At 38.0% G+C, this 45,371-nt stretch carries 35 protein-coding genes and 1 pseudogene; 21 read left to right on the top strand and 15 right to left on the bottom strand.

Going from position 1 to position 45,371, the window contains the following annotated elements:
• A partial coding sequence (locus ABYT26_RS10755) for an ATP-binding protein (protein ID WP_372753708.1) occupies window positions 1-492 on the top strand: 492 nt, incomplete at its 5' end.
• A 65-nt stretch (window positions 493-557) separates the two neighbouring features.
• Here the strand turns inward: ABYT26_RS10755 and ABYT26_RS10750 are convergent.
• A complete protein-coding gene (locus ABYT26_RS10750; RefSeq protein ID WP_372753706.1) occupies window positions 558-854 on the bottom strand; it encodes a hypothetical protein in 297 nt (98 codons plus the stop codon).
• 455 nt (window positions 855-1,309) lie between these two features.
• Between ABYT26_RS10750 and ABYT26_RS10745 the strand changes: the two genes are divergently transcribed.
• Window positions 1,310-2,359 (top strand): quinone-dependent dihydroorotate dehydrogenase, encoded by a 1,050-nt coding sequence (locus ABYT26_RS10745; protein ID WP_372753704.1) that lies wholly within the window; start codon window positions 1,310-1,312, stop codon window positions 2,357-2,359.
• Between the two features lie 88 nt (window positions 2,360-2,447).
• Here ABYT26_RS10745 and ABYT26_RS10740 read toward each other — a convergent pair whose 3' ends face one another.
• Together ABYT26_RS10740 and dinB are read right to left on the bottom strand one after the other, a co-directional pair.
• A complete protein-coding gene (locus ABYT26_RS10740; RefSeq protein ID WP_372753702.1) occupies window positions 2,448-5,393 on the bottom strand; it encodes a DNA polymerase III subunit alpha in 2,946 nt (981 codons plus the stop codon).
• 150 nt (window positions 5,394-5,543) lie between these two features.
• Window positions 5,544-6,767: a DNA polymerase IV gene (gene dinB / locus ABYT26_RS10735; RefSeq protein WP_372753700.1), complete on the bottom strand. Its 1,224-nt coding sequence runs from the start codon at window positions 6,765-6,767 to the stop codon at window positions 5,544-5,546.
• A 73-nt stretch (window positions 6,768-6,840) separates the two neighbouring features.
• Here dinB and ABYT26_RS10730 point away from each other — a divergent pair, with 73 nt between their 5' ends.
• The 4 genes from ABYT26_RS10730 to ABYT26_RS10715 all read left to right on the top strand — a co-directional run bounded on the left by ABYT26_RS10730 (window position 6,841) and on the right by ABYT26_RS10715 (window position 10,154).
• Entirely contained in the window at window positions 6,841-7,551 is a 711-nt protein-coding gene (locus ABYT26_RS10730) for an XRE family transcriptional regulator (RefSeq protein WP_372753698.1), read from the top strand.
• 160 nt (window positions 7,552-7,711) lie between these two features.
• Window positions 7,712-8,545 carry a nitroreductase family protein gene (locus ABYT26_RS10725; protein ID WP_372753696.1) on the top strand — a complete coding sequence of 278 codons (834 nt, stop codon included), beginning with the start codon at window positions 7,712-7,714 and terminating at the stop codon, window positions 8,543-8,545.
• Between the two features lie 162 nt (window positions 8,546-8,707).
• Entirely contained in the window at window positions 8,708-9,343 is a 636-nt protein-coding gene (locus ABYT26_RS10720) for a flavodoxin family protein (protein WP_372753695.1), read from the top strand.
• 298 nt (window positions 9,344-9,641) lie between these two features.
• A complete protein-coding gene (locus ABYT26_RS10715; protein ID WP_372753693.1) occupies window positions 9,642-10,154 on the top strand; it encodes a lactoylglutathione lyase family protein in 513 nt (170 codons plus the stop codon).
• Here ABYT26_RS10715 and ABYT26_RS10710 read toward each other — a convergent pair.
• Complete coding sequence (locus ABYT26_RS10710; protein ID WP_372753691.1) at window positions 10,130-10,504, bottom strand: winged helix-turn-helix transcriptional regulator; 375 nt, start codon at window positions 10,502-10,504, stop codon at window positions 10,130-10,132. The two genes, ABYT26_RS10715 and ABYT26_RS10710, sit on opposite strands and share 25 nt — an antisense overlap.
• Window positions 10,505-10,909: 405 nt before the next feature.
• Between ABYT26_RS10710 and pflB the strand changes: the two genes are divergently transcribed.
• The 3 genes from pflB (at window position 10,910) to ABYT26_RS10695 (ending at window position 14,899) form a co-directional block, all read left to right on the top strand.
• Complete coding sequence (pflB, locus tag ABYT26_RS10705; protein ID WP_372753689.1) at window positions 10,910-13,138, top strand: formate C-acetyltransferase; 2,229 nt, start codon at window positions 10,910-10,912, stop codon at window positions 13,136-13,138.
• A gap of 127 nt (window positions 13,139-13,265) precedes the next feature.
• Window positions 13,266-13,991 carry a pyruvate formate-lyase-activating protein gene (pflA, locus tag ABYT26_RS10700; protein WP_372753687.1) on the top strand — a complete coding sequence of 242 codons (726 nt, stop codon included), beginning with the start codon at window positions 13,266-13,268 and terminating at the stop codon, window positions 13,989-13,991.
• Window positions 13,992-14,050: 59 nt separating this feature from the next.
• A complete protein-coding gene (locus ABYT26_RS10695) occupies window positions 14,051-14,899 on the top strand; it encodes a formate/nitrite transporter family protein (RefSeq protein ID WP_372753685.1) in 849 nt (282 codons plus the stop codon).
• Window positions 14,900-15,003: 104 nt separating this feature from the next.
• Here the strand turns inward: ABYT26_RS10695 and purT are convergent, their stop codons facing one another.
• Together purT and ABYT26_RS10685 are read right to left on the bottom strand one after the other, a co-directional pair.
• The gene (gene purT / locus ABYT26_RS10690) at window positions 15,004-16,173 is read right to left on the bottom strand and encodes a formate-dependent phosphoribosylglycinamide formyltransferase (RefSeq protein WP_372753683.1); all 1,170 of its coding nucleotides are present in this window, start codon (window positions 16,171-16,173) and stop codon (window positions 15,004-15,006) included.
• Window positions 16,174-16,357: 184 nt separating this feature from the next.
• Window positions 16,358-17,008 (bottom strand): HD domain-containing protein, encoded by a 651-nt coding sequence (locus tag ABYT26_RS10685; protein WP_372753681.1) that lies wholly within the window; start codon window positions 17,006-17,008, stop codon window positions 16,358-16,360.
• A 171-nt stretch (window positions 17,009-17,179) separates the two neighbouring features.
• Between ABYT26_RS10685 and ABYT26_RS10680 the strand changes: the two genes are divergently transcribed.
• Together ABYT26_RS10680 and ABYT26_RS10675 are read left to right on the top strand one after the other, a co-directional pair.
• Window positions 17,180-17,938: a hypothetical protein gene (locus ABYT26_RS10680; protein ID WP_372753679.1), complete on the top strand. Its 759-nt coding sequence runs from the start codon at window positions 17,180-17,182 to the stop codon at window positions 17,936-17,938.
• 355 nt (window positions 17,939-18,293) lie between these two features.
• Window positions 18,294-19,484, top strand: a complete 1,191-nt coding sequence (locus tag ABYT26_RS10675; protein WP_372753677.1) for a mechanosensitive ion channel — start codon at window positions 18,294-18,296, stop codon at window positions 19,482-19,484.
• Window positions 19,485-19,541: 57 nt separating this feature from the next.
• Here the strand turns inward: ABYT26_RS10675 and ABYT26_RS10670 are convergent, their stop codons facing one another.
• The 4 genes from ABYT26_RS10670 to ABYT26_RS10655 form a co-directional block, all read right to left on the bottom strand.
• Window positions 19,542-19,784: a hypothetical protein gene (locus tag ABYT26_RS10670; RefSeq protein ID WP_372753675.1), complete on the bottom strand. Its 243-nt coding sequence runs from the start codon at window positions 19,782-19,784 to the stop codon at window positions 19,542-19,544.
• A gap of 108 nt (window positions 19,785-19,892) precedes the next feature.
• Window positions 19,893-20,921: an ATP-binding cassette domain-containing protein gene (locus ABYT26_RS10665; RefSeq protein WP_372753673.1), complete on the bottom strand. Its 1,029-nt coding sequence runs from the start codon at window positions 20,919-20,921 to the stop codon at window positions 19,893-19,895.
• Between the two features lie 145 nt (window positions 20,922-21,066).
• Window positions 21,067-21,774 (bottom strand): GTP-binding protein, encoded by a 708-nt coding sequence (locus ABYT26_RS10660; RefSeq protein ID WP_372753671.1) that lies wholly within the window; start codon window positions 21,772-21,774, stop codon window positions 21,067-21,069.
• A 100-nt stretch (window positions 21,775-21,874) separates the two neighbouring features.
• Window positions 21,875-23,161: an ABC transporter substrate-binding protein gene (locus tag ABYT26_RS10655; protein WP_372753669.1), complete on the bottom strand. Its 1,287-nt coding sequence runs from the start codon at window positions 23,159-23,161 to the stop codon at window positions 21,875-21,877.
• A gap of 394 nt (window positions 23,162-23,555) precedes the next feature.
• Between ABYT26_RS10655 and ABYT26_RS10650 the strand changes: the two genes are divergently transcribed.
• The 5 genes from ABYT26_RS10650 to ABYT26_RS10630 all read left to right on the top strand — a co-directional run bounded on the left by ABYT26_RS10650 (window position 23,556) and on the right by ABYT26_RS10630 (window position 30,222).
• Window positions 23,556-25,715 carry a gliding motility-associated C-terminal domain-containing protein gene (locus ABYT26_RS10650; RefSeq protein ID WP_372753667.1) on the top strand — a complete coding sequence of 720 codons (2,160 nt, stop codon included), beginning with the start codon at window positions 23,556-23,558 and terminating at the stop codon, window positions 25,713-25,715.
• Window positions 25,716-25,795: 80 nt separating this feature from the next.
• On the top strand, window positions 25,796-26,722 hold the full coding sequence (locus ABYT26_RS10645) for an ABC transporter ATP-binding protein (RefSeq protein WP_372753665.1): 927 nt from the start codon (window positions 25,796-25,798) through the stop codon (window positions 26,720-26,722).
• Between the two features lie 57 nt (window positions 26,723-26,779).
• Window positions 26,780-28,015 carry an ABC transporter permease gene (locus ABYT26_RS10640; RefSeq protein WP_372753663.1) on the top strand — a complete coding sequence of 412 codons (1,236 nt, stop codon included), beginning with the start codon at window positions 26,780-26,782 and terminating at the stop codon, window positions 28,013-28,015.
• Between the two features lie 139 nt (window positions 28,016-28,154).
• Window positions 28,155-28,826 (top strand): Crp/Fnr family transcriptional regulator, encoded by a 672-nt coding sequence (locus tag ABYT26_RS10635; RefSeq protein ID WP_372753661.1) that lies wholly within the window; start codon window positions 28,155-28,157, stop codon window positions 28,824-28,826.
• Between the two features lie 196 nt (window positions 28,827-29,022).
• Window positions 29,023-30,222 (top strand): FprA family A-type flavoprotein, encoded by a 1,200-nt coding sequence (locus ABYT26_RS10630; protein ID WP_372753659.1) that lies wholly within the window; start codon window positions 29,023-29,025, stop codon window positions 30,220-30,222.
• Between the two features lie 180 nt (window positions 30,223-30,402).
• Here ABYT26_RS10630 and ABYT26_RS10625 read toward each other — a convergent pair whose 3' ends face one another.
• A complete protein-coding gene (locus tag ABYT26_RS10625) occupies window positions 30,403-31,596 on the bottom strand; it encodes a pyridoxal phosphate-dependent aminotransferase (protein WP_372753657.1) in 1,194 nt (397 codons plus the stop codon).
• Window positions 31,597-31,778: 182 nt separating this feature from the next.
• Between ABYT26_RS10625 and ABYT26_RS10620 the strand changes: the two genes are divergently transcribed.
• Window positions 31,779-32,303, top strand: coding sequence for a hypothetical protein (locus ABYT26_RS10620; RefSeq protein WP_372753655.1), 525 nt, complete (start codon window positions 31,779-31,781; stop codon window positions 32,301-32,303).
• Window positions 32,304-32,407: 104 nt separating this feature from the next.
• Window positions 32,408-33,736 (top strand): DEAD/DEAH box helicase, encoded by a 1,329-nt coding sequence (locus ABYT26_RS10615; protein ID WP_372753653.1) that lies wholly within the window; start codon window positions 32,408-32,410, stop codon window positions 33,734-33,736.
• A gap of 100 nt (window positions 33,737-33,836) precedes the next feature.
• On the opposite strand, the gene htpG is transcribed toward ABYT26_RS10615, so the two are convergent.
• Window positions 33,837-35,888, bottom strand: coding sequence for a molecular chaperone HtpG (gene htpG / locus ABYT26_RS10610; RefSeq protein ID WP_372753652.1), 2,052 nt, complete (start codon window positions 35,886-35,888; stop codon window positions 33,837-33,839).
• A gap of 260 nt (window positions 35,889-36,148) precedes the next feature.
• On the opposite strand from htpG, the gene ABYT26_RS10605 reads away from it, so the two are divergent.
• The 3 genes from ABYT26_RS10605 to ABYT26_RS10595 are packed head-to-tail and all read left to right on the top strand — an operon-like array spanning window position 36,149 to window position 41,273.
• A complete protein-coding gene (locus ABYT26_RS10605) occupies window positions 36,149-36,946 on the top strand; it encodes an ABC transporter ATP-binding protein (RefSeq protein WP_372753650.1) in 798 nt (265 codons plus the stop codon).
• Between the two features lie 12 nt (window positions 36,947-36,958).
• Window positions 36,959-38,605: a hypothetical protein gene (locus ABYT26_RS10600; protein WP_372753648.1), complete on the top strand. Its 1,647-nt coding sequence runs from the start codon at window positions 36,959-36,961 to the stop codon at window positions 38,603-38,605.
• 34 nt (window positions 38,606-38,639) lie between these two features.
• The gene (locus ABYT26_RS10595; protein WP_372753646.1) at window positions 38,640-41,273 is read left to right on the top strand and encodes a DUF5686 family protein; all 2,634 of its coding nucleotides are present in this window, start codon (window positions 38,640-38,642) and stop codon (window positions 41,271-41,273) included.
• Between the two features lie 188 nt (window positions 41,274-41,461).
• Here ABYT26_RS10595 and ABYT26_RS10590 read toward each other — a convergent pair whose 3' ends face one another.
• From ABYT26_RS10590 to ABYT26_RS10580, 3 genes and pseudogenes are all read right to left on the bottom strand, one after another.
• The gene (locus tag ABYT26_RS10590; protein WP_372753644.1) at window positions 41,462-42,724 is read right to left on the bottom strand and encodes a M28 family metallopeptidase; all 1,263 of its coding nucleotides are present in this window, start codon (window positions 42,722-42,724) and stop codon (window positions 41,462-41,464) included.
• 133 nt (window positions 42,725-42,857) lie between these two features.
• Complete coding sequence (locus ABYT26_RS10585) at window positions 42,858-44,822, bottom strand: dihydrofolate reductase (RefSeq protein ID WP_372753642.1); 1,965 nt, start codon at window positions 44,820-44,822, stop codon at window positions 42,858-42,860.
• Window positions 44,823-44,828: 6 nt separating this feature from the next.
• Window positions 44,829-45,371: pseudogene (locus ABYT26_RS10580) on the bottom strand (hypothetical protein); the annotation flags it as partial.

Below are 45,371 nucleotides of genomic sequence, written 5' to 3'. Positions count from 1 at the left end.
GAACGCTTGGATGTGGAACTGATTTATCGAGATATAAATGTTGATTTTGAAAGACCGGGCAAAAAGCCAGCTTGTTTCAGATGTTCGTGGCATAGACGGACTAGCTTATTTAAAATGACTGATGAATTTAAATGCAATAAGCTTGCTTTGGGACATCATATGGATGATGCCATTGAAACTCTTCTAATGAACATGATGCATCAAGGGGCTATTTGCAGTATGCCAGCCAAGTTAAGTATGTTTCAAGGCAAGATTATTCTAATTCGCCCATTAATTTTATTGAAAAATTCTGATATGCAGGAATATAGTAGAATTAGAAAGTTTGTACCAGAAAAAAAATCTTGTCCACACGAAGATGTCACTAAACGCAAAGAGACAAGTAAGATGATTGAACGTATCGCAGGAGATGATTCGCGGATCAGAACCAATATGTTCCGATCTATGAGCAATGTTCAATCGGAATATCTGCCTATTATCCCTACTAAAATCTAAATCACAAAAAAACTAAAAGCTTCTCTGTCCTTTAGGTTCATCTATTTTACATTCTCTATTTTCACCTACTCTCCAATTGCCTTGCGAAAAGAATTGGCTCGCTCCACAAAATCTTCAAATTCGCCATATTCAATAAATCGGCTCACATTCCCTTTGCATTTTATGCAATTCCCTCGAATCAGAATATCATTCGTTCCATTTAGAATGTTTTCCTTCACATCAACACCTTCCACACAAACATCTTTACAATGCACACAGTAGGTTCCTTCCTGCACAATGTATCGGTAAGCTTCTGCCTCCTCTTCGTTAAGCAGTACATGCAACTGAAAACGATTCAAATTTATCTCTTTTAAGTCAAGCATAGTTTTACTTTTTATTCTACAAGCGGAAGTATCCTATTTCACCAAAACTCCACTCGCCTCCTTTTTGTTTGTTATCCTGCAGCAGCTTTCTGCCTGTTTCAACATATCTATTCTCAAAAATAGTAAAATTCATTAATATGTTTATTCCAAATTCACGAGCTAATATCAAACTAAATAGCCTTACTTTCTCAGGTAGTCAATTCTTTTGTATGAATTTCTTAAAAGCAAATACGAAACTAACAAAATAATTACCACATGAAAACTTATATTGACAATGGATCCCCTTTCACAACTATTTACAACAGCATTTTTTTACAAGCATTGAGAAAACACACCTACAAATAAACTTTCACTTATAATAAGCACAAAAACACTACGTAAAAAGCTGCACAAATAAAGATAAAACACTCTTTTACTTTTAAAAATCCTTCTATCTTTGTATAAAATTTAAAGCAATGAGTTTATACAAATTTGCCATTCGGCCCATTCTTCTTCAATTTTCTCCGGAACGCATTCATCACTTTACCTTTACCTGCTTCCGTTTGTTTCAGAATATCGGCCTTATTCGGTCTCTTGTTTCGGCTCAGTTTAGCCTGAAAGATGCATCCTTAGAAAGAGAGCTTTTTGGACTAAAATTTCCGAATCCGGTAGGTTTAGCCGCTGGCTTAGATAAAGATGCCGAAGCATTTGATTTCCTGGGAAACATGGGCTTTGGCTTTATCGAAATTGGCACACTAACCCCAAAAGCTCAACCAGGAAACCCAAAACCACGATTATTCCGTTTTGTTAATGATAAAGCTTTATTGAATCGTATGGGATTTAACAACCACGGAGTTGAAGATGCTGTGAAACGCTTGCGAAAGAAAAAAAGCAATATTATTATTGGAGGAAACATTGGCAAGAACAAAAATACACCCAACGAACAAGCTACTGATGATTACATCAAATGTTTTGATGCTTTGTATCCTTATGTAGATTATTTTGTGGTGAATGTAAGTTCTCCCAACACTCCTAATCTTCGTGAATTGCAAGGAAAAAAGCCACTGCAAAAACTTCTGAATGAGATTATGGATTTGAACAGAAGCAAAGAAAAAACAAAGCCTGTTCTTTTAAAAATTGCCCCCGACGTAAACCATTCTCAACTAGATGATATCATCGAAATTGTGCAGACAACTAAAATTGATGGTATTGTTGCCACCAACACCACCATCTCCCGAAGAGGACTAAGCTATCCGAAAAGCAAAGTTGAACAAGTGGGAGACGGAGGCCTAAGTGGACAGCCATTGCGAGAAAAGTCCACGCAAGTAATTCGTTACATACACGAAAAATCGGCAGGAAAAATTCCAATTATTGGTGTAGGCGGAATCCTGAGTAAGGAAGATGCTTTAGAAAAATTAGAGGCAGGCGCTTCCTTGATTCAGATTTACACAGGCTTTATTTACGAAGGACCTGCGTTGGTCAAAGCGATTAATAAGGAGTTGATCCGAAAAAGTCAAAAAGTTTAGAAAAGTCAAATGGTTTAACACTGCAGTCAAAAATAAAAACCACTTATAGAGTTTCGTAAATTCATCATTATTAATTCTTAGCTCCTAATTATTCAGTCATATCCTCGAGGCTTACATTCGACATTCGCTCTAGTTTATTCACTTCAATGCTTACAAATCCGTATTCTTCAGTAACTTTTCCTTCTATGCAATAGCAACCAGGTCCCCGAAAGGGATATTCTTTGGCTACAGGTGGAAAATGAACAGTATCCACCCAATGACCATCCAGATCGATCCAGGTTCCAAAATACATGATTTTACCATTATTTGTTTTTGTTGGTTTTCGATGAATCAGATAAGCCACAATACGAACGTATCGATTAATGAGCCTAGGCAAATGGCAAGCTTTTAAATCTGAAGGCAATTCATCTTTCACCAATTCGAAAGGCGAGCGTATGGATAAACCCAAAAGCTCAATCTCATCAAAAGCGTCCTCTAAATGATGTTTCCACAATTCAGGCAATTTAAATTCCTTTACTTCAGTTTGAAACAATGTTTTTTCAGGTTGGGTCTTTTTACTATACCCCATTAAATAATGCGCATCCCAAAGCAATTCTTTTTTACCTTTCCCTGTAAAACGGAAAGCTCCTACTCGAATTAAAATAATCAACTGTTCCAAACTAATAGGAAATCGCTTGATGAAATCCCTCAAACTGCTAAAAGCTCCATTTTCCCTTCGCTCACGAATCAGACCTTTGCCTGTTCCCTGCTCCAAATCGCGCAGAAGATAAAAGCCCAACCAAATGCTTTTTTTATCAATAATATTCACCCAAAAACTACCATTCACACAAGGAGCTTCCACCACAGCTCCGTGCATAAGCGCATCGTGCAGATAGAGTTGCGGCGAATAAAAGCCACCACCATTGTTCAGAGTAGCCACCATGTATTCCAAAGGATAGTAGGCTTTTAAGTACAAAGCCTGAAAACTTTCTACCGCATAGCTGGCAGAGTGACCTTTGGCAAAAGCATAATTGGCAAAACTCTCTATCTGTCGCCAAATATCCTGCACAATAGCATTAGCATAACCTTTTTGCTTGCAATTGAAAAAAAACTTGTCCTTTACCTTACTAAATTCGTTGCGCTGTTTAAATTTCCAGGACATTCCCCGACGCAAAATATCGGCCTCATCGAGCGATAAACCAGCAAAATAATGTGCTACCTTAATCACATCTTCCTGATAAACCATCACGCCATAGGTTTCCTCCAGAATTTGATACAAAGCAGGAATTTCACGCCGAGCCTGCTCTCTTTTGCTTTCATCCTGAAAACGGATGATGTATTCCCGCATCATTCCACTTTGTGCGACTCCGGGTCGGATAATGGAACTAGCCGCCACCAATCGCTTGTAATCTTCGGCTTTTAGTTTGGTCAGTAACATGCGCATAGCCGGCGATTCCACATAAAAACAACCAATGGCTTCTCCCTTCTTCAGCATGCGCTTTACCCGCACGTCTTCCATAAACAATTTTGTGTTGTGAATGTCGATATCGATGCCATGATTTTGCTTGATAATGGCAAGCGTATCCTTAATTTTTCCCAAACCACGCTGACTCAGAATATCGAACTTGTGCAAGCCCAAATCTTCGGCAATGTACATATCGAACTGAGTAGATGGAAAACCTTTGGGCAAAAGCTCTGTCGCTGAATAGTTGCTTATGGGCTTATCGGATATTAAAATCCCACTGGAATGGATGCTGCCATGACTTGGAAAACCAGCGATATACTGACTGTAACGAATCACCCATTTTCCATACTCATCGGCCTGATTGGGATTGGGATTTTTTTGCAAGCGAGTAATTTCCTCATCAGGCAAACCAAACACTTTACCTATTTCGCGAAAGGCAGATTTATGATTAAAAGTGATAAAAGTCCCCAGCAAAGCCACACGATCCCAACCATATTTATCAAACAGATAGCGAGTCACATCATTACGGTCGGTCCAGGAAAAATCGATATCAAAATCGGGAGGAGAACTGCGAAAAGGATTAATAAAACGCTCAAAGTAAAGATCTAGATCAACCGGATCGACATTGGTTATTCTCAAAAGATAAGCCACCAAACTATTAGCGCCACTTCCTCGTCCTACGTGGTAATATCCCATGCTCATGGCATATTTTACCAAATCCCAATTGATCAGAAAATAGGAACAAAAATTCAATTCTCGAATTACTTTCAACTCTTTGTTCAAGCGATCTAAAACCTCATCGGTTACTTGCTTGTAGCGATAAGTTAATCCGGCAAAAGCCTCTTGTTTTAGTAAGGCAAAATCCTCTTCCTCGGAACTCGTAAAACGCTTTTTATTTTTATTGCTGCCAAATTCAAATTCCATGCTACAAGTAGCTAAAAGCTTTTCTGTATTCTCTATAATCTTCGGATATTCCTTGTAAATCTCTAAAAGTTCACTTCTGATTCGGTATCTATCCTCAAAATTGGCCTGCTCGTGTTTTTCGAGTTTGCTTAGCAAGCTATTTTTATCGATGGCACGTAGTAAGCGATGAATGTTGTAATCGCGCTTGTTCCGAAAGCTCGCAGTTTGCAAAACCACCAACTTCTCCTGATTATTTTTCCATGCAGTAAATGGCAAACGAGTCAAGTCCTGAGGACTCACCCCTAAGTATTCATACTCCTTTAAATCGCAAACTTGCGAAGAGAAAGGATAAACAACATAAGCCTGTTTAAAATTAGGTGCTTTTGCCTCAAACGCTTTTTTTTCATGCAAATGTGCTGTTAAAAACTCATTGATCTCGCAAAATCCATCTGTATTTTTAGCAATGGCAATATATTCTTGTTTTACTCCATTTCGAAAATCAACGCCCACCACAGGTCGAATACCAAATTCCTCGCATCGACGCACAAAATCGAGACTTGCCGCAGTATTATTGATATCCGCTAAGGCAATAGTCGTGAAGCCTCCCAAAACAACTTCTTGTAAAAGCTCTTCGGTGGAAAGTGTTCCGTATTTAAAGCTGTAGTAGCTGTGGCAATTCAACAACATATTCTGTAAACAATTAAAAATTAATTTCGACAATCGAAAACAAAAGAAGTGAGAGCCTGAAAAGTAAAAAGTAGGCTAACCCTTACCCCAAAAAGGAAAATTCATCAACACTAACTTCACACCTCTTAATTGACAATTCTTCATTTTTAATTACCAATTGTTTTGTCTTCGGTGTGCTGGAATAATTGGTGCTTGTCCGTTAAAAGGATTCATGCCTCCAATATTTTTCGATCCCATGGCAATGGCACGTTTCACTGCATTTTGTCCATAACGATTACGCACATAATCCATGGCCTGATACAACTTGATTAGTTTTTCGGAGTCTTCGAAAAGGCGAATTTGATAGGTTCCACCCACCAGATTGCTAAAACGGACACCAATCAATCGTATCAGCACTCGGCGCTCGTACACCTTGTCGAACAAGTCGAGCACCACTGCAATTAGCGTATGATCTAAAGATGTGTAAGGAATTCGCTTCTGTTTGGTATAGGTTTGAAAATCGGAATAGCGAACTTTCAGCGACACACAAGCCGTTAGTTTATTTTCTTTTCGCAGCTGATAAGATAAATTTTCAGCCATCGCCACCAGTAAACTGCGCAATTTTGCCACATCGGTGGTATCTTTCTCAAAAGTCCGCTCACTTGAGATGGATTTTCTTTCGCTCCAACCAACAACCGGAGTATTGTCAATTCCCTGCGCTTTCTTCCAAATTACGCCTCCATTTTTTCCCAACACTCCCTCCATTAGTTCCATGGGCATTTCCTGAACGGTTTGAATTTTCTCTACGCCCATGCTTCGCAGCTTATGATAAGTTTTGTCGCCTACCATGGGAATTTTCTTGATGGAAAGTGGTGCCAGAAAAGGCATTTCCTTTCCCTCGGGAATTTCGATGCAATTATTAGGTTTGGCTTCACCCGTTCCTACTTTCGAGACTGTTTTGCTCGTAGACAATCCGAATGAAATGGGCAAATGCGTTTCCTTCAAAATAGTTTCCCGCAATTCTTTCGACCACAAATAACTAGTCTGTACAAAACGATCCATTCCGCTAATGTCAATGTAAAACTCATCGATGGATGATTTTTCGAAAATAGGCGAACGTTCCTTTACAATTTCGGTTACCATATTCGAAAACTTGCTGTAGGTTCCGCTATCCCCTCTAATCACAACGGCATCTGGACACAATAGCCGAGCCATTTTCATTGGCATGGCAGAATGAATACCATACACGCGCGCCTCGTAACTACAGGCTGCCACAACACCTCGATCGGATGCTCCACCAATTAGCACTGGCCTATTATTCAAGCGACTGTCCAACAACCGTTCACAAGACACAAAAAAAGTATCCAAATCCATATGCACTATCGTTCTTCTCATTCCATGTCGATATTTTCGTCAATATTTCGTCTATAATCTAGTCTATTATTCCTATCTTTGAAAAAAAGAAGCTATGTTTTTTGCAAAAAATATCAAATTCCTTCGTCAGCGCAGGAAGAAATCCCAAGCCGATTTATCAGAGCAACTGGGCATTACAAGAACCACTTTGGCAGGATATGAAAAAAGTGTTCAGCCTCCATTTCGGGTCTTGATTAAATTCGCCGAGTACTTTGCTGTATCTATCGATGCATTGATCAGGTATAACCTACAGGAACTCTCAGAATTTCAGCTTTCGCAGATAGAAGATGGATTCGATATTGATGTAACAGGGAAAAAATTACGCCTGCTCACGATTTCTGTCGATCGCAAGGGAGAAGAAAATATTGAAATGGTTCCCTTAAAAGCTCAGGCTGGCTACACCAACAGCTATGGAGATTTGGAATTTATTGGCTCGCTGCCCAAATTCTCGCTGCCTTTTTTGCCGAAAGATAAAACCTACCGCAGCTTTCAAATTAAAGGAGATTCGATGCTTCCTATTCCCGAAGGAGCTTGGGTAACGGCTTCCTTTATTCAGAACTGGGAACTGATAAAAGATGGAACGCCCTGCATAGTTGTAACTCAGGATGATGGCATTGTATTTAAAGTGGTGTACAAACAATTGGTAAAAAACCAAACGCTTCTTTTGGTCTCCTCGAACCGCAACTACAAACCTTACGAATTTCCCATTAAAAATATCGTTGAAATCTGGAAGTTTGAAACCTACAATGGCTTTGAAATTGCTTAAACTAAATCCATTAAATACAAACTATCCTCGAAACTTAGAAAATTGATAGTGCGAACATACCAGCAATTAAAATCAGGCTCTGACAATTATGCTTTCTCTCGATAAATTCCGCAGAAACTATATCTTTGCGATTTAAAACAAGCTTATTCAAGAGAAAGAGATGTTAGATTTTAAGATAGAAGAAGAGAAATGCATTGAATGCGGCCTGTGTGCATCAGATTGTCCAGTAGGAATTATAGAAATGAATCCAAAACCGATAATTCGGGAAGAAAAGGAAAAAAACTGCCTAAAATGCCAGCATTGCTTGGCCATTTGTCCGACTACAGCACTTTCAATATTAGGCAAAAAACCCGAAAATAGTGTCTCTACAAAAGCAGAAATGCCATCCCCCGAAGCTATCAGTAGATTAATAAAAACAAGACGATCCATACGAAAATACAAAAAGGAAAATTTGGATAAAACATTGATTCAGGAACTCTTGGATACCGCATTTTATGCTCCCACAGGACATAACGAAAATGCCGTTTTGCTTTCTGTAATCGATAATTCTTCTGATCTTTCTCTTTTCAGAGAAAAAGTATACGAAGCTATTTTAACGGCTAAAGAAAACGGAAGCCTTGCAAAAAAATACAACCTTCTATCTGTAATGCAGAGAATATGGGCTAAAAATGGCAAAGACATCATTTTTAGAGATGCACCACACTTGCTCATTGCCTCAGCGCCTTCAAAAGGATCATCTCCCGAAGCTGATTGCTTGATTACCCTATCCTACTTCGAGCTTTTGGCCACCACCCATGGCATAGGAACCCTTTGGAATGGGATGATTAAATGGGCCATTAACGACATAGACCCGAGCTTGCGAAAGCTGATCGGAATCCCTGAAAATCATACCATAGGTTATGTAATGATATTTGGAAAGCCTGCAGTAAAATATGCACGAGGAATTCAATCAGAAGGTTCACAAGTAAATCGAATTAGTTTACTAAAAAAATAACAATATGGTAATTACTTATTAAATAAGTTCAAAAAGAACTATTTTGGATGATTCCATCATTATTTTAGTAAAACATTGTAAATAATTCCTATTTATCTTTGTATGCTGATGTCTAAAAACAATTGATATTCATCTAAATTTAAAACAACAAAATCAAGAAAAATGAAAGTAGTCGCATTTAACGGAAGTCCTAAAAAAGAAGGGAATACCTATCACGCACTAAAATTAGTTTGTGAACAATTGGAAGAAAAAGGAATTGAAACAGAAATTATAAGTGTTGGCAATAAGAATGTAAAAGCCTGCACCGCTTGTGGGATGTGTGCCAAAAATAAAGACGAAAAATGCATCATCAAAAATGACGATGTCAACCTTTGGATTCAGAAGATGAAAGAGGCCGATGGTATTTTGCTTGGTTCTCCTGTTCATTACGCTTCTTTAAGTGCAAGCATGAAATCATTTCTCGATCGTGCATTTTATGTAAGTGGTGCAAACGGAAACTTGTTTCACCACAAAGTTGGCGCTTCGGTAGTAGCCGTTCGTCGTTCGGGAGGCTTACCCACCTTTAACGAATTAAATAATTATTTGAACTACTCCGAAATGATGATTCCAAGTTCGAATTATTGGAACGTAATTCATGGAACCACACCTGGTGACGTTTTACAGGATGAAGAAGGAGTTCAAATCATGAGAGTTTTAGGTAAAAACATGGCTTACCTTATGCAATTAATAGAAAATGGCAAAGGAAAAGTAGAAGCTCCGGAATTAGAGAAAAAAACCTATACCAACTTTATTCGATAACATCCTCTGAGAACAAAAATCGATATCAAATACAAACGGTCAATACACACAATTGGCCGTTTTTTTGCACTAAAAATTTTAACAAATAATTAACAAAGCCAAAACAATCTATCTCTCAGCAATTAACACATCTATGTTCTCTAGTTTCACGTATGTAAGGTATTGATTGAGAGTTATAATTCAACTATTCTTGTACCGTAATAACAATTAGAATATGAAATATAACAAAACATTTTTTTCACTTTTAACAGCAAGCTTACTGCTAGTATCATTTGTTGTTAATGCAAAAAATAAGGACATGAAATCAGAAACAAAAGAGTACCCAAAAGCCTTTTCACATATTGGAATTACTGTTCCAGATTTGGACAAAGCAGTTGAATTTTACACCGAAGTAATGGGTTTTTATATCATTATGCCACCTACCGAGATTGTAGAAGAAAATGAAACCGCAATTGGGAAAATGTGTATTGATGTATTTGGCGAAGGATGGGGAACTTTTCGCATTGCCCACCTTTCTACTGGAGATCGAATAGGAATTGAATTGTTTGAATTCAAAGAAAGCAAAGAAAACAAACCACGATTTGAACCTTTCAAATCCGGATTGTTCCACTTCTCAATTCAGGATCCTGATGTAGAAGGATTGGTGGCAAAAATTGTAGAACATGGTGGCAAACAACGCATGCCAATCAGAGAATATTATCCAGGAGAAAAACCGTACAGAATGTGTTACGTTGAAGATCCATTTGGAAATGTTTTTGAAATATATTCTCACTCCTACGAGCTTCACTACTCTCCAGGAGCATATAAGTGATTCTCTTTAGCAAAACTTTGTCCCCATTTATCCAACTCAAGGATGATGGGGATAATTGTTTTTGCTAAAGGACTTAGCTCATAAACAACCTTTGGTGGCACCTCAGGATAAACTTCACGTTTAACCAAGCCATCTTTTTCCAGAGCTCTAATAGAAAAAGTAAACATACGATTGGAAAGTCCCTCAATTGACTTTTGTAATTCTCCCGAACGCATTCCTCCATCCTTTAGATGGAACAATATCAACGACTTATATTTATCTCCAATCAAGCGAAGCGCAAAAGCCAAAGAACATTTGTATTCATTACCATCGTAGTTAATCACCTTAGTATCTTCGCTTTCCTTTCCCATCTCAAATAAAATTTTATTTACAAAGATAAACAATTACAAACTTGCAGCCCTTTTCCCCACATCCCATTTTCTAAATTGTTTCCATCTTACATCAATTAAGAGCTTTTAGCATATCCATTCTAAATTACATGTTTTTTAACACATTTCAGACTTTCACCAAAGCTTTATTAAACCTAGAACTTTCCATCATTTTCTGATAGGCATCTCTATCAATCACTATTAGTAGGTATTGTGAGTAAAAATAGAAAAACGTTTCTTTGCACTTTCAATAAAAAAAGAGTTTTTTGTCTTTTTATTTTAGTCAAAAAAAAAATATCTAAAAACTCTTAACAGATCAAAATATAAGGCGAACAAATTCCGTCAAATAGTTTGTTCCATTCAAGCATAGTCAAATTCAGTACAAGAATGAAAAGAAAGCAATTTAAAGCCGGTGAATGGCAAAAAACAATTAACGTAAGAAATTTCGTTAGTAACAATTTAACTTCTTATACAGGAGATGCTTCATTTTTAACAGAAGCAACAGAACGCACAAAAAAACTGTGGGATATCTGCAAAGAAGCAGTTAAAGAAGAACGTGCAAACAATGGAATCCGCTCTATTGACACCGAAACAGTATCAACAATTGCGTCTCACGGAGCTGGATATATCGACAAGTCATTAGAGTTAATTGTTGGTTTACAAGCTGATGAATTACTTCGCCGAGCAATGAAACCTTATGGTGGCATTGCTGTTGTAGAAAAAGCATGTACCGAGCAAGGTCTTGAGGTATCGGATCGTGTTAAAGATATTTTCCATAACTATGCAAAAACTCATAACGATGGTGTTTTTGATGCCTACACAGCAGAAATTCGCAAGTTCCGCTCCTTAGGTTTCCTTACCGGATTACCAGACAACTACGCTCGTGGTAGAATTATTGGCGATTACCGTCGTGTTGCCTTATACGGCATCGATCGTTTGATTGAAGCTAAAAAAGAAGATTTATCGGGTTTAACAGGAAGCATGACTGATCACTTAATTCGTCTTCGCGAAGAAGTCTCAGAGCAAATCAAAGCTTTAACTCAAATTATAAAGTTGGGAAATAAATACGATTTAGAGTTGAATCGTCCGGCTGAAACAGCACAGGAAGCTATCCAGTGGGTTTATATGGGATACCTTGCTGCAGTAAAAGAGCAAGATGGAGCTGCAATGTCATTGGGTAACGTTTCTACCTTCCTTGATGCATATATCAACAGAGATTTAGAGGCAGGAATTATCACAGAGGAATTTGCACAAGAAATGTTGGATCAATTCATAATGAAATTGCGTATGGTTCGTCACTTGCGTATGAATGCTTACGATGAGATTTTTGCTGGGGATCCCACTTGGGTAACTGAATCTATTGGTGGTAACACCCTTGACGAAAGAACTAAGGTTACAAAAACTTCTTTCCGTTTCCTAAATACATTATACACTCTTGGAGCTTCTCCTGAGCCAAACATGACTGTTCTTTGGTCGGATACTTTGCCTGAAGGGTTCAAAAAATTCTGTGCTCAGGTTTCTATCGATACTTCTTCTATACAGTACGAAAACGATCAGTTAATGACAGATACTCGTAAATCGGATGATTACGGTATTGCTTGTTGTGTTTCGTACCAGGAAATTGGAAAACAAATTCAGTTCTTTGGTGCACGTTGTAACTTGGCTAAAACGCTTCTTTTAGCATTAAATGGCGGACATTGTGAAAAAACAGGAACTCAATTGATCAAAGGAATTCCAGCTTTAACCAGCGATGTGCTAAACTTCGACGAGGTAATGGCAAACTATAAAATTGCGATGAGAGAGATGGCTCGTGTTTACAACGATTCTATGAACATCATCCACTACATGCACGATAAGTATTACTACGAAAAATCTCAAATGGCCTTGGTAGATACAAATCCTGCTGTCAACCTTGCTTACGGTATCGCCGGTCTTTCTATTGTTGCCGATTCATTATCTGCAATCAAAAATGCTGATAAAGTAATTGCTATTCGTAATGAAGATGGCTTAACTTGTGATTTCAAAATCGAAGGTGATTTTCCATTCTATGGAAATGATGATGATGCAGTAGATTGTTTTGCTGTTGAAATTCCAGCCATGTTTAATGCTTTATTAAAAGAGCTTCATACCTATAAGAATGCTGAACCAACCATGTCTATTCTAACCATTACATCTAATGTTGTTTATGGTCTGAAAACTGGTGCGACTCCTGATGGCAGAGCTGCTGGTGTACCTTTCGCTCCTGGAGCTAATCCAATGCACGGACGTGATAAGAATGGTGCAATAGCTTCTCTGAATTCTGTAGCTAAAATTAACTACGAAGATTCTTTGGATGGTATCTCTAACACTTTCTCAATTGTTCCTAAATCATTAGGGGCAACTGCAGAAACCCGTCAGGAAAATTTGGTTACCATGATGGATGCTTACTTTACAAAAGGAGCTCACCACCTAAATGTTAATGTTCTGGATCGTGCCATGTTAGAAGATGCAATGGAGCATCCTGAGGAATACCCACAGCTTACTATCCGTGTATCGGGATATGCAGTAAACTTTGTTCGTTTAACTCGTGAGCAACAACTAGAGGTAATCTCTCGTAGTTTCTTCGAGAAAATGTAGAAAAGAACAGACAATTCTTTTTAATTATCAATGAGTAATTAAGAATAAGGTCGCTGATGTAAGGCCAGCGACCTATTTTTTTACTACTCATTCACTTAATCTGATTTCACCTATTTAGTACACAAGTATGTTAAACGTTCATTCTTTCGAATCATTAGGAACTTACGATGGACCAGGCATTCGTCTGGTAGTATTTTTGCAAGGTTGCGCATTTAAATGTTTATACTGTGCAAATCCAGACACCATAAGTTTTAAAGGCGGTACACCAACACCTCTTGGCGAGATCATGCGTAAAGCTCGTAACCAACGTCCATTCTTTGGTAAAATTGGTGGCATTACCATTTCGGGTGGAGAACCCCTTTGGCAAGCTGGCGAACTCAAAATACTTTTTAAGCAACTGAAAGAGGAAGGTTTTAACACCTGCATCGATAGCAATGGGAATGTTCTTTCGAATGATGTAAAAGAATTACTGGAACATACCGATTTGGTTCTTCTTGATATCAAGCACATCAACCCCGATTGGCATAAAAAAATTACCGGTAAACGTAACGATACAACATTAAAGTTCGCTGAACACCTTCGCGAGAAAAATATAAAAGTATGGATGCGTTACGTTTTAGTTCCTGGCTATTCCGATCAACCGGACTTCCTGCACGAAATGGGCAAACACTTTCAGGAATACGGGAACATTGAGAAATTAGAGATTCAACCCTATCACACATTAGGAGTTCACAAATACGAACATCTAAAAATGGAATACAAACTAGAAGGTGTTCCTGAAAATACGCTTGAACAATTAGAGACTGCCAAAGAAATTTTCTCTCAGTATTTCAAAGAAGTCATCATAAATTAATTAACAATTTATAATTAGAAATTACTAATTGATAGTTGCTCATTATTACCTGAATAGAAATGTTATTTCGAAAACCAACCGATACTATTGATGTTGAGAATAAAGAACCGATTGCTGTAAGTCAACAAGGATTCAATTCTCCAAAAGAAACCGTTGCAATAGTAAACCATACTGCAGAGACAAAAGCAAAGACCGCTCCAAAAAAAGTATTCGTTTTAGCGCTGCTTGCTGGTGGATATATTGCAATGGGAAGTTTATTGGCCCTGGTAGTAGGTGGTGCAATGCCCGGTTTAGCGGCTTCCAACCCGGGCTTACAAAAATTCTTTTTTGGTGCTGTTTTTCCTTTGGGTTTAATTCTTTGTGCCGTTGCAGGTGCAGAACTATTCACAGGAAATACTGCCTACTTTATTCCTTCCCTTCTTTCGAAACGCATGTCGATAAAAGTACCCTTAAAAAATTGGGGAATTGTTTACATCGGAAATTTTATCGGATCAATAATCGTTGCTTACTTTCTGGTTTACCTTACTGGAACATTACTAAATTCTCCTTCGGTGGATTCTGCCATTAACATCGCCATTGCAAAAACCTCTAATCCATTCTACAAAACCTTTTTGAAAGGTGTTGCGTGTAACTGGATGGTTGCCTTAGCCATGTGGCTGGCCTATGCCGCCAAAGATATTGCAGGTAAAATTTTAGGAATTTGGTTTCCTGTTATGGCCTTTGTTGCCATGGGATTTGAACACTGTGTAGCCAATATGTTCTTTATTCCTGTTGCTATCTTTCATGGATCAGATATTACATGGATGGATTTTATTGTAAAAAATCTTATTCCAGCAACTCTTGGCAATATTGTAGGAGGAGCTTTGTTTGTGGGAACTTCCTACTGGTATGTGTTCGATAAAAAATAACTGTTAGCTGTTGGTACAAAATTAAATTCCTGTACCCCGCAGCTGGTAAAATAAAAGGATGCCCAATCACTCAGGCATCCTTTTGTATATCTTTAAAAAAGCACTTATTTATTTTTTACCGTAACCTGAGCAGCCATTTCTTTGGCCTGATCAACACAATTAAAAACATTTGTACCAACTGTATTGTATGCTAAAGTAACGCCCATTCTTCGATACTCGCGACTGGTAGGTTTCCCAAACAAACGCAAATCTGATTTTGGATATGCTGCAGCTTTTTCAAGACCTACAAAGTAAGGATTTGTTCCTTCGTGATTGGCAAGAATAACAGCACTTGCTCCTACTCTTTCCAAGGTAATTTCAGAAATTGGTAAGCCTAACACGGCACGACAATGCAACTCAAACTCACTAAAGTTCTGCGTTCCTGCAAGGGTAACCATTCCTGTATCGTGCGGACGAGGAGATAATTCTGAAAACACAACTCCATCTTCACAAATAAAGAACTCAACTCCCCATAATCCGGCTCCGGTTAAAGAAGCTGTTACCTTTGCTGCCATATCCTGAGCAACTTTAATATCAGCATCAGAAACTACGGCTGGCTGCCAGCTTTGTTGGTAATCGCCACGCTCCTGAACATGACCAATTGCAGGACAAAATAAAGTCGGCCCATTTTTTTGTGTCACTGTAAGCAAAGTAATTTCCGAAGTAAATTTCACAAAGGCTTCAACAATTACATCTCCAGAATCGCCACGACCTTTCGATCCGGCAATGTCCCATGCCTTTGCAATATCATCCTGACATTTAATTACCGACTGACCTTTCCCCGATGAAGACATTAAAGGTTTCACTACACATGGCATTCCCACTTCCTCAACCACTGAATACATCTCCTCCAAAGAGCCCGCATACAAATATTTTGCAGTTCGAATGCCCAAATCTTTAGCCGCCAAATCGCGAATAGCTCTTCGATCCATGGTGAAATTCGCTGCCTTTGCACTTGGAACTACCTGAATACCTTGCTTCTCGTAATCGTAAAAACGCTCGGTACGAATGGCCTCTATTTCCGGCACAATTATATCTGGCTGATGCTTTGCAACAATTATATCAAGAGCCTCACCATCCAGCATATTAATCACCTCGAATGCATCGGCTACCTGCATGGCAGGCGCTCCCTCGTAACTGTCAACGGCAACTATATTTTGTCCCAAACGCTGAGCCGCAATAACAAATTCTTTTCCCAGTTCTCCCGAACCCAACAGTAAAATTTTCTTTACCATAGCTTACTTTCAATTTATCGGTGGATATTAGTTCAATGGTTATTTTCTTTACTAAAGTTGCAAAATTACATTCATTTTTTCAGAAATGCAGATTCTAGTCATTCCAATTCTTCGCTTGCACTGAATTGTTGATACAATTACAACAAATAGTTACTGATAAAATAAAACTTATTGAAACCATTACCTACTTTCCCTCCCATTCCTCATAAAATTCCGCAAGGTAAAGAAGCATAAATGCATGGCGCTTTTCGGCCATGGCTTTTCCTGCTTCAGTATTCATCCGATCTTTTAGCAAGAGTAATTTTTCGTAGAAATGATTGATGGTTGGAGCCGTACTGTTTTTGTATTCCTCTTTGCTCATATTTAAATCAGCAGGAATGCTAGGATCATAAATGGCTCTATTTTTATGTCCTCCATAATTAAAGGTTCGAGCAATACCAATGGCTCCAATAGCATCCATACGATCGGCATCCTGCACCACATCCAGCTCTGGAGATTTAAATTTCTGTTCTTCCTTTCCTCCTTTAAAAGAAATGTTCCTGATAATGTTCACAACATGCTGGATTGTTTCCCCATCCACAGCTAGTGAAGATAAAAATTCTTGAGCCAAGCGTGGTCCTACTTCCTCATCGCCATTGTGAAATTTAGAGTCAGCAATATCGTGAAACAAAGCACCTAACTCTACCACAAACAGGTCTACATCTTCGCTTATAGCCAAATGTTTGGCCGATTTCCACACCCTATAAATATGAAACCAATCGTGCCCGCCTTCGGCATTGGCAAGTGTTTTCTTTACAAATTCTATGCTTTGTTCTATGATCTTTTCCTTATCCATTTCTACTGATCTTACTTTTTGTGAGCTTGAAGATAAAAATTTAAATGCAAATCAATCCAGTATGCCCACTCCCAAAAGCTTCCATTCATACTATGCATCTAGCATCGAAAAATATTTTTAAAACCCAACGGAGCAATCAACCCACAAAACGAGTTTCTTTTGCTCTAAAAAATGACGAACTTTGTGGAGAAGTATTTTTCAGTTATGACAGAAAAACCAGCCCACAACTTTAAGGTGGACAAGCACATAGGAGGTAATTTAAAAGCAGAAATAGAATCCCTGCAAAAGGAATTGGAGCTGATTAAGCAAAAAACAAATGCTTTTGAAGCCTTAATTCGTTCGCATTTGATCAAGGAAATAATTGAAATGCAAGAGCTTAGTATACTTTACAAAAAGTTACAACAAGCAAAAAAAGCAAAACGAAAAGAACAAAAACAACGCGGAAAAAACTACAAAGAACCTGTTGGAATTAAACCTCTTATATCCAAACCAAAGACGACTCAAAGTCCTGAAGAGAAAAAAGAAATCAAACGCTTGTATCGCGAAGCCATGCTGCAAATACATCCCGACAAATTTTCATTGGAAGAAGAAAAAATTGATCTTTCGACCGAATTATGCAGCAAACTAATAGATATTTATCAATCGGGAAATTTATTGGAATTACAATTATTTCATCGCCACATTATCAGCGGCAATGCTATGAATAATGTGTCCTGCAAAAATATAGTTGCTCCTATTTCGGGCTTAACAGATGCTTATCTGAGAAAAGAAAAAGAGCGAGTAAGCAAGCTACTCCTTATTGCCAAAAACAAACACTGCTACAAAGTGCTCACCGAATACACCAATCCTCTTCTATTTGTTGATGAGCTGAAAATTTACTACACTGACAAAATTGCTAAATTGAGAAAACGAACTCGAAAAGCTTTGTAAAAAATAAGCCTTCCTATCTCGAATACCTAGAACCTAAAATCCAATCAAAAATCATAGAATGTAGCCATAGGAGCTCATTAGCAATAGCTATTTCGATAACAAAAGACAACATATATCCAATTAAAACACTTATCGACTACCTATTGACATGAAGAATTATATTCCGTAACTTACTTTAAAAGAATAGGTTTAATTCATGTTTATTTCAGACCTATTCTTTCTCTTTTGCCTTTTAGCGCGCTCTAGTTTCTTTCCTGTTCACTTTACATCGTGAGTTTTAGGATAAACAATACTCTCTCTTATTTACTTATTGATTTATAAACTCAACTAATTATTAACACCAAAATAGAATCTTATGGAATACATTGGAAATTTACTAGAGCCCTTAATGGAAAAAATGGGGAATCTGCTACCCGGCGTATTGGGTGCCCTACTTGTACTTATAATCGGCTGGTTTATCGCATTGCTCATTAAGCGGGCGATTTATTCTCTTCTACACAAAATGAAACTAGATGAAAAGGTAAACAAAGAAGGAGAAAATAAATTAAAACTGGAACGCGGGCTCAGTAAACTCGTGTACTATCTGGTAATGCTTTACATTGTTCTTCTGGTTCTAAATATCATGGGAGTGAAAGAAGCGCTTGCTCCTTTAAACATGATGCTTAACGATTTTCTTAGTTTTGTTCCCAACCTGATTGGAGCCATTATCATTGCATTTGCCGGCTATGTAATAGCCAAAATCGTCTCTGAACTAATTGGTTTGGTAGCCAATTCCATCGAAAAAGCGACCCTAAAAATGGGCTTTACTCAAGATATTGATTTAGTAAACATCATCAAACAAATTCTTTTCCTCTTTATATTTATTCCCATACTGATTGTAGCTTTGGATACACTGAAAATGGAGGTTATTTCGGCCCCAGCAACAAAAATGCTTCAAACTTTCTTGCTGGCCATTCCAAAAATAATTGGTGGAATTATTGTGTTGGCAGTGTTCTATATTGTTGCAAAATTTTTAGTTCCTATTCTAAAAAGCCTTTTAGAAAACCTGGGGTTCGATAAACTATCCGAAAAAATGGGTTTTCAAAATATTCTAGGAGAAAACAGCTCCCTTTCTAAATTGATTGGTAGCATCGTGTTTTTCTTTATCATGTTTGCCGGAATAATTTCCTCTCTCGAGATTATGGAGTTTACTGCCATAGTAGATATTCTAAGCACATTAATGGCACTTACCGGACAAATTTTCTTTGGATTGGTTATTCTGGCCATTGGTAATTTTGTGGCTAAACTTGTTTACAAAGCTCTTTCCGAATCGGAAGGAACTAAAGGAATTGCCGGAATTGCCCAATTTGCAACCATGATTCTTTTTCTTGCCATTGGACTTCGATCAATGGGTATCGCCAACGATATTATCAACCTTGCCTTTGGATTGATACTAGGTGCTATTGCTATTGCTGTTGCCCTTTCCTTTGGCTTAGGCGGACGAGAAGCTGCTGGCAAACAGATGGAACACATTCTAAAAAAGTTCCGAAATGAAGATAAAAAATAACAAGCAAAAAAGGGTACGCAAACACGTACCCTTTTCAATCTCTTCCTCCAAAACGATTTAGTATCCTACCCCCGCAGCCATAACGTTATTCGGATCGAAAGCATGGCAAGGAGTTACTCCGTGTACCATGTCGCATTTCGGGCAATGTCCTTCAAATTCTTCCATAGTAAATGTTTCCTTGCAACCATGGCATTCAATATCCAAAGGCATTGGCATTAATTGCTGAGCAAAACCCATCATTCTTACTTTATCAACTACTTGTTTTCCGTTTTCGAAACTTCCTGCGCATCCGTCGTGCATAATTATATCCTCCTTTTATATTAGGTTTAAAACTGGAGATCTTAGAATTCATCCCATTTCAAAACCTGATCTTATTTTTATTCTTACTTAATAATTCCTAATTCAATATTAGAAGCCAATGTCTTCCTTCTGAATGATTTCTCCTTGACGCAATCTGGTTCTCATGTTCTGAACCACTGCATCCATACGTTCCAAATCAACCAATAGCTTTCTCTCTTCCTCACTGGTTTCAATCACTTTGTGAATACCACCGTTCTTAATCACAATTCGCTTATCACCCATTAGTGCCAAAATAGGATCGTGAGTAGCCATCAAAACAATTTTTTCTTCCCCTATTAACAAATCGAGGGCTTTTTTCCGATCGATACCGGCATTTTCAATCTCATCAATCAAAATAATAGGCGACTTACTTAAAATTGCAGTATCGGCAATCATTAAAGCTCGCGACTGACCGCCACTCAAGCTGGTTATGGGGGTTGTCAATTCAAATTTTTCTCCCGCCAATTCATTTGCCTGATTAAAAATCTTCAAAATCACATCTTCTACATCTTCTACCAGACGACTTTCGGCATGCAATTCGATGAATTCATATACCGTTAGATCCATCACAAAATTCATATTCTGCGACAGCTGAGCCACTAATTTATGCCCAGAACTCACCCGCCATTTTTTATCGCCCATTTCTTCATTCACCAAAATAGTTCGCGAAGTAGGTGTATCTTTTTGTGCTACCCATTCAATGTCTGCAAGCAATCTGCTTTTTCCCGATCCGGTAGGGCCAACAATACAAACAATCTCACTTTTACTAATTTTTAACTCACCAAACTGTTCTGCTTCTCCCGATTTGTTGGTTCCTGGCAATATACTAATACTGTGCACGCCATCATCCTCATCTTCCCCCAAGAATTCCAACATCTGCGAAATATAAACGCTCATAGATTCCAAAAGCTGATCCTTATTAATTGCCCGATTCTCTTGCTCTTCCTCATCATCCAAAAAAGAAAGGTAATCTTCTAACTTCTCATTTATTTGTCCGTTTACCTCCAAAGTATTTTCTTCGAAAAATCCGGGAAGAAAAGGATATTGCTCAAACAAATCAGCAATTGTTTTTTCTTGTATATCTTGAATTGTGACCATCTTGTTAATTTAAAACTATTAAACCCTATTCTCCTGTCGGGTTTCCCTTAAAATAGTAAAAGTCCTAATTTTACATTTATATATTCGAATCAAAGTCTTCCCTTTTAGGGACAGTTCCGATAAGCGAAAGTATACAAACTAATGCTTACTTCTTCCCATTTTTATCTTCCATATCAATCTTGCGAACATTTCCCATCTGATAACTTTCGCCAATTCTTGTTTCGCCCAAGCAATAGGAACAAAGAGCAGATGGCATTGAGAATCGTAGTTTTTTCCCGACCAAAGTCTTCACTTCCGTTTTTTCATCATAAAGTAAAGTACTTAGCTCATATGCTCCCTGTCCGGTTAATCCATTCACGTGCATAATGCTGGCACCAGGATTTACCTGATTCACTCGTGATGCAAAAACTTCTCTTTCGGCCTGCGAAACAATATCTCCCTTGGTAATAATCACAATATCAGCCGATTTCAACATCGGACCAATTTTTTTTGGTGTATTAATTCCACTCAAATTATCGATTACGCAAACCGCTGTAATACTTTTAACATAAGGAGAACAACGATTACACAAACCTGCACTTTCAGTGATCAACAAATCCAAGCCCTCTTTAATTCCCCATTGTGTTACTTCTTCGATATTACTCACAAAATAATGATCGGGACAAAGAGAACCAGACAATCCTTTTTTCACTTTCACCCCTGCTTTTTCATACAAAATATCATCATCGGTGTATAAACAGTCGAATTTTACAACCCCCACTTCCAATCCACGTTTCTGCAAAGAATCGATTGTTTTCAATATCACCGCTGTTTTTCCTGATGATGGAGGTCCTGAAACTGTAACTAAGTTCATATCTGGTATACTTTACATTCTTAATTCATATTTTCGGGTTTGCATTTCAACCCGCTATCCTAATAAGATCTCCTCTCAAAACAAGGAAAATTGCTAGCAGTTAATTTTCTGGAGTATAATTCAAAGGTCCCAAATTTGCAAAAGATTCATCCTGAATAGCTTTTTTAAAGATGCCATCGCATTTGCGAATCAATGCGCCAATGTCATTCTTGTTGATGTAATCCCAGCCCAACCACATAAATTTATTTTCTTCGGGTAATTTGTTCTCTACTTCAGGATTGATACTCGGAAACAAACCTTGGTGCGAAAGAATTTCACCTACTCCTTTGGAAGCAAAGAAATCGATTACCGGCTGAGTTTTCTCCAATTTATCTTTCTTTGTTAGCATGAAGATGGGACTAATAATAGCTCCATCTTCGGGCCAAACAGCAATCATGGGTCCACCTACCTTCACCATCTTGGTAAAAAAATATGGCATAATAGTAATGGCTGGCTTCTGATTTTTTTTGGTATGCGATTTCACCATTTGCGATGGATGCATGCTCTCAAGCAAACAAGTTCCCAAGCCTCTTACTCCTTCTTCTCCATAAGCTTTATAGATGTGAAGCAACATGGAATTGAACAAATCGAAATCGCTAATGGGCAAACTCACGCTGCGCTTAAATTCTGGCTTAAAAATATCTGCCCAGGTTTTTGGAACAGGCCTATCGCCCAATTCATCTTTGTTCACCAAAAATACAGCAGGAACCACTCCAATCATGGAATAATGTCCTTGTGGATCTTTCAAGCAAATTTCATCATTATCAAAATCTTTGTTCAAACGGTCAAAACCAGTGCTGTCTTTAAAAATCCCCTGTTTCTTAAATTTCCCCATCAATTTATCATCGAAAAACAGATCGAAACCTGCAGAAATAAAGATATCAGCCAAATGATCAGTATTCTCCTGATTGATCACATCATCAATCAACCAATCCAATCCCATGGAAGCGGCTTTTAGATCGTATACAATCTCGTTTTTGTGCTCCTTTTCATATTCTTCAATAAAAACATCAATTCCTTCTACCAAAGGAATTCGAACCGGACAAGGCAATAGACCCTGTACGTGAATAGAATCGGCATTTTGTTTTTTGAAATTCTGGTTTAAATCACCATCTACCTGATTTCTATTCAGATCAATTCCTTCCACAAGTAATGCAGAAAAAGTATCCACATTCAACTTTTTCATCTTCAAAGCTAAATCTAAGGAAAGAGATTTACCAAAGACTGCTCTTTTCGCCTCGTCCTCCAATTGCTTGAACCCATTGGCAACAAAAATTTTGATTGTCTCTGGATACTGAGTACAAATGTCAAGCAAACTATCAGTGGTCTTAAAATATTTATTCTCCATCTTTTAAACAGATTTTAGGTGATTTTCTGATACAAATATAGATAGCTACAAAAAAGGAAACTGTAACCGATGTTACACATCTGAAATTTAATTCATAAAAAAGTAAACAAAAGAAGAAGCAAAAGCGTAAAAATCATGACAAACATGCGACTATAAGTGATTAATTGTTATTTTGCATAGATTAATGTAAATTTTATTCATCATTTAGATTACAGATTTAAAATCAGTAAAAACATTTTTTTCAGAATAAACAGCCATCGAAAATATGATTCGAATGAAACGCCAACACAAGCTTATACTTACTAAAATACTTTTTGTTTTATCTATACTGTGTTGCGCGAGCCATGTATTTTCCCAAAATGATACACTTCAAATTAATCCTGATTATTCCATTATGTATTGCTCCGCCAACAATGGTAGAACCTTAAGCAATCAGGAAATACAACTTCTACTTGAGGGACCCGAAGATAAAAATTGGTTTGCTAGTTATTCCATAAACGAAGGACCAGCCATCACTATGAACGATGGCAATGCCATTGAACTTTCCGAATACAAATTATCGCTATACCTAGAAAATAATTCTGGCAGCTCACAATATTACACTATTAAATTTATAAATGCCTGGATCGAAGACCTTACACCCATTATTATTCCTGAAAAATTCCAATCTTTAACTCTACAAATCTTAGCATTGGCAAGTCCAGAAATTAGTGATTATTCATCCTTGGTAAAAACCAATTCTACCCAAACCTATACTGCAGAAATTGGCAAATATTCCGGCTATTCTCTATCTATTCCCGAGAATGCGACTCTATTAGAAACGGAATGTAAAATAGTAGATAACAATCAGGAAATAGATTTTAAAATTAAATGGTCAGAAGAGGAAGTTATCAGCTATTTTAAATTGATTGAGACAGACCCATTTGGCTGTAATAGCGACACAATCTTTGCAGGAGTTGAAACCGTAGATAGTTTTCAGATTTATTTTGAAGACAGCATTTCCATTTGCGAAGGAGATAGCATTTCACTTGAACCAAGCATTGATTTGGTCTCTGATTATTCATATTCTTGGAGTACTGGAGAAAATACGAAAGACATTACTGTAGATCAGGCTGGAATTTACGAGCTAACAGTAACCGATTTAAATGACAATCAAACAGTCACAAGAAATGTGGAAGTGCAAACTAAATTATCTCCCATTATAAACATAGAAGATTACTTGGTTGTGGAGGATGAAAACCCAATTATTGATGCTTATGAAGAAGGTGCTAGCTATTTATGGTCAGATGGTTCTACGGATTCAGAATTGGAAATAAGTCAATCAGGCAACTATTCCATAACTGTAACATCGAGAAACAGCTGCAGTTCCAGCAAATTTTTTTCAGCAAAACTAAAATCGGACTTGTTTGAAATCAATTTGCCAGAAATCATTCACATGTGTGGAAACGAAAAATTAATTTTAAAACCTAGTCTCTCTATCGATCAAAACTACAAATATGAATGGAATGATTCCTCAACAGTATCATCAATAATCGTCTCCGAAGCTGGTGAATATGAGGTAACCGTTACGGATCCTGATGGGTTCACACAATCAGCAAATACAAATGTTTTTTATCATTCAAATCCCATTGTTGACTTGGGCAAAGATTTAACTCTTTGGGAAGGAGAAAGTACTTCTTTAGATGCTGGAAATAAAGATGCTAATTTCCTTTGGAATACAGGAGAAACCAATCAAATTATTGAGGTTGATTCTGGCGGTATGTATAGCGTTGAAGTATCGGATGAATTTGCGTGTTCCAACAAGGACAGTCTGTTCATTGAATATAAAAATGGACAAAAATTCGAATTTTTCCTGGGCGAAGATCAATCTATCTGCTCGGGGGATTCCATAGAACTACAGCCCTTGCTAGAAGGAAATCCTTTGTATCCCCTAAGATACAATTGGCTGGGACTTGGAAAATCATCCGAGAGAATACATGTTTCAGAAAAAGGCAATTACTGTTTAGAAATAACCGATTCAAATGGCAATACCGAATCGGATTGTGTTAAAATTACAATCTTACCTACTCCTATGGTTAATTTAGGACAAAACTTAGAAAGTTTCGAAAATAAAAAAATTATTTTAAATGCAGGTGCTCCAAACTGCCATTATAAATGGGTTACCGGGGATATTACTCAAAACATTACTGTTAAAAAAGAGGGTGAGTACTGGGTAAAAGTAAGCAACAATTCGAATTGTTCTGCAAGTGATACCATAACAGTTAGCTTCCGTAAAAACTATCCTTCCTTTGGTTTACCTAATGCTTTCTCTCCCAATGGAGATGGACACAACGACAAATTATTTATTCGTGGGGAAAATGTAAAAGAAGCCACTTTAATTATTTACAATCGATTAGGGCAGAAAATTTTCGAATCCTCCAATATTAATAATGGTTGGGATGGTTCTTTCAAAGGCAAGCTGCAAGGTATGGATGTTTACGTTTACCTACTTGAAGTTACTTTTCTCGATGGAAAAAAAATAAATAAAAAAGGCAACGTTGCACTACTTCGCTAATTTCACTGCAAAATCCGTATTTTATTTGTCATAAAATAAATGTATTTTTAGTGTTGCACAAATTAAAAACAACTCTATTTATGCTTATTGCGAATAATCTAAGTAAATCTTATCAAAATATAATAGCTCTTACAAATGTGTCCCTTTCCATAAAAGAAGGAGAACTCTATGGTCTTTTGGGACCTAATGGAGCAGGAAAAACCACAACAATTAATATTTTAAGCTCACTTTTGAAACCCGACAGCGGAGAAATTCTCTATCAGGAAAAATCACTCTACCAAAACCTCAAAGAATGCAAAAAAATGATTGGCCTTGTTCCTCAGGAAATCGCATTATATGACGACCTTACTGCAATTGAAAACTTGAACTTTTGGGGAAAACTATATGGAATAAAGGGCAAAGAACTGCATTCAAAAACAGAAGAACTATTAAAGTTTCTAGGCTTGTGGGATCGAAAAAAAGACAAAATAAAAACCTATTCGGGAGGTATGAAAAGAAGAATTAATATTGCCGCAGCTCTTCTGCACGATCCCAAAATTGTTTTTATGGATGAGCCAACTGTCGGTATTGATCCACAAAGCAGAAACCTAATTTTCGAGGTAATTCAAGAACTGCACTCAAGAGGTTTAACTATGATTTACACCACTCATTATATGGAGGAAGCCGAGCGTCTTTGCGACAGAATAGGCATTATTGATGAAGGAAGAATTATTGCTGAAGGAAGTCTAGATCAACTTAAAAAAACATCAAAAATCAAAGAGGAAATTCATCTGAATTTTAGCAATACTCAAAAGGAAGACCTCCAAAACTTCAACAAAGTGTTTCATGGCCAATTATTAATCCAGGAAAATCAGATGGTGCTATCCACTTCGCAAGTCAATACCGATCTCCCAAAACTGATTCAAATGTGTACCAATGCAAATTTACAACTGGAGAATCTTCAGGTAAAAAGTTTGAGTCTTGAAAGTATCTTTCTCGAGTTAACCGGAAAATCTCTGCGCGATTAAATAATTTATAAACATAATAAATTTTACAATTTCTATTCGACTATAAATTTCAAAAATATGTTTACAATAGCATTTAAAGGTATTCGCCAATATTTTAAAGACCGCACTGCAGTTTTACTTTCACTATTGCTGCCTATAGTATTGATTACAATTTTTGCCTTGATGTATGGAGGAATCGGAAAGTCAGAAAAATCCCGTCCCATCACACTTCTTTTTTCAGATCAGGACAATACAGAACTTTCACATGAAGTATTCACTACCTTAAACGATCTGGAAGGTATGCAATTGGTCGCCACAAATTACGAGGAAGCTAGCGATATGGTTAAAAGAGGAAAAAACAGTTCCGTTCTAGTTCTATACAAAGGATTTCAAGATTCGGTAGAAGCAGGAATTAAAGCACCCATGGAACTTTTTTACGATGAAGCCAAAGAAATTGAGATGGGTTTGCTGCAACAAGCATTGTGGTCGAATCTGTTTGGCATTACCATGAAAAAAGGAATCAAAGGAAAAGTAAATAGCTGGATCAGGGAAAAAAATCCAGATCTAGCAGATGCTGAACTTCTGGATATTCAATCGCAAGTTGAAGAGCAGTTTAACGATTTTGAACAATCAGAAGATTCTGAAACTATGGAAGAAAACTCAAACCTACCCATGACTGCAATTGTAAGCGAAGAGAAAAACGGCAATCTAGGCTTGGTTCAAGCCATCGCTGGAGTTGCAATCATGATGCTTTTATTTAGCGTATCGGGGAGTGGTGCTTCTTTACTTAAGGAAAAAGAAGACGGAACCTTTCGTCGACTACTGGTCGCTCCCATCTCTCCCTCGAGCATTCTCTATGGTAAAATGATGTCCACACTGTTTATGGCTATATTGCAGCTCTCGGTGATGTTCCTTTATTCGTGGCTTGTTTTAGGATTAGATATTTTTATGAACCTTCCGGCCTTGGTTCTAATGATTCTTGCTTCGGCAATTGCATGTTCAAGCTTTGGAATATTTATGGCTTCGATCTGCAAAAGTAGAAAACAGGTAGAAAGTTTATCAACCTTGGTCATCCTGGTAATTTCAGCTCTTGGTGGTAGCATGATGCCTCTGATCTTTATGCCTGAGATCATGCACAAGCTAGCTATTATTTCTGTAAACTATTGGGCAATAGAAGGTTTCTTCGATATTTTCTGGAGACAACTTCCTTTATCAGAAATTTATCCTAAAATGCTCGTACTGCTTGGTATTGGGGCTATACTCACCACCATTTCGATCATTAGTTTTAAAAGAAATCTACTAAAAATGCTCTAGCTCTATGCGGAATGAAGACTAAATTGAATCTCATTTTTTTATCTCTCAGCAGTAAATCAGACAAATTCCTCTTCTGTTCTTTGTAAATTGCAGGGAAACTTTTATTATTGAGACTTATTTACACCCGAACTCAAGGAAAATGCTATACCAACAACTCTCACAATCGCCAGTTTTCAGAGGAATTAGTCCTAACGAAATGGAAGAATTGCTGAACGAAGCTCAATATCAGATCAAAAAATTCTCAAAAGGGGATATGCTTGCTTTTCGTGAGGATACCTGCGAAAACCTAATGATTGTTTTGAAAGGAAGCGTGAAAGGCGAAATGCTCGATCCATCAGGAAAAAGCATTAAAATTGAAGATATTATGGCTCCTTACCCAATAGCATCTGCGTTTTTGTTTGGACAGAGAAATCAATTTCCAGTAAATGTAACGGCCAACGAAGAAGTTGAAGTATTTTATTTAGCTAAGAATTCTGTGATTGATCTCTTTCAGAAAAACAAAACATTCCTTACCAATTACCTAAATTCCATTTCGAACCGAAGCCAGTTTTTAGCCAATAAACTGATGTTCTTAAACTTTAAAACCATTAAAGGCAAATTGGCCAATTACATCCTAAAATTAGCTGCCCCGGATAAAACAAAGATCACCCTCCCAAAATCACAAGTCGAAATGGCACACTTCTTTGGGGTTACTCGTCCCTCTTTTGCTCGAAGTTTAAAAGAATTAGAACAGGAAGGACTCATTGCAACTAATCGACGAGAAATTGAAATCCTAAATAAACCGCAACTCATCAAACTTTTGCAACAATAGGATAGTTTTTTAAAAGAAGATGCTCTTTAAGTATTTCCAAAAAAAATTAATTCTTATTTTTGTCAGCTGAAACAATACTTTCTAACTTTTTGATTGAAGAATAATACCTGTTCCGATCGGCTAATAAGATATCGATCAGCACTCTTGCAAAAAAATAGAAAGATTTGATCATCCAAAACCGATAAAATCCATAAGAATGCACAACAGAAACAATATTACTGATAAAATTTTTTGGGTAGGAACAAACGACCGAAGAACACAACTATTTGAAAATTACTGGCCTTTGCCTAAAGGTGTAGCATATAACTCCTATGTTATTCTCGACGAAAAAGTAGCCATTTTGGATACTGTTGAGAAAGGAACAATGGATGAATACCTTGATAACATTGAAGAAGTGTTGGGAGATCGAAAAGCAGATTACCTGATTATTAATCACATGGAGCCCGATCATTCTGGTTCTATTCGTTCTTTGGTAGAGCGTTATCCAGACATGAAAATTGTAGGCAACAAAAAAACCTTCCCAATGTTGGAACGTTTTTATGGCATTAAAAACAACTTGCTGGAAGTTAAAGAAGCTGATCAAATTAATTTGGGCGAACATCAATTGAATTTCTATATGGTACCTATGTTGCACTGGCCCGAAACCATGGTAACCTTTGAATCGACTCATGGAACTCTATTCTCAGGAGATGCTTTTGGTGCTTTTGGTACTTTAGATGGTGGTATTTTTGATGATGAAGTGGATTTGGACTATTTAGATGACGAAATTAGCCGTTACTATTCAAATATAGTGGGTAAATATGGTCGCCCAACTCAAAATGCCTTGAAAAAATTAAGCGGATTGGATATCAAAATGATTTGTGCCACTCATGGTCCAATTTGGAGAAGTCATGTAGCCGATATTATTGCCAAATACAACAAATGGAGTCAATACCAAACCGACGAAGGTTGTGTAATTGTTTACTCTTCGATGTATGGAAACACCGAAAAAATGGCTGACAATATTGCTCGCCAATTGGTGAAAAAAGGCATCAAAAAAATTCGTATTCACGATTCATCGAAAACACACCCTTCCTATATTATTAATGATATTTTTAAATTCCGCGGCCTTATTTTAGGTTCTTGTGCCTACAATGGCGATGTTTTTCCTACCATGGAAACGCTAATTAATGAAATTGAACACATGGGAATTAAAGATCACGTTTTAGGTGTGTTCGGTTCCAAATCGTGGGGTGGCGGAGGCCTTAAGCGCTTGAATAAATTTGCTGAAGCCATTAAATGGGAAAGCATCGAGGCGACTCCGGAAGCTCTTTGTGCTCCTAATGGTGAAGATTTCGATCAGTGCGAAGCTTTGGCAGAAGGAATGGCAAACCGCTTGAAAGAATTATACAAGTAGGAAAGAATTTCTCTTCTATAAATCAACTCCTCCTATTCGGGGGAGTTTTTTTTGTTTCCTAAAAAAAAGGATTTCCTCTCTTGCCACATCAATTTACAAACAGATCTACCGGCAGTGCAAACACAAAAATAGCCATCCCGAATCAACGAGATGGCTCTATATTATCAGCAAATAGGAAGCTTATTTCAACTTCTCAACCGCTATTTTTATTCTTTTGATGGCTTCTGCCATTTGTTCTTCACTGGTAGCATACGACAACCGCAAACATTCAGGAGACCCAAAGGCTTCGCCGGTAACAGTAGCTACATTAGCTTCTTCCAACAAATACAAACTTAAATCTGTTGAACTATTGATGTTTATTTTGCCATTGCTTTTTCCAAAAAGTTGAGATACTTTAGGAAACAAGTAAAAAGCGCCATTCGGTTCACGAGTTTCAAAACCTGGAACTTGACGCAATTGAGCCAAAGCCAAATCTCTTCTTTTATGAAAAGCTTCTCTAAAAGCAATTGTAGTGGACTGATCACCTTCCAAGGCAGCTGCAGAAGCAATCTGAGCTATTGATGAAGCTCCAGAAGTCATTTGTCCCTGCAATTTATTACAGGCTTTAGCCAACCAAAGCGGAGCAGCAATGTATCCAATTCTCCATCCAGTCATGGCATATCCTTTGGAAACTCCATTGATCACAACAACACGATCGAAAATATCAGTAAACTGAGCAATACTTTCGTGAGCTCCCACGTAATTAATGTGCTCGTATATTTCATCCGAAAGAATAACAATATCAGGATACTTAACAAAAACATCTGCTAAAGCTCTTAACTCCTCTTTAGAATACAAACTTCCTGTTGGATTACTCGGAGAACTAAATAAGAATGCCTTTGTTTTTGGAGTAATGGCTGCTTCTAATTGTTCCGGTGTAATTTTAAAATCCTGCTCGATAGGAGCATATACAAATACATTAACACCTTGAGCCAATTTTACAATCTCGCTGTAACTTACCCAATAAGGAGAAGGAATAATTACTTCATCGCCTTTGTTAATGATACTCATAATTACATTAGCGATGGACTGTTTGGCTCCATTAGAGACAACAATCTGATCGGCTGTGTAATCCAAATTATTTTCGCGTTTTAACTTATTAACCACTGCCTGACGCAACTCGATATAACCAGGAACAGGTGAATAATGAGAATAATTATCATCAATCGCCTTCTGTCCTGCTTTCTTAATGTGATCAGGAGTATCAAAATCTGGTTCTCCAACGCTCAGATTGATAACATCAATTCCCTGAGCTTTCATTTCTCTACTTTTTTGTGACATAGCAAGGGTTGGAGACACTTCCATTCCTGCAATACGATCCGAAACTTTCAACATTCTAAAATAATTTAGGGATTTAGTAAATTGCTTAATACTTTTGTGTTTGTTATTTCCCCCTGACAAACAAAATAAAAGGTGCGATTTCTATATCTTTGAAGTATCACTTCAGTGTGTAAAGATACAGTTTTATACTACATAGAAAGTGGGAAAAAACAAAAATTAGAAAAAGTAAAGACAAAATGAAAGACCTTTTTGAAATCGGCAAATATATCCTACCCTCTCTTGTGGTGTTTGCCACAGCTTATCTACTGATAAAAGCATTTTTAAAACAAGAAGAACGCAAACTAAGACATCAGATTGTATTAAAAAATCAGAAACAAACTACGCCTGTCCGACTGCAGGCTTGTGAACGCTTAATTCTCTTTTTAGAGCGAATTCATCCAGAATCTCTAGTACTCAGAGAAAATCAAACAGGATTAAACAACCTGCAATTGCAACAAAAATTACTTCTGGCAGTTCGTACAGAATTTGAACACAATCAGACTCAGCAATTGTATGTAAGCGATGAATCATGGATGCAAGTGAAAAATGCAAAAGAAAGCATCATCCGATTGATCAATACAGAGGCAGCACAAATCGCACCAAAGGACTCCGCAATTTCCTTGTGCCAGGCCATCATCGAATCAAACATGCAACAACAAAAACCTGCTATTGCAACAGCAATTTCTGCTCTTAAACAAGAAGTTCAACAATTGTGGAACTAAGAAAAAAGAGCTCTTATTCAGACAAACAGAAGCGATAAGTTGCGAAAGCACATTAATGTCGGTTTATTTGTCTATTTTTGCACAAATTTTCAAATACCATAGCAATGATTTCATTCGACGACATCAAAATAAGCAAACAAATTAGAATGGCGCTTGACGAGGCGGGATTCGAAAAACCAACAGAAATACAAAAGAAGGTATTTTCCCCTATTCGTGCAGGTAAAGATGTAATTGGGATTGCTCAAACCGGAACTGGAAAAACTCTGGCCTACATGATGCCAATTTTAATGAAACTGAATTATGCAAAAGGAAACGATCCCAGAGCTTTAATTGTTGTTCCTACTCGTGAATTAGTTTTACAGGTGGTTGAAACCATTGAACTCTTAACTCCATATATCAACCTTCGTACCGTTGGCGTATATGGTGGAGTAAATATCAATACTCAAAAAGAGAAATTGTACGAGGGAATTGATATTATTGTAGCTACGCCAGGTCGTTTGATGGATATTTACATGACACGAATCCTGAAATTTACCCTAATTAAAACCTTAGTGGTGGATGAAGCCGATAAGATGATGGACTTGGGGTTTATGCCTCAGCTAAAAGCCATTTTTGAGATTTTGCCTGATGTTCATCAGAACCTTTTATTCTCGGCAACTTTCTCAGATACCATCGCTCAATTGGCCGACGATTTTTTAATTAATCCTGAACGAATTGAAGTAGCTCCTCAGGCATCAACCGTTGAAAACATTCACCAAATTCAATATCAGGTTCCAAATATATTGAGTAAAGTTGCACTTCTTAAACAGCTTTTGGAAGATAAAGAAGAGTTCAAAAAAGTGATGATTTTTACCGAAACCAAGAAAAATGCAGATCGAATTGTAGGTCGCTTGGAAGAGTTTTTGGGCGAAGATTTGAGTGTAATTCACTCGAACAAGGCGCAAAATACCAGAATTAAAGCTCTAAACGATTTCAAAGAAGGTAAATCGAGAGTTTTGGTAGCTTCAGATGTGGCTGCTCGTGGTATCGATATCGAAAACATTAGCCATGTAATTAACTTCGATATTCCTACAGATTACGTGGAATACGTTCACCGTGTAGGTCGTACCGGACGTGCCGAACGAGAAGGAACTGCAATTAGCTTTGTGAACAAGGGCGAAGAAGAATTGATGGAAAAGGTGGAAGCTTTAATTAAAAAGCCAATTACAATTGGTGAAGTTCCTGTAGATGTTGTATTTACAAGCCAATTACTTGAAGATGAAAAAATCCAAACCCGAAACATCAAAATTAAAAATACCATTCGCCTGGATTTGAAAAGTGGTGCTTTCCATCAGAAATCTGCCAAAAATATGAAAACTCCATCGGGATCAAAAGGTCGACAAAAAGCCATCGAGAACAAGAAACGAAATCGCAAAAAGAGATCGAAGAAATAACGTGAACAGCAGTCAGCCTTCTGCGAACTGCTGCATCTAATTACAAAAAACAGCCGCCCCTAGGGAACGGCTGTTTTCATATTATTTAATCTACAATCAATTACTTGATCATATCAACGCTACGTTTTACAAATTTAGCTAATTCAGCACCTTTCAACATATTGTTGGCAAGCAATGCAAGATCGATCAACTGTTTTACCAATTGATTGTCTTTACCAAATCCTTTCAGCAAGGCTTCTTTTTCAGCATTTACCTCTGTAATTTGTTTCTGAACTTCAGCCATTTTATCTTTTTCTTCCTGAGGAACTTCTTCCTCTTTCTTGTCAGCTTTCAAAGCATCTAACTGAGATCTTTCCTCGAAAAGTGGAGTCAACTTCGCATTTACATCCGCTAGGCTGGCACCCATTTTGGCATCTTTATCGCTCAAAATGTTCGCAATTAAAGCATGATCTGAATTAACAACCAAGTTGTAAGAATCAGGCATTTCACCATAAAAAGCCATTCCTGCATTCATAGCAGCCATATCTTTCATACGACGCATGAACTCCGATTGAGTAATCAATAAAGGTTGAGCATCCTCACCCAAAGATTCGAAAGTCACAACATAGTTTACTTTCTCAGCTGGCAGGTGTGCGTTAAAAACAGGAATCAAATCGTTTCTTTGCTCTTCAGTTAGCTTAGAAACTTTTACCTCATCTTTCTGAATCAACTTATCAATAATGTCTGAATCAACACGAACATATTTTGTAGTTGGTGTTTTTTGTTCCAAGTGGTTAATCAAATGGTTATCCAACTGACTATCCATTACCAAAACATCGTAACCTTTTGCTTTTGCAGCCTCAATATAAGTGTATTGAGCATCTACATCAGTCGCATAAAGATTAATTATATTGCTTTCTTTATCGGTTTGATTCTCTTTGATTAAAGCTTCATATTCTTCCATTGTAAAATACTTTCCATCGGTATTTTTGAACAACATGAATTTTTTAGAACGATCGAAAAATTTCTCTTCGGTCAACATTCCGTACTGCACAAACATGCGCAAATCATCCCATTTCTTTTCAAAATCGGCACGGTCGTTCTTGAAAATATCATGCAAGCTATCTGCAACTTTCTTAGAAATATGATTGGCAATTTTCTTTACATTTCCATCACTCTGCAAGTACGAACGAGATACATTCAAAGGAATATCCGGAGAATCAATCACTCCATGAAGAAGAGTCAAGAATTCAGGAACAATACCTTCTACCGAATCGGTAACAAACACTTGATTGCAGTACAATTGAATTTTGTTCTTTTGAACCTCAACACTGTTTTTGATTTTTGGAAAATACAAAATACCAGTCAAGTTAAAAGGATAATCAACATTCAGGTGAATGTGAAACAATGGATCTTCACCCATTGGGTACAACTGACGATAAAAATCTTTATAATCCTCATCCTTTAAATCAGCAGGTTTCTTTGTCCATGCCGGATTGGTATCGTTAATGATATTATCCTCATCAGTAATCTCTTCTTTTCCATCTTTCCAATCCTTTTTCTTTCCAAAAGCGATTTCGATAGGCAAGAATTTGCAATATTTATTCAACAATTCTTGAATACGGCTTTCTTCCAAAAATTCTTTTCCATCTTCCGAAATGTGCATTACAATATCGGTTCCTCGATTGGCTTTTTCAACATTCTCGAGACTAAATTCAGGATTTCCCTCACAGCTCCATTTCACCGCTTGAGCACCTTCTTTGTACGAAAGTGTTACAATATCTACTCGATCGGACACCATAAACGAAGAATAGAAACCCAATCCAAAATGACCAATAATGGCATTCGCCTGATCTTTGTATTTGTCCATGAACTCTTCAGCTCCCGAAAAAGCAATCTGATTGATGTATTTTTCAATCTCTTCCTCAGTCATCCCGATACCATTATCTGAAATGGTAATGGTTTTTGCCTCCTTATTAATACTTACAGAAACTTTCAACTCTCCAAGATCACCCTTAAATTCTCCTGTTGAAGCCAAAGTTTTCAATTTCTGAGTTGCATCTACTGCATTGGAAACAATCTCACGCAAAAAGATGTCGTGATCGGAATACAAAAATTTCTTAATGATTGGAAACAGATCATTACTAGTAACACCAATTTTTCCTGTTGACATAGTTATATCGCTTTTAAATTTTGAATTACATTTTTACAGATAGGCAACAGGCAAAGCCTGTGCCAAGAGAAATTTTCTGTCATTAAGACAGGAAAGATGAAAAAAATGCAGAAATCTGTCAGTCCGTACGAATAGTAAACCTGCAAAAAATTCATTTGCTCCCCCATTCGAGCCTTCACATCGAAAAAAAAGCCTTTTCTTGTCTATCCTATTTAACCTTTTACTACTTTTAAATTCATTACTCACTCAAGATAAAAAAAATGCAGGAAAATCAAAGTCCGGTCATTTCCGTTCAAAAGCTCGAAAAAAGCTATCAGAATGGCAGAACTGAAAATAAAGTTTTGAAAGGAATTGATCTAAACATAAAACCCGGGCAAATTATTGGCTACATTGGACCCAATGGAGCTGGGAAATCAACTACCGTAAAAATATTATGCGGATTGCTACCTGATTTTGAAGGAGAAGTAAAAATTCTGGGTCTCGATTTACGAAAAAACAGCACCGAAATAAAAAAACAGATTGGCTACATTCCCGAAAATGCAGCTCTTTACGATACGCTAACGCCAAGGGAATACCTTCAGTTTGTAGGCGAACTGCACAAAATGGAAAAACAGGATATCCACACAAAAATTGAGAAGCTGCTCGATTTATTCGACATGAAAGCCCATGCCGACGAACGCCTCAACTCCTTTTCGAAAGGAATGCGCCAAAAGATCCTCATCATTTCGGGACTCATTCACAACCCAAAAATCATTTTCATGGATGAACCCTTATCGGGATTAGATGCCAACTCGGTAATCATCGTTAAGGAGATACTCACCCAACTGGCCAAAGAAGGCAAAACCATTTTCTACAGCTCCCACATTATGGATGTAGTGGAGAAAATCTCCGATCGAATCATCCTCATCGATCAGGGAAAAGTCGCCGCCGATGGTAGTTTTGCCGAGCTCAACAGCAAGGATCGTAGCGGATCGCTCGAGAAACTCTTCACCGAGCTAACCGGCACATATGGCCACAGCGAAAAAGCAGAACAAATTATTAACGCCTTCGAAAACTAAAATCCCAAGATCATGATTGCTCACCTTCTGCTCCCTTTTCGGGGAATCATACGCGCCATGGGTGTCGATTTCGACCAATTGTGCAGCATCCTAAAAATAAAAATCCGCATGGACAACCGAAGAAGTTTGTCCCTATCGAAAAAGAAAAAAGAATCGAGCAATCAGCTTTGGTTGCAAACTTTTGTTTATGCAATGCTAGGTGGTTTTCTAATGCTTACGCTCTATATTATCGACGATATTCTAGTGAGCTACACCATCATTTTTGCCTTTATCATGATAATGATTGCCATGCTGATGATCTCGGAATTTACCAATGTTTTAATGGATACCCGCGATAATAGCATACTAATGCCCCGACCGGTGAACAGCCGAACTTTAGTGCTGGCAAAAATTCTACACATTGCCTTTTACATGCTTCACCTCAGCCTGTCCTTATCGCTGGTCATGATCCTCTCAACCCTCATTAATCATGGTGTGATGGCCACACTTGTATTCATCCTGCTCATTATTCTTTCGGCTCTTTTCACCCTCTTTCTCACCAATATTTTCTATTTAGGATTGATGAATGTGGTGAACGGTCAAAAGTTGAAAGACATTATTGTCTACTTTCAGGTAGCCATGGCCATTCTTTTTATGGGTGCCTACCAGTTGCTACCCCGAATGATGGAGATGTACGATCTCAGCAATATTCATATGAATATAGAATGGTATTCCTACCTTATTCCTCCGGTGTGGATGAGTTCCAGCATCAATGCCTACATCAGTAGCACTTACCATAGCTCTCAGCTTGCCTTTTTTCTTTTGGCGATTTTCGTCCCCCTGGTTAGCCTATTCTTTGTGATAAAAGTACTGGGCCCCAAATTCAACAATGCCCTAGGTCAACTCGATATAACCAGCGACAAAAAGGGAAAACATAAAGAGGAAAAGAAGGGGAAAATTAAGTTCAGCCACCGTCTGATTAGCCTTTTCTGCAGAAATAGTGAGGAAAAAACCGCCTTTAAAATGGTATGGCTGATGAGTGGTCGTGAACGAAAATTCAAGCAAACCGTTTATCCAGCCTTTGGTTACATTTTTATTTTCTTACTGATATTCGCATTTAATTCGAAGGAAGCATTTACTATGGAAGCCTTAGTAGCCAGCAAAAAATACCTGTGGTTCATTTATATGCCCATTCTACTCAGTTTTTCAATCACACAAAATCTTTGCTATAGCGATCAGGCAAAATCGTCGTGGTTCTACCGTGCCTTGCCATTGGCAGTGCCGGGAACCATTCTGAAAGGCTCCTTTAAAGCGGGCATGGTGAAATACTTTCTGCCCGTTCAGCTATTCATTTCGGCAATATGCCTGTTCATTTGGGGCTATTCCCTCCTCGATGATATTATTTATGGCACTTTGTGCATTATCCTAATCACTTCTTTGGTGCAATCCTGGCAACGTCCGCAACTGCCCTTCACTGCCGAACGCGAAACTCAGGATATAGGTGGAAATTTTGTAAAAGGAATTCTATTAATGCTTTCGGCAGGATTAATTGGTGGCATTCATTATGGCCTGAGTTTATTGCCCTATAGCATGAGCATCGCCATTCCTATCCTCATTATTTTGCTTTACCTGAACCTACGATCCTACCAGAAAATTAGCTGGGCTAAGGTTTTGGATTAAAAAACAAAATAGAATCCCTAACAACAAATTAATCATGTATAAATACACTCTTAGTATTCTTCTGCTTTTCTGTTCCTTTTTTAGTAATGCCAAACAAATTACGGGAATCATATCCGATACCGAAGGCAAGCCTATTCCATTTGCAAACATCTACTGCACACAATTGGCCACCGGAACAACTTCCAATATCGACGGAGAATATCAGCTTGAACTACCAATTGGTGAATGGAACCTCCAATACAGATATTTGGGTTTTAAGACCAAGGAAGTAAACGTAAATATGAGCGAGAATACTCTGGAAATAAATGTAGCTCTTGCTCCTCAAACCTATCAGCTAAGCGAAGTTAAAGTATTGGCCAGCGGTGAGGATCCTGCCTATTTTGTCATGCGAAAAGCCATTGCTATGGGCGATTACTACACCAAACAGGTTAGCGAATATAACAACACCGTTTACCTAAAAGGATCAGGAAAAGTAACAAGTGTACCGGGTCTGTTTAAAAAGAAATTGGAAGAAGAAGGGATTGTAAAAGGCAAAACTTATGTCACCGAAAATATCTCGAAAATTCATTTCGAATTGCCCGATAAGGTAGATGAGGAAGTCATCTCGATTCGAACATCGGGACTTGATGAACAGGCAAATCCCATGCAATTTATTACTGCCAACCTTTACAATACCCGAGACGATGGTTTCATTTCTCCTTTAGACAAAACTGCTTTTAGTGTGTATCGGTTTCAATTGGAATCTGTTTTCGAAGATCAGGGAAGAACGATCAACAGAATTAAGATTATCCCAAAACGCAAAGGAAAAGATCTGTTTCGTGGCTATTTAAATATTGCCGAAACCTACTGGAATATCCACTCGGCCGATTTGAAACTAAGCCTGCCCATGACCGATGTGAACATGCACCAACTGTATGCTCCTGTAAAAGATGATGTTTGGATGCCCGTAAGTTTCGATTTTAATATCGAATTTAAAGGCATGGGATTTGGTCTGAATGGTATGTATGTTGCCTCTATTAAAGATTACAAAGTGACATTGAACCCGAATTTAAATCATGATTTTTTAAAACAACAGGAACTTGCCAGAATACAGGAAGCGGAAAACATCAAACAACTAAACAATCAGGAAGAATCTGAAGTTGTATCTGCCAAAGAGAAAAAACGCAAAGAGGAAATTCAGGATCTCCTCGACAAAAATGAAATGGACAATGGCGACATGCGAAGGCTATACCGACTAATGGAAAAGGAAAATGAGGAAAAACGATCCGAGAAAATTAGGGAACCCCTCGAAATAAAAATTGAGAAAGTAAAAATGGCTAAGGATGCCAAAAATAAAGACTCCTTGTATTGGGATGAGATGCGCCCAATTCCCCTTTCCTCAGACGAGAAAATTAGTTTTGAAAAGAAAGATTCTATCGAAATTGTTCGCAATACACCCGAATACAAGGATTCCGTTCGCAAAGCCAATAGAGAATTTAAGTTCAAACATCTTCTTTTAGGGAAAACATATCGCTACAAGGAAGAAAACTCCACATTTTCGATTCCTGGCATTTTTGCTTTGGATAAAATATCCTACAACACGGTTCAGGGCTTTACCTTCGATGCACCTTTCAGATATACCAAACAGGATACAATCGGTCATTACTTTGATATTGAGCCAAACCTAATCTATGCCTTTTCGAGAAAACATCTCGATTTCTCCCTGGAAAGTAAATATCGATACAAGGGAATGAAACGTGCCTGGATTGGCTTTAAAGCAGGAAGCGAAGCGGTCGATTTTAATGCCAGCACGGGAATTCATCCATTTCTGAATGCCATGAGTTCCCTCTATTTTAAAGACAACTACCTAAAACTATACGATAAAAACTATGCTGGCATTTGGCAGAAAACGGATATCAGCAACGGACTAAGCTTGTTCACAAGTTTGGAATATGCCAACAGAAAGCAATTGTACAATACCAATAAGTGGTATATTTTCGATCCTGACGATAAGGAATACAGCTCTAATATCCCGGAAGGAATTGATCCTTCTCTCGTAAAAGACAGTAAGGCATTCACGTTTATGGCTCAACTAGAATACACTCCGCGTCATCGATATACCATTTCGAAAGGGGTAAAAAGAATGACTCGCTATCACAATCAGCCCACTTTTGCTTTGCGCTACAAACAGGGAATTAATGATATTTTCGACTCAGAAACGGATTACTCCCTTCTGGAAGTGGCTGTAAAACAAGGCATAGAAACAGGATTTAACGACAGACTGGAATATAAAATGAAAGCGGGCTCCTACCTTTCGAACAAGCAAAGCTTTTTTGCCGATTATCGCCATTTTAATACGAGTAAACCAAGGGTAATGATTGGCAGCTCGTGGGATAACTTCCGACTCTTGGATTACTACCAATATTCCACTACTGAGGACTATTTGGAAGGGCATTTGCTATACACATCGGATCGTTTACTATTGAAACGATTGCCAATACTAAACAACTCTCTGGCCATTCAGGAGAACATTTTTACCAACTACCTAACGCATGCCGACAAGAAAAATTATTGGGAAGTTGGCTATGGCTTGTCGCAGATATTCCTTTTGTTGGATGTGGAAGTGGTTTGGAGTTTTGATGGAAGCCATCATCGTGATACCGGTGTGAAATTGAAATTCAATTTGTAGGAAATATCGTAATGATTCGACCCCAACAGGATCACAGGTTTATAGCATTGCTATGCTATAAACATATGACTCAGTGGGAGTCACAGCTTGAGGTGAAATTAAAAATAAAACCTGTCTGGATTTAGAATCTAGACAGGTTATTTTGTGTTACCATAGAGACGTGGCATGCTGCTCCTCTACGGTACAGATTATTTCATTTCGACATAATCTCTCACCAATTTAAAGATCCCCTCGAACTGAGTGTAGGGTAATTTGTCGGCCGTATCGGTAGTTTCATGATAATCGGCATTATCGCCATGGGTGTAAAAGAAGAGAGCTTTCACCCCTTTCTCGTGAAAAGGAGCATGATCCGAAGAGGCTGATTCTCCTGTTCCCGACATTTTAAAGACATAATCTTTTTCCTTATTAATCGCATTGAATTTAGCCATTTCATCGGGCACCATTTTCCCGTTGATCACAAAAATCCCTTTCGATCCCGTTGCCACCATATCGAAATTCATCAGCATTTTGGTTTTCGCCAAAGGAATCAGTGGGTTTTCGCTGTAGTAGGTCGATCCCAACAATCCTGCTTCCTCCCCACTAAACAGAGCAAACACCAAGGTATAATGAGGTTTCTTTTTAAGCGATTTAAAATGTTTGGCCAAATTCATCACCATGGCAACACCACTAGCATTGTCGTTGGCTCCTGGAAACATCTTATCGCCAAAATGCCCCAAATGATCGTAATGGGCCGAAAAAATCAGACAGGAATCCGTCTTTCCAGGAAGATAGCCAACTAAATTTTGAGTGTGATAATCGGCTATGAACTTACTTTTTATATTGTAGCTTATCTTTTTTGCCTCAGGAGTAATCACCTCCGATTTCAGCATAAAAGTGGTGTAGTCTACCGTTTTTGTGCGGGCTGAAAATTTCAGTTTGCCATCAATCAAAACAATTCCTTTGGCATCGAACACATTCTTTTTAAGCATGGCCTGCGCAAAATTGTAGAGCTCTTTGTTGTGCAATCCTGTTGAATCGATAGCCAAAAAAGCATTGGAATGATCTTCTCTCATAAAATGCGATAGCTTGCGCTGATCGGTCAGGATATCCTTGGTAATCCAGCTGATCTCCGATTCTCCCTCGCAACTTTTCGCATTGGGATTTACGATATACTCACTCGCCGACTCCAATTCCTTGCCATCCAAACTCAATCTTGGATTTTCAGGATAGGTATTTATTGGAGTGGTATAGGGCTGATAGTAATTGTGCGAAAAGCCTTTCAATCCAATACTTTTCATCTCGGCCGAAAGGTAGGCAGCGGCAATGCTATCTCCTTTGTTCACATATCCTCGTCCGTGAAATTCCGGAGAACTCAATTTTGTCACCAAGGCTTTGGTGTAATCCATATCCTGAGCAAAAGTCTGGAAGCAGAAAAGCCCCATGCTTGCTAGTAAAGTAATTCGTTTTATCATTTTTTTCCTTCTAAATTAGGTGAGCCTAAAAATAGCAAAAGATCAAAAAATGGGGATATACATTCCCACTTATTCGATAAGTACTGCCATTTCCAAGACAAAAAAAAGGAGATGAAAACTCACCTCCTAAATCTTAATTTTTATGTGGCAGAAAAGAATACTTCTCGCCATATTCCAGCATCTGCTTGCTAAAGTCCGTCGGGTAAGATATTTTCACATCTACAATTTTCTCTCCTTCGTAAACCGGATGGTAATCGGGATTGATAAAACCGGCATAGGCTGCCAAATGCAATTTCTCAAACCTTTCCTTCACTTCCGCATGCAATTCTGCATCCACTTTCACCGCGTAATCTTCCACCAAATGTTTACCAGCTTCAAAGTCACCCTCCGATTTAATTCGCTGCACTTCGGCAAGTAATTCCCCAAAAAGGGAGCGTAATTTCTCGTAATCGTTCACTACAAAATAGGTTTTTCCTTCCTGCTGCACTTTCTCAATTACCTTTTCGGATTCTCCCTTCTCAAAAACCCATTTAGCAATTAACTGACGGTTTCGCATGTGCGATTCCTCGATATCCTTGCCCAATTCAATACGCGTTAACTGAGTGATCAGACCATTGCGAATGTATCCGTCGTATTCTGCTTTGGCAACCTCCAAACTTGGCATCAAGCCCAGTTCCACCATTTTCGAATCCATCATATAGTACAAAGCAAATAGATCGGCACGCGCTTCTTCCAATGTAGAATGGTAATTTTTTAAGGCATCCATGCCAACACCTGGCAAAAGCTGACCCGAACCATGTCCGAGACATTCGTGCAAATCGGTATGCAAATTTCCACCTAAAAAGCCATGTTCTTTTGCTCGTTCTACCTCCTTTTTGGTGAAGGCAAACTCGTCTAACATTCCACCTTTTAACGAAGATTGGTGGTAAGCATGGGTAATATTATCGATGGTAACCGATTTGCTTCCATGTTCCTTGCGAATCCACTCCGCATTAGGCAAATTCACTCCAATTGGCGTTGCAGGATGACAATCTCCCCCTAACATGGCAACTGTAATTACCTTGGCACTCACACCCTTTACTTCCTCCTTTTTGAAACGCTTATCAACTGGGGAATGATCTTCGAACCATTGAGCATTATCAGATATAATGATGGCTCGTTTGGTAGCTTCCACATCCTTAAAGTTCACCATGGCTTCCCAACTGGCCTTCATGGCCAAGGCATCACCGTACACTTCAATAAATCCGTTCACCACATCAATATGAGCATCTAAATCTTTCACCCATAAAATAGAATATTCATCGAAGGTTTTCAGATCGCCCGTTTTGTAGAACGCTACCAATTTCACTAAAGATTCTCTTTGCAAATCGCTATCGGCAACCGGAATGGCTTTCTCCAGCCAAAACACAATTTTCTCGATGGCCGCAGAATACATGCCACCTACTTTCCATGTTTTTTCCTGAATCTTTCCATTTTCCTTCACCAATTTGGAATTGATGCCAACCGATAAAGGTCGCTCTGGGTCTCCTTTTTCTATTTTTGCGTAAAAATCTTCCACTTCCTTTTGGTTCACCCCTTCGTAGTAGTTGTTTGCCGAGGCTTCTATCAAATCCATGTCTGGATTTAAAACCACTCTTTTGGCATCTACCTTATCATCAAAAATTACAGGAACCAAATCGGAAAGCAAAGCAATCACATTCTCGCCTTCGAGTAAAGGCAAGAGCTCGTAATTCGAATTGGCCAAGAGCTCTCCAAAATACTCTTCGGAGAATTCCGGCATGAATTTATCCATGGAGTAATGGTGATGAATGCCATTGGAAAACCACACACGCTTCACATACACCAAAAAAGCCTGAAACTCTTCGGCTTCCCTGTCGCCATCGTACGATTTTACAATTGCCTCTAAAGTTCTGCGAATGCGAAGGTTATTCTTGCTATTCTGATCGAACAAAATATCGCGGCCACAACGGGCTGCTTCAGCCAAATAATAAATTAATTCTTTCTGGCGCAAACTCAGTTCCTCGAATCCGGGAACCTGGTAGCGCAATATTTTTATATCGGCAAACTGTTCGGTTTGATACTGAAAGTTATCACTCATATTCTTCTAATTTCTAACATCTATATTTTCAATCAGTTCCCATTTCCCTTTCCGATATTGCAAAGCATCGTATGAAAAATCGGGACCGTAATATTCAAATTGATTCTGATAGTTTGGTTTTGAAGGAGCCAAATGATCGAATACAATCTGTTTCTCTTTCTCCTTATACTGAAGACTCATTCGAGCCTGTTTGGCATATTCGAACACTACACGATGCAACAATTTTCCCTTCCAAACAATCACAGGCAAACCAAAACGTGCCAATCCCGATTGCGAAAAAGAGAGAACTTCAATCATCTTTTTAGTAGTACTCATATTATTTCCATCCCAGGCCAAAAGCAGGTAAGCGCTTTCTTTTTTCCTTTTAAATGGCACAATCTGATAGTAGAGAGCTCCTGGCCAATCGGCTGCTGAATTTGAGCGCATCATATTCGCATTTTGTGCTGAATCGTGCAGCACTTCTACCTGAATTCCCTGCTTTGTCGGGTATTGAATCAAACCAAAATACCGATAAGAACCATCGCTTAACACGCAATTCCAATTGTAAAT

Source organism: Labilibaculum sp. (assembly GCF_041595635.1).
In the GTDB taxonomy this organism is placed as follows: Bacteria; Bacteroidota; Bacteroidia; order Bacteroidales; family Marinifilaceae; genus Labilibaculum.
This window is presented reverse-complemented; position numbering and strand designations above follow the sequence as displayed.

Coding starts and splice junctions, on each gene's coding strand:
- ABYT26_RS10750 (WP_372753706.1), bottom strand. CDS start 854: ATGCTTGACTTAAAAGAGATAAATTTGAATCGTTTTCAGTTGCATGTA.
- ABYT26_RS10745 (WP_372753704.1), top strand. CDS start 1,310: ATGAGTTTATACAAATTTGCCATTCGGCCCATTCTTCTTCAATTTTCT.
- ABYT26_RS10740 (WP_372753702.1), bottom strand. CDS start 5,393: ATGTTGTTGAATTGCCACAGCTACTACAGCTTTAAATACGGAACACTT.
- dinB (WP_372753700.1), bottom strand. CDS start 6,767: ATGAGAAGAACGATAGTGCATATGGATTTGGATACTTTTTTTGTGTCT.
- ABYT26_RS10730 (WP_372753698.1), top strand. CDS start 6,841: ATGTTTTTTGCAAAAAATATCAAATTCCTTCGTCAGCGCAGGAAGAAA.
- ABYT26_RS10725 (WP_372753696.1), top strand. CDS start 7,712: ATGTTAGATTTTAAGATAGAAGAAGAGAAATGCATTGAATGCGGCCTG.
- ABYT26_RS10720 (WP_372753695.1), top strand. CDS start 8,708: ATGAAAGTAGTCGCATTTAACGGAAGTCCTAAAAAAGAAGGGAATACC.
- ABYT26_RS10715 (WP_372753693.1), top strand. CDS start 9,642: ATGAAATCAGAAACAAAAGAGTACCCAAAAGCCTTTTCACATATTGGA.
- ABYT26_RS10710 (WP_372753691.1), bottom strand. CDS start 10,504: ATGGGAAAGGAAAGCGAAGATACTAAGGTGATTAACTACGATGGTAAT.
- pflB (WP_372753689.1), top strand. CDS start 10,910: ATGAAAAGAAAGCAATTTAAAGCCGGTGAATGGCAAAAAACAATTAAC.
- pflA (WP_372753687.1), top strand. CDS start 13,266: ATGTTAAACGTTCATTCTTTCGAATCATTAGGAACTTACGATGGACCA.
- ABYT26_RS10695 (WP_372753685.1), top strand. CDS start 14,051: ATGTTATTTCGAAAACCAACCGATACTATTGATGTTGAGAATAAAGAA.
- purT (WP_372753683.1), bottom strand. CDS start 16,173: ATGGTAAAGAAAATTTTACTGTTGGGTTCGGGAGAACTGGGAAAAGAA.
- ABYT26_RS10685 (WP_372753681.1), bottom strand. CDS start 17,008: ATGGATAAGGAAAAGATCATAGAACAAAGCATAGAATTTGTAAAGAAA.
- ABYT26_RS10680 (WP_372753679.1), top strand. CDS start 17,180: ATGACGAACTTTGTGGAGAAGTATTTTTCAGTTATGACAGAAAAACCA.
- ABYT26_RS10675 (WP_372753677.1), top strand. CDS start 18,294: ATGGAATACATTGGAAATTTACTAGAGCCCTTAATGGAAAAAATGGGG.
- ABYT26_RS10670 (WP_372753675.1), bottom strand. CDS start 19,784: ATGCACGACGGATGCGCAGGAAGTTTCGAAAACGGAAAACAAGTAGTT.
- ABYT26_RS10665 (WP_372753673.1), bottom strand. CDS start 20,921: ATGGTCACAATTCAAGATATACAAGAAAAAACAATTGCTGATTTGTTT.
- ABYT26_RS10660 (WP_372753671.1), bottom strand. CDS start 21,774: ATGAACTTAGTTACAGTTTCAGGACCTCCATCATCAGGAAAAACAGCG.
- ABYT26_RS10655 (WP_372753669.1), bottom strand. CDS start 23,161: ATGGAGAATAAATATTTTAAGACCACTGATAGTTTGCTTGACATTTGT.
- ABYT26_RS10650 (WP_372753667.1), top strand. CDS start 23,556: ATGTATTGCTCCGCCAACAATGGTAGAACCTTAAGCAATCAGGAAATA.
- ABYT26_RS10645 (WP_372753665.1), top strand. CDS start 25,796: ATGCTTATTGCGAATAATCTAAGTAAATCTTATCAAAATATAATAGCT.
- ABYT26_RS10640 (WP_372753663.1), top strand. CDS start 26,780: ATGTTTACAATAGCATTTAAAGGTATTCGCCAATATTTTAAAGACCGC.
- ABYT26_RS10635 (WP_372753661.1), top strand. CDS start 28,155: ATGCTATACCAACAACTCTCACAATCGCCAGTTTTCAGAGGAATTAGT.
- ABYT26_RS10630 (WP_372753659.1), top strand. CDS start 29,023: ATGCACAACAGAAACAATATTACTGATAAAATTTTTTGGGTAGGAACA.
- ABYT26_RS10625 (WP_372753657.1), bottom strand. CDS start 31,596: ATGTTGAAAGTTTCGGATCGTATTGCAGGAATGGAAGTGTCTCCAACC.
- ABYT26_RS10620 (WP_372753655.1), top strand. CDS start 31,779: ATGAAAGACCTTTTTGAAATCGGCAAATATATCCTACCCTCTCTTGTG.
- ABYT26_RS10615 (WP_372753653.1), top strand. CDS start 32,408: ATGATTTCATTCGACGACATCAAAATAAGCAAACAAATTAGAATGGCG.
- htpG (WP_372753652.1), bottom strand. CDS start 35,888: ATGTCAACAGGAAAAATTGGTGTTACTAGTAATGATCTGTTTCCAATC.
- ABYT26_RS10605 (WP_372753650.1), top strand. CDS start 36,149: ATGCAGGAAAATCAAAGTCCGGTCATTTCCGTTCAAAAGCTCGAAAAA.
- ABYT26_RS10600 (WP_372753648.1), top strand. CDS start 36,959: ATGATTGCTCACCTTCTGCTCCCTTTTCGGGGAATCATACGCGCCATG.
- ABYT26_RS10595 (WP_372753646.1), top strand. CDS start 38,640: ATGTATAAATACACTCTTAGTATTCTTCTGCTTTTCTGTTCCTTTTTT.
- ABYT26_RS10590 (WP_372753644.1), bottom strand. CDS start 42,724: ATGATAAAACGAATTACTTTACTAGCAAGCATGGGGCTTTTCTGCTTC.
- ABYT26_RS10585 (WP_372753642.1), bottom strand. CDS start 44,822: ATGAGTGATAACTTTCAGTATCAAACCGAACAGTTTGCCGATATAAAA.